The 57367-nt window shown below is 70.1% G+C and carries 52 protein-coding genes and 2 tRNA genes (1 of these 54 cut by a window edge); 31 read left to right on the top strand and 23 right to left on the bottom strand.

The window, feature by feature from the left end; genetic code table 11:
• The 3 genes from ACWC24_RS36000 to ACWC24_RS35990 form a co-directional block, all read right to left on the bottom strand.
• Positions 1-671 carry the 5' portion of a hypothetical protein gene (locus tag ACWC24_RS36000; RefSeq protein ID WP_450667116.1) on the bottom strand. It extends 349 nt beyond the left edge of the window, so 671 of the gene's 1020 nt are visible here — the first part of the coding sequence; it begins with the start codon at positions 669-671; its stop codon lies beyond the left edge, outside the window.
• Between the two features lie 374 nt (positions 672-1045).
• Positions 1046-1228, bottom strand: coding sequence for a hypothetical protein (locus ACWC24_RS35995; protein ID WP_450667115.1), 183 nt, complete (start codon positions 1226-1228; stop codon positions 1046-1048).
• A 93-nt stretch (positions 1229-1321) separates the two neighbouring features.
• Positions 1322-2383: a glycosyltransferase gene (locus ACWC24_RS35990; protein WP_450667114.1), complete on the bottom strand. Its 1062-nt coding sequence runs from the start codon at positions 2381-2383 to the stop codon at positions 1322-1324.
• Positions 2384-3145: 762 nt separating this feature from the next.
• On the opposite strand from ACWC24_RS35990, the gene ACWC24_RS35985 reads away from it, so the two are divergent.
• Positions 3146-3679, top strand: a complete 534-nt coding sequence (locus ACWC24_RS35985; protein WP_450667113.1) for an NUDIX hydrolase — start codon at positions 3146-3148, stop codon at positions 3677-3679.
• On the opposite strand, the gene ACWC24_RS35980 is transcribed toward ACWC24_RS35985, so the two are convergent.
• The gene (locus ACWC24_RS35980) at positions 3657-4991 is read right to left on the bottom strand and encodes a hypothetical protein (RefSeq protein WP_450667112.1); all 1335 of its coding nucleotides are present in this window, start codon (positions 4989-4991) and stop codon (positions 3657-3659) included. The genes ACWC24_RS35985 and ACWC24_RS35980 overlap by 23 nt on opposite strands.
• Positions 4992-5104: 113 nt before the next feature.
• Here ACWC24_RS35980 and ACWC24_RS35975 point away from each other — a divergent pair, with 113 nt between their 5' ends.
• From ACWC24_RS35975 to ACWC24_RS35965, 3 genes are all read left to right on the top strand, one after another.
• Positions 5105-5347 (top strand): hypothetical protein, encoded by a 243-nt coding sequence (locus ACWC24_RS35975; RefSeq protein ID WP_450667111.1) that lies wholly within the window; start codon positions 5105-5107, stop codon positions 5345-5347.
• Positions 5348-5600: 253 nt separating this feature from the next.
• Positions 5601-6044 carry a hypothetical protein gene (locus ACWC24_RS35970; protein WP_450667110.1) on the top strand — a complete coding sequence of 148 codons (444 nt, stop codon included), beginning with the start codon at positions 5601-5603 and terminating at the stop codon, positions 6042-6044.
• A 71-nt stretch (positions 6045-6115) separates the two neighbouring features.
• Positions 6116-6952, top strand: a complete 837-nt coding sequence (locus tag ACWC24_RS35965; RefSeq protein ID WP_450667109.1) for a protein kinase — start codon at positions 6116-6118, stop codon at positions 6950-6952.
• 925 nt (positions 6953-7877) lie between these two features.
• On the opposite strand, the gene ACWC24_RS35960 is transcribed toward ACWC24_RS35965, so the two are convergent.
• On the bottom strand, positions 7878-8363 hold the full coding sequence (locus ACWC24_RS35960) for a winged helix-turn-helix domain-containing protein (RefSeq protein WP_450667108.1): 486 nt from the start codon (positions 8361-8363) through the stop codon (positions 7878-7880).
• Between the two features lie 171 nt (positions 8364-8534).
• On the opposite strand from ACWC24_RS35960, the gene ACWC24_RS35955 reads away from it, so the two are divergent.
• The 7 genes from ACWC24_RS35955 (at position 8535) to ACWC24_RS35925 (ending at position 14484) form a co-directional block, all read left to right on the top strand.
• Positions 8535-8885: an SCO3933 family regulatory protein gene (locus tag ACWC24_RS35955; protein WP_450667107.1), complete on the top strand. Its 351-nt coding sequence runs from the start codon at positions 8535-8537 to the stop codon at positions 8883-8885.
• Positions 8882-9094 carry a hypothetical protein gene (locus tag ACWC24_RS35950; protein WP_450667106.1) on the top strand — a complete coding sequence of 71 codons (213 nt, stop codon included), beginning with the start codon at positions 8882-8884 and terminating at the stop codon, positions 9092-9094. Before ACWC24_RS35955 ends, ACWC24_RS35950 begins: the two co-directional genes overlap by 4 nt.
• Positions 9091-10509, top strand: a complete 1419-nt coding sequence (locus tag ACWC24_RS35945) for an FtsK/SpoIIIE domain-containing protein (protein ID WP_450667105.1) — start codon at positions 9091-9093, stop codon at positions 10507-10509. Before ACWC24_RS35950 ends, ACWC24_RS35945 begins: the two co-directional genes overlap by 4 nt.
• Before the next feature lie 49 nt (positions 10510-10558).
• Positions 10559-11284, top strand: coding sequence for a DUF2637 domain-containing protein (locus ACWC24_RS35940; protein WP_450667104.1), 726 nt, complete (start codon positions 10559-10561; stop codon positions 11282-11284).
• Between the two features lie 145 nt (positions 11285-11429).
• Positions 11430-12893, top strand: coding sequence for a replication initiator (locus ACWC24_RS35935; RefSeq protein WP_450667103.1), 1464 nt, complete (start codon positions 11430-11432; stop codon positions 12891-12893).
• Entirely contained in the window at positions 12890-13096 is a 207-nt protein-coding gene (locus ACWC24_RS35930; protein ID WP_450667102.1) for a helix-turn-helix transcriptional regulator, read from the top strand. Before ACWC24_RS35935 ends, ACWC24_RS35930 begins: the two co-directional genes overlap by 4 nt.
• A complete protein-coding gene (locus tag ACWC24_RS35925; RefSeq protein WP_450667101.1) occupies positions 13090-14484 on the top strand; it encodes a tyrosine-type recombinase/integrase in 1395 nt (464 codons plus the stop codon). The genes ACWC24_RS35930 and ACWC24_RS35925 overlap by 7 nt, the downstream gene beginning before the upstream one ends.
• A 136-nt stretch (positions 14485-14620) precedes the next feature.
• Here ACWC24_RS35925 and ACWC24_RS35920 read toward each other — a convergent pair whose 3' ends face one another.
• Positions 14621-14767 carry a hypothetical protein gene (locus ACWC24_RS35920; protein ID WP_450667100.1) on the bottom strand — a complete coding sequence of 49 codons (147 nt, stop codon included), beginning with the start codon at positions 14765-14767 and terminating at the stop codon, positions 14621-14623.
• A gap of 161 nt (positions 14768-14928) precedes the next feature.
• Here ACWC24_RS35920 and ACWC24_RS35915 point away from each other — a divergent pair, with 161 nt between their 5' ends.
• Positions 14929-15699: a DnaB-like helicase N-terminal domain-containing protein gene (locus tag ACWC24_RS35915; RefSeq protein ID WP_450667099.1), complete on the top strand. Its 771-nt coding sequence runs from the start codon at positions 14929-14931 to the stop codon at positions 15697-15699.
• Positions 15700-15924: 225 nt separating this feature from the next.
• Here the strand turns inward: ACWC24_RS35915 and ACWC24_RS35910 are convergent.
• Positions 15925-16011, bottom strand: a tRNA-Ser gene (locus tag ACWC24_RS35910).
• A gap of 74 nt (positions 16012-16085) precedes the next feature.
• Complete coding sequence (locus tag ACWC24_RS35905) at positions 16086-17555, bottom strand: S1C family serine protease (RefSeq protein WP_450667098.1); 1470 nt, start codon at positions 17553-17555, stop codon at positions 16086-16088.
• A 259-nt stretch (positions 17556-17814) separates the two neighbouring features.
• Between ACWC24_RS35905 and ACWC24_RS35900 the strand changes: the two genes are divergently transcribed.
• The 3 genes from ACWC24_RS35900 to ACWC24_RS35890 all read left to right on the top strand — a co-directional run bounded on the left by ACWC24_RS35900 (position 17815) and on the right by ACWC24_RS35890 (position 20536).
• The gene (locus tag ACWC24_RS35900; protein WP_450667097.1) at positions 17815-18642 is read left to right on the top strand and encodes a glycerophosphodiester phosphodiesterase family protein; all 828 of its coding nucleotides are present in this window, start codon (positions 17815-17817) and stop codon (positions 18640-18642) included.
• A gap of 223 nt (positions 18643-18865) precedes the next feature.
• Entirely contained in the window at positions 18866-19414 is a 549-nt protein-coding gene (locus ACWC24_RS35895) for an ATP-binding protein (protein ID WP_450667096.1), read from the top strand.
• Between the two features lie 156 nt (positions 19415-19570).
• Positions 19571-20536, top strand: coding sequence for a DUF5926 family protein (locus tag ACWC24_RS35890; protein WP_450667095.1), 966 nt, complete (start codon positions 19571-19573; stop codon positions 20534-20536).
• Positions 20537-20856: 320 nt separating this feature from the next.
• On the opposite strand, the gene ACWC24_RS35885 is transcribed toward ACWC24_RS35890, so the two are convergent.
• On the bottom strand, positions 20857-21531 hold the full coding sequence (locus ACWC24_RS35885) for a hypothetical protein (RefSeq protein ID WP_450667094.1): 675 nt from the start codon (positions 21529-21531) through the stop codon (positions 20857-20859).
• 56 nt (positions 21532-21587) lie between these two features.
• Positions 21588-22253, bottom strand: a complete 666-nt coding sequence (locus tag ACWC24_RS35880) for a bifunctional DNA primase/polymerase (RefSeq protein WP_450667093.1) — start codon at positions 22251-22253, stop codon at positions 21588-21590.
• A gap of 515 nt (positions 22254-22768) precedes the next feature.
• Here ACWC24_RS35880 and ACWC24_RS35875 point away from each other — a divergent pair.
• Entirely contained in the window at positions 22769-24301 is a 1533-nt protein-coding gene (locus ACWC24_RS35875) for a PP2C family protein-serine/threonine phosphatase (protein ID WP_450667092.1), read from the top strand.
• A 158-nt stretch (positions 24302-24459) separates the two neighbouring features.
• On the top strand, positions 24460-25926 hold the full coding sequence (locus tag ACWC24_RS35870) for an aminopeptidase P family protein (protein WP_450667091.1): 1467 nt from the start codon (positions 24460-24462) through the stop codon (positions 25924-25926).
• A 110-nt stretch (positions 25927-26036) separates the two neighbouring features.
• On the opposite strand, the gene ACWC24_RS35865 is transcribed toward ACWC24_RS35870, so the two are convergent.
• Complete coding sequence (locus ACWC24_RS35865) at positions 26037-26891, bottom strand: triphosphoribosyl-dephospho-CoA synthase (protein WP_450667090.1); 855 nt, start codon at positions 26889-26891, stop codon at positions 26037-26039.
• 106 nt (positions 26892-26997) lie between these two features.
• Positions 26998-27564: an ATP-binding protein gene (locus tag ACWC24_RS35860; protein WP_450667089.1), complete on the bottom strand. Its 567-nt coding sequence runs from the start codon at positions 27562-27564 to the stop codon at positions 26998-27000.
• Between the two features lie 240 nt (positions 27565-27804).
• Here ACWC24_RS35860 and ACWC24_RS35855 point away from each other — a divergent pair, with 240 nt between their 5' ends.
• From ACWC24_RS35855 to ACWC24_RS35815, 9 genes are all read left to right on the top strand, one after another.
• Entirely contained in the window at positions 27805-28701 is an 897-nt protein-coding gene (locus ACWC24_RS35855; RefSeq protein ID WP_450667088.1) for a hypothetical protein, read from the top strand.
• A gap of 242 nt (positions 28702-28943) precedes the next feature.
• Positions 28944-29708 carry a YcnI family copper-binding membrane protein gene (locus ACWC24_RS35850; RefSeq protein WP_450667087.1) on the top strand — a complete coding sequence of 255 codons (765 nt, stop codon included), beginning with the start codon at positions 28944-28946 and terminating at the stop codon, positions 29706-29708.
• 74 nt (positions 29709-29782) lie between these two features.
• A complete protein-coding gene (locus ACWC24_RS35845; RefSeq protein ID WP_450667086.1) occupies positions 29783-30433 on the top strand; it encodes an SCO family protein in 651 nt (216 codons plus the stop codon).
• Positions 30430-30927, top strand: a complete 498-nt coding sequence (locus ACWC24_RS35840) for a copper chaperone PCu(A)C (protein WP_450667085.1) — start codon at positions 30430-30432, stop codon at positions 30925-30927. The genes ACWC24_RS35845 and ACWC24_RS35840 overlap by 4 nt, the downstream gene beginning before the upstream one ends.
• Before the next feature lie 12 nt (positions 30928-30939).
• Complete coding sequence (locus ACWC24_RS35835) at positions 30940-33051, top strand: copper resistance CopC/CopD family protein (RefSeq protein ID WP_450667084.1); 2112 nt, start codon at positions 30940-30942, stop codon at positions 33049-33051.
• 8 nt (positions 33052-33059) lie between these two features.
• Complete coding sequence (gene efeB / locus ACWC24_RS35830) at positions 33060-34373, top strand: iron uptake transporter deferrochelatase/peroxidase subunit (protein ID WP_450667083.1); 1314 nt, start codon at positions 33060-33062, stop codon at positions 34371-34373.
• Between the two features lie 60 nt (positions 34374-34433).
• Complete coding sequence (gene pheA / locus ACWC24_RS35825) at positions 34434-35366, top strand: prephenate dehydratase (protein ID WP_450667082.1); 933 nt, start codon at positions 34434-34436, stop codon at positions 35364-35366.
• Between the two features lie 535 nt (positions 35367-35901).
• The gene (gene serS, locus ACWC24_RS35820; protein ID WP_450667081.1) at positions 35902-37179 is read left to right on the top strand and encodes a serine--tRNA ligase; all 1278 of its coding nucleotides are present in this window, start codon (positions 35902-35904) and stop codon (positions 37177-37179) included.
• A complete protein-coding gene (locus ACWC24_RS35815) occupies positions 37176-37985 on the top strand; it encodes an HAD family hydrolase (protein WP_450667080.1) in 810 nt (269 codons plus the stop codon). Before serS ends, ACWC24_RS35815 begins: the two co-directional genes overlap by 4 nt.
• A gap of 22 nt (positions 37986-38007) precedes the next feature.
• Here the strand turns inward: ACWC24_RS35815 and ACWC24_RS35810 are convergent.
• The 6 genes from ACWC24_RS35810 to ACWC24_RS35785 form a co-directional block, all read right to left on the bottom strand.
• Positions 38008-38110 (bottom strand) — tRNA-OTHER (locus ACWC24_RS35810).
• 263 nt (positions 38111-38373) lie between these two features.
• Entirely contained in the window at positions 38374-38622 is a 249-nt protein-coding gene (locus tag ACWC24_RS35805; protein ID WP_450667079.1) for an SGM_3592 family protein, read from the bottom strand.
• Between the two features lie 83 nt (positions 38623-38705).
• Positions 38706-39425 carry an ABC transporter permease subunit gene (locus tag ACWC24_RS35800; protein ID WP_450667078.1) on the bottom strand — a complete coding sequence of 240 codons (720 nt, stop codon included), beginning with the start codon at positions 39423-39425 and terminating at the stop codon, positions 38706-38708.
• A gap of 10 nt (positions 39426-39435) precedes the next feature.
• Positions 39436-40347: an ABC transporter ATP-binding protein gene (locus ACWC24_RS35795; protein ID WP_450667077.1), complete on the bottom strand. Its 912-nt coding sequence runs from the start codon at positions 40345-40347 to the stop codon at positions 39436-39438.
• On the bottom strand, positions 40344-41255 hold the full coding sequence (locus tag ACWC24_RS35790; protein ID WP_450667076.1) for an ABC transporter permease: 912 nt from the start codon (positions 41253-41255) through the stop codon (positions 40344-40346). The genes ACWC24_RS35795 and ACWC24_RS35790 overlap by 4 nt, the downstream gene beginning before the upstream one ends.
• Positions 41245-42246 carry an ABC transporter ATP-binding protein gene (locus ACWC24_RS35785; RefSeq protein WP_450667121.1) on the bottom strand — a complete coding sequence of 334 codons (1002 nt, stop codon included), beginning with the start codon at positions 42244-42246 and terminating at the stop codon, positions 41245-41247. Before ACWC24_RS35785 ends, ACWC24_RS35790 begins: the two co-directional genes overlap by 11 nt.
• Before the next feature lie 291 nt (positions 42247-42537).
• Here ACWC24_RS35785 and ACWC24_RS35780 point away from each other — a divergent pair, with 291 nt between their 5' ends.
• The 5 genes from ACWC24_RS35780 to ACWC24_RS35760 all read left to right on the top strand — a co-directional run bounded on the left by ACWC24_RS35780 (position 42538) and on the right by ACWC24_RS35760 (position 48124).
• On the top strand, positions 42538-44301 hold the full coding sequence (locus ACWC24_RS35780) for an SDR family oxidoreductase (RefSeq protein ID WP_450667120.1): 1764 nt from the start codon (positions 42538-42540) through the stop codon (positions 44299-44301).
• Positions 44302-44487: 186 nt separating this feature from the next.
• Positions 44488-45036: an RNA 2'-phosphotransferase gene (locus ACWC24_RS35775; protein ID WP_450667075.1), complete on the top strand. Its 549-nt coding sequence runs from the start codon at positions 44488-44490 to the stop codon at positions 45034-45036.
• Positions 45037-45395: 359 nt separating this feature from the next.
• Positions 45396-46268 (top strand): DUF72 domain-containing protein, encoded by an 873-nt coding sequence (locus ACWC24_RS35770; protein WP_450667074.1) that lies wholly within the window; start codon positions 45396-45398, stop codon positions 46266-46268.
• Between the two features lie 10 nt (positions 46269-46278).
• Entirely contained in the window at positions 46279-47175 is an 897-nt protein-coding gene (locus ACWC24_RS35765; protein WP_450667073.1) for an LLM class flavin-dependent oxidoreductase, read from the top strand.
• 61 nt (positions 47176-47236) lie between these two features.
• The gene (locus tag ACWC24_RS35760; protein WP_450667072.1) at positions 47237-48124 is read left to right on the top strand and encodes a Cof-type HAD-IIB family hydrolase; all 888 of its coding nucleotides are present in this window, start codon (positions 47237-47239) and stop codon (positions 48122-48124) included.
• On the opposite strand, the gene ACWC24_RS35755 is transcribed toward ACWC24_RS35760, so the two are convergent.
• The 5 genes from ACWC24_RS35755 to ACWC24_RS35735 all read right to left on the bottom strand — a co-directional run bounded on the left by ACWC24_RS35755 (position 48007) and on the right by ACWC24_RS35735 (position 57037).
• Positions 48007-49038 carry a peptidoglycan DD-metalloendopeptidase family protein gene (locus tag ACWC24_RS35755; RefSeq protein WP_450667071.1) on the bottom strand — a complete coding sequence of 344 codons (1032 nt, stop codon included), beginning with the start codon at positions 49036-49038 and terminating at the stop codon, positions 48007-48009. The two genes, ACWC24_RS35760 and ACWC24_RS35755, sit on opposite strands and share 118 nt — an antisense overlap.
• Positions 49039-49185: 147 nt before the next feature.
• Positions 49186-50862, bottom strand: coding sequence for a GAF domain-containing protein (locus ACWC24_RS35750; RefSeq protein ID WP_450667070.1), 1677 nt, complete (start codon positions 50860-50862; stop codon positions 49186-49188).
• 82 nt (positions 50863-50944) lie between these two features.
• Positions 50945-54451, bottom strand: a complete 3507-nt coding sequence (cydD, locus tag ACWC24_RS35745) for a thiol reductant ABC exporter subunit CydD (protein WP_450667069.1) — start codon at positions 54449-54451, stop codon at positions 50945-50947.
• Positions 54452-54503: 52 nt separating this feature from the next.
• A complete protein-coding gene (cydB, locus tag ACWC24_RS35740; protein WP_450667068.1) occupies positions 54504-55508 on the bottom strand; it encodes a cytochrome d ubiquinol oxidase subunit II in 1005 nt (334 codons plus the stop codon).
• Between the two features lie 20 nt (positions 55509-55528).
• Positions 55529-57037: a cytochrome ubiquinol oxidase subunit I gene (locus ACWC24_RS35735; protein WP_450667067.1), complete on the bottom strand. Its 1509-nt coding sequence runs from the start codon at positions 57035-57037 to the stop codon at positions 55529-55531.
• Between the last annotated feature and the right edge of the window lie 330 nt (positions 57038-57367).

The raw sequence follows: 57367 nt of genomic DNA, 5'->3' as shown, positions 1-57367 counted from the left end.
TCGCCGAACGCGTAAGCGCCGAAGGCGTAGTCACCGAAAGTCGGGTCGTTCCACGTGGTGGCCCCGGCCGTGTAAGTCGGGGCGGCCTTCCAGCCGTTGGCGATGAAGCCGGTGTACTGGTTGGCCTTGCGGGCGTCGACGTCGAGGTCGTAGCTGAGGCTGCCGGCAAGGCTGCCGGCACGGCTGCCGGTGCGGGAGCCGGTGCGGGTGCCCGTGCGCTCACCGGTGCGCTCGCCCGCGCGGGAGCCGACACGGGCGCCCGAACGGCTGCCTTCGCGCTCGCCGTCACGGTGGAAGGTCACGACCTTCTTGCCGTTGTCGTTGACGATCGTGCAGGTCACGTCTTGCGACATGGGGCGGGTGCCCGCCTGGGTGCCCGCCTGGGTGCCCGCCTGCACGCCAGCTTGCGAACCCTCCTGGGTGGCGTCCTGGGTGGCAACCTGCGACACCGCCTGGGTCGTCGACTGCGTGGCGGTGAAGAGCAGGGTCTTACCGTCAACAGCCTTCTGAAGCGCCGAGTTGTTGTAGCCGAGGGCGTCCTGAACCGCGCCCTTGCCGATGAAGCCCTTGCCCGATGCGTCGAGGGCGACCGCCGCGGAGGCGGAGGTGGCGCCGAGGGCGAGCGCGGCCGAAGCCGCGACGCCGGTGATGACAATGCTGCGTATGCGCATGTACTGGTCTTTCTGCGGGTTTGGGGGTCTGTTCGCCGTCGCCTGACCCGCTGCGCGGCAATGCCTGTGCCCCTCTCGGTCGCCCGCCGGCTGCGGACGGCGAAAGGACAGCACTCCACGCCACGGGGGATTCGGCAAGGCGAGAGTGTGTCAGATGTGAAGGAATTATGGATCTACCGCGTCGAACTTGTGATCAACATCGCAACAGGCAGGCACGGAAGCCCTCGTCACAGTGCACACATAGCGGACCGACCGGGCCATCACCGCTTCGTCTCTACCGGCCAGAGAGGGCCTGACTCACCCAACCTCAGCACCACAGCAGCCCCCGTCCACACCCAGTGGTCGGGGGCTGCTGCCATTGATTGGTTTCAGGCTCAGTGACCGGCCGCGTGGGCATCACGGCGTCGGCGGCGGACGGCCGCGGTGTAGGTCATCAGGCCGCCCAGGACCAGGGCGAGACTGGCCGCGATGATCAGGCTGGTCGACGAGGTGCCGGTGGCCGCGAGGGAGGCGGTTCCGGCGACGATTCCGGTGCCCGTGCCGCTGAGGTAGTTCATGTTCTTGTTCCTCTCGGCGACCCGTCGGTCGCCTCTGGTGGGTGGATCACACACATCAGGTAATGGGCGCGTGCGAGCGCGGCTGTCTGCTGGTCACTTCCAGGCAGAGACGCGAGTGGCGTACGACTTGAGCACCGAAGTGACGAACCAGTACGCGCGCACGGTGGCGAAGACCAGCCCCGGCAGCATCAGCACGTCGACCAGGACGCCCTTCCAGCCGAGATGGCGGGTGCGGAAGGCGGCGTACACGACCCAGAAGACGACAAGACACAGCCAGACCGGATCAAGGACAAAGCCGCTGCCCGCGATCACGCCGGTCCAGGTGGCCAGCCAGACCAGGGTGTACAAGAAGCCGACGAAGCCGAACACCATGCTGGTGATGGAAAACCAGGTGTGCTTCGTCCAGCCGCGGCGGCGCAGGGTGTCCACCGTGCCACGTCCCCAGCGCTCTCGCTGACCGATCAGTTCCCGAAGGGTGGGCATGAGGTCGGTGTAGGCGATGCAGTGCTGATTGGCCGTAACCTTCCAGCCCGCTTCCTTCAGCGCGAGCGTCGTCTCGTAGTCCTCCACGAGATTGGCGTGGTCCTCCCAGAACACCTCACCGCGCCAGCGCAAGATGCTCAGCAGGGCCTCGGTCCGGTAGAAGGAACCGGCGCCCGACATGCTGTGGATGCCGAAGCGGTAGCGACCTCGCGCGTAGCGGCCGTACTCCATGATCTGCATGCCCAGCAGATAGCGCTGCCAGAGGTTCTTCCACAGCCCGGTGCGGCCGAGGCAGGTCGCACTGAGGCCGCCCACGCGCCGGTCGGAGGCCATGACGTTGCGCGCTCGTTCCAGGAACTTCGGATGCAGACTGGTGTCGGCGTCCATGACCAGCAGGTACTTCGCGGCCGACGCGAGCCCGCCCGGGGTCCGGTTCAACCAGTCGATGCCGTGATTGAGGGCGCCGGCCTTCTTGTGCGGGTTGTCAGGCAGGTTGAAGACGACGGTGCGCGGTACCCCGGGACGGTCGGCGAACTCGCGGGCGAACTCCTCGGTCTTGTCGGAGGAGTTGTTGACCACGACCACGATCAGGTCGGGCGGAGTGGTCTGCGCAGCCAGCGATTCCAACGCCAGCAGAACACCGGCCTCCTCGTTGCGGGCGGGCAGGATCACGGCGGTCTCCAACAGAGAGGCCGCTGCCTGCGTCACCAGTCGGCGCCGGTGCGAGCCGTGCCCGCGACGGCTTCTGTAACCCTGGTCGGATCGGCCGGGATCACGTCTTTCGTCAGTAGATATCGGGTCTGACGACACCCTCATTGCCGTGCCTAAATGCCCAGCAGTAGTCATGTGGTCGTTCATGATGCGCTGTTGCCCCCCGGCGGCAGGACTGCTGCCGCTGCTTTCCTGGCGGCCCGAGAGCCACCCCTTGCCTACTGCTGCCCGCTTCCCTCCGGTGCGCAGGCAGCGATCACCGCTGCGGCGGGCGGCGTCACAGAGGGCCATTCTCGACGGGCTGGTTACGGTCCCGGAAGAGTGACAGAGGGGCGCACGAGAGCTCAGGGCGGCTAGTGGAGCGAAGGTGGGGCGTGCGTCGCCTAAACGCGCCCCTGCGTACTCGGACGCGGACCATTCCGACCTGGCGGCGCACCCAGATGTCCAGCCGCACCACAAGCGCACCGGGTCCAGCGGGGGAACCACGGCAAGAGCAGCCGAGGAAAACAACCCCACGTCTCGGCCGTTCCGCCAGGCGAGTGCCCGAAGCAGCCTCAAGTGAACACAGCTTCCAAGCTGAAGCTCCGACGAGCCACTTTCCGCCCCCGTCTGACATTATCTGCACCACACTTGACATTTCGTCAAGGTGACGCGAAAAGCCAGGAACGCACTCCCTCCTCTCGATCGGTCTGAGATCCTGGAGTCCGATCGAGAGGGGCCGCAATGGAGTGGAAGACTCACGGTGAGCGACAGATCTACACCAACAAGTGGGTAAATCTGTGCCTGGTCGACGTCCAGCAGCCCGACGGGCGCAGGTGGGAGTACCACGTCGTTCGCCTGCGGCACTTGGCCGTGGCCGCCGTGGTCAATGATCGCCAAGAGGTCCTGATGATGTGGCGGCATCGCTTCATCACGGACTCCTGGGCCTGGGAGTTGCCCATGGGCCTGATCGAGGAGGGCGAGTCGCCCGAGGAAGCAGCTGCTCGCGAGGTCCTGGAAGAGACGGGCTGGCGTCCTGGGCCCATCAAGCCGCTGATCTACGCCGAGCCGGCCAATGGCATCACCGACTCTCAGCACCATGTCTTCCGTGCGGATGGAGCGACGCACGTCGGACCGCCTACGGAGAAGAACGAGTCCGACCGAATCGAGTGGATCCCGCTCAGTGAGGTGCGGGGAATGATCGACCGCCGCGAGATCGTCAGTAGCGGTTCACTCGTGGGTCTGCTCTACCTGCTCATGGATGAAGGGATCCGCTGACCGGCGGTAGGGCTGCCCGTAGCCGTGCCTCGAAGGCCAGGGCTACGGGCTCCCGCCTATGTGGGGCCAACTGGTCGTAGAACTCCCTGAGATGCCCTGACACTCGCTCTGAGGCCACTGCTGACGCGGACTCCAGGGCTTGCGTGGCGGTGGTGCACGCCTGGTCGACCTTGCCCTGATCCAGCTGCGTGCGGGCCAGCCAGAACGCGTGAAACGCACGGCCGCGATGGTTGGTGCCGTTCTCACGTCGTAGCGCATCCGCGATCAAGGGTTCAGCCGTCGCAGCCTCGCCGAGGCGGCCGTGGGCAATGCCCGTGTCGACTATGAGCTTCAGTTCGTCGAAGTAGCTCACCCATGACGGGTCAGGGTCACTCGCCCTGATCTGCTCGAACTGGCGGTGCGCTTCGCCGATTGCCTGGTGTGTGGACGTCTGATTGCCGAGGGTGGCGTGGGCGAAGGCTTCGCGCATGGACAGCATCGACAGGACGCGCGGGGTGGTTCCGAGGGATGAGCGGGCCTGGTCCTGGGCGGCGGTCACGAGTGCCAGGGAGTCCGCGGGCTTGTCCTGGTAGGTCGCTTGCAAGCTCATACAGGCCAGGACGTTGGCCATGAACTGGCGGTCGTCGATTTCCTTGGCCAGTTGCAGGGCCTCGGTGAAATAGGAGCGGGCCTGGTTGTACTGGCGGGCGTCGAAGTAGGTCCAGCCCGTGAGGCGTGCCAGTTCGGCGGCGATTCCGTACAGGCCGTTTTGTATGGACGGTGGTCGGCTCTCCTTGAGAAGTCCGACCACATAGCGAAGCTGGCCCACGATGGCCGGCCGCAGAGCTTCGCCACCGTGCTGGTCGTCGCGTCGCCAGTAGTCCTCGATGGAGGATCTGAACGCTTCGAGCGTGGCCGGGCTGAGACTGGTGCGCGTGGCCAGCGCCAGGATGCTGTCCACGTCCGGCCCCGGCAGCGACGTGGGTATCAGCGGCTCCGGCGCTTGCGGTGCTTCCGGCTCGGTGACGGCGAGAGCCTGAGGGGTTTCCCATGGCCGACGCGCGAGGCCGAGCATGTCTCCTGGGATTCGTAAGCCGTCCGAGATCCGTTCGATCAAGTCCATGTGTTGCAGCTGGCGACGCCCAGCCATGACTTCGCCGACGCGGCTGGGCGTCAGCTCACATCGCCTGGCGATCATCGAGGGGTAGATGCCCGCTCTGGACTTGACCAGCTGAAAGACCCTGGTGAAGTCCCGTGCCCGACACGCCTTGATCATCTCGGGATCAGTGAGCAGCCGGGCAGGTAATTCCTGCGGCTGGGATGCGTCAGGCATCGGACTGGCTCCCACCTGCCAGGGCTACGCAATGTCGCCGATTCTCTACTTCCCGCGATGTTACCCAAGTTGGGTAATCAGCCTGACCTTTTGGCGACCGTGCCCGGATCGCGATGCTCCTCGGTATGGCGAGCAATCAGCAAACCAGGCCGGGCATCGGCGAACTGGCGAAGGACGCTGCCGGGAAACGTATTGGCGTCGTCATGGGTGAGATCGGCGGCCGTGTGCAGATGCGGCCCATCCGTGGCGGCAGGGAGTGGGATGCCAAGCCGGACGACGTGGCAGCGCTCACTCCACGGGAGGAACTGAGCGCACGACTGACCGCCAGGAACAGCAACCGTCGGGTCGGCCTGTGATGCGCGCCGCCGGTCGGTATGCCGGCGTCCTGTTCATCATCTGCATCAGCGGTTCGTGCGGCCTGGTGATCGGGATGGCCCTCGGCACCGGCCAGTAGACCGGCCGCCCCGGACGGGTGCCGATTCCCCGGCTCCCCATCCCCCGTCCGGGGCTGGCCTCCAATTTCCATCCCGTGCTTGGTCGTACGAGCCTCGCTCAGCGATCAGGGCGGGAGGTACCTGCCACGCACCACCTCACACGAGGAGACAGCGCATGACGGCAATGGCGAACGATCAGAAGACCGGTCGCGCGACGGCGGGTGAGGAGCTGTTCGAGAGCCTCGCCCACTTCGTGGTCACCCACAACGGGCAGGCGCCCGAGCGTGCCGAGCGGATCGCGGATCAGGCGGTTGCGTTCGTACTCACGGCGGCGACCGCCACGGTCCCCATGGTCCCGTCGGACGACGTGGACCTCGGCCTCCACGCACTCATCCTGCACACGAAGGATTACGCGCGGCTGTGCGAGGAGCACGCGGGCCGTTTCCTGCACCACAACCCGAAGCCGGGCGGCGGAACGCGCGACCCGGAACAGGTCGCCGCTTCCGCGCATGCCATGAAGGCGGCCGGGTTCGTGGTCTTCGATGACCTGTGGACCGTGAACGGCGAGAACCTCGCCCAGTGCGACTCGGACTGCGGCCGACCGTACGGGCAGGCGTAGCACCCGACAGAAGCGGCGCGGCCGGCCCCACCTCGGCGTCGGCCGCGTTCGCTCGGAAGGAGACAGATACCTTGTCCGGCTCGACCCCTGACCTGCCGATCGTGGTGCACGACGCACTGATGCCCACGGCCTGGCGCCTGGTCCTCAATCGTCGGGGCTCCACCGTCTGGGAGGTGAACAGCCCCCGCGGCCACTACGCCGTCAAGCTCGGTCATCCGATCGAAGCCACGGCCGAGTGGCCCGCGCAGCCCTGGACGGCTCTTGCGCCGGCGCGCGAGGGAACCGTGTTGCTCCACCTCGGCCATGACCAGATCGCCTACGGCGACTGGGAGTGCGGTACGTGGAACTTTCAGCCCTGGCACGAGGGGCCGGACCTGCACATGGTGTGGGAGCCCTGTCGTCGGCCGGCCTCTTCCATCGATCCGCACCCCAGTGTCGCGCTGGGATGCGTCGAGGCCCTGGCCGAACTGCATGCGAAGGGCTGGGCGCACGGTGACGTGCAACCGGCCCACTTCATCATCGGGCCGGAACGAACTCACCTGATCGACCTCGCCCTCGCTCAAGGCGGCCAGGTACCCGAGGGGTACGACTTCCCGTACCGCGGTTGCCTCGTCCACTACGAGGCACCGGAGATCTCCCGCAGCGTGCTCGCCACCGGAGTAGCCGAGCCGACGCAAGCGGCCGACGTCTACGCGCTCGGCGCCTCGCTGCTCATCTCCGCAACGGGGTGGCGGGCCGTCGAGTACCCGGACGACGCTCCCCGCCCGATGCAGAGAGAAGCAGTGGCCAGCGGTCGACGGCGACCCGTGAAGGCGCCCGGTGAGCTGGGCGAGCTGATCGACGCGATGCTCAGCCACGCGCCGGAGGACCGGCCGACGATCTACGAGGTGGGCAAAGCCCTGAGCTGACCCCAAGGTGTCGCCGCAGAGCTCTCCCCATGCGCCGGCGGCAGACAGCAAGAGACCGGACCACCCTCAGCCTGGACAGCATTCCGGGTGGTCCGGTCGTGGAGGCCCTGATCAGGACCCCGGTGCCGATGGTACCGGGGTGGTCGGCATGCCCGAATGCGGGTGCGGCCACAACTTCGGTCTCTTGTTGTCGAGTTGGAGAGGACGTCCCTTGCGCTGCGCCCGAAGGAGTCGTGGTTCGGACCTCAGCCACAGAAAGTCAGCCACGGCGGCGAGTGCGCCAAACGAGCACCCGTCACGTGTACCTCCAGCAACCCCGCACGGATCTCAGCCACGCTTCCTGGATACGTCACGGACGGCACCGCTTCTGACCGGGGCGTTGTCGACGGGCGCGCGCCGCGTGGCTCGCCCTTGGTTCTCGGTCGGCAGAACGGCGGTATCCGAGGCAGTGCGGTCGCTCTCAGCGTCTCGGCCTGGTCCTGACACCCGGGCCGGTCGGGTTGCTTCCGGCTCTGGCTGTCCGTCTTGGCGGTGTTGCGCGCTGAGTGGCCGGGGGCCGCCGGAGCGGTGGCGGAGACAGGGAGCGGCGGCGGCCCGTGGCCGCCAGCGCGCGCGGACCGCCGTAGGCGGGCCGCCTTGATCCAGTAAAGAAACTCTGAACAGCTCCGCAGGGCAGGGCGCTCGTCGAGCACGGAGACACCCGTGCCGTCGCCATGCCTGGGCTGTCCGATCGAGCGCGATACGCAGCAAGGACACGGCGGCCTGCGGGGAGACATGACCGAGCACATACCGGACAACGAAGTGGGGTTGACCAGCATTCACGTCGGGGATGCGAATCAGGTGGCTGCGCTGATCGAGGAGATGAAGGCCATGGTCGGCCGCCTCAGCAGGGAGACCAAAGAGTTGCGGGAAGAAGTGACTCGGCTCAGGACTGCGACTTCGACTGCTGAGACTTCAGCTCCTCGACCTCACGCCGGAGCTCCTGATGCTCAGCGCTGAGGACACGGATTTCGTCCCGTAGCTCAGTGAGCATTTCAACGAGGGTGGCCCCGGCGGCGTCGGTGTCGTCGGGGCGCCCCTCCCCATGCTCAGCCTGGCCGGGCTTCTTGTCCCTGTTAGCCAAGTACCAAGCTGGTGCCGTGTAATCCGCCGAGAACTGGCCGGCGGCGTCGGTGTCCGCGACGAAACTGCCTCGGCCGTGGATCGTGTAGATCAGGCCCTCGTCGCGCAGCACATTGAGGGCGGCCCTCGCGGTCATGTTGGCGACGCCGAAGCGTTCTTGCAGCTCGCGGATGGACGGCATCTGCTCGCCCGGCTTGATCCGGCCCTGCACGATGTCGCGCCGCAGCTCGTCGGCCGCGTGCTGATACGGCGGCCGGCGGTCCTGCTTGTTCTCTGGCGCGGAGCTCATGGCCTCAGAGTAGCGACCTCTAGCACCCCTAGCACACCCCACTGACGTAGGTGTCCTATGCCATCTAACGCCTAGTTCACACAGCTCACTTGACAGTGCTAGGTCAGCTATGTTCAATGGGGATCGGGCAAGACCGCCTCGACAGAGCACGACCGAAAGGAAGTAACTCCCATGGCACGCATCCGCGTTGGCCTGCTCCCCACCTCGTCGTTCATGGTCGGCACCTTGCCGGTGCCGAAGTACGCGGACCAGGAGAAGACGCAGTTCGCCACCGACCGTGAGACCGGCGCGAAGCTCTACACGATCACCCTCTTCTTCATGGAGGAGGACCGTGCCGAGGCGCTGAAGATCACCGTTCCGGAGACCGGTCTTCCCAACGGCCTCCGGCCCGGCGTTCCGGTCGCACCGGTGGAGCTCTTCGCCACCCCGTGGGCGCGGATCTTCAACGGATCGCTCTCGGACGGCATCGCCTACCGCGCGGACCGGCTGGACCTCGTGGCCCCGGCCGCTGAAGCGGCATGAACGGCGCGGCTGTCTGGTCCGGCGCTGAGCGCAGCTATCCGCTGCCTCACGCCGGGCCGGATGCCCGGTTCACCGAGTCACTCGTGAACTCGGTGGCGGCCGTGCTCATCGGCTACGGCTACCCCCGCCTCGACGCCCCGGGGGACCGGGCGGCTCTCGAATCGGCCCTGGTGGCCTTCCTCTACAACTCATTGGAGAACGGCAAATGAAGGATCCGAACAGCCCTGCGGAAGGGGCCTTAGGCCACGGCTCCTTGGTGGTTGACCTGGCGCTGGCCGTACTCGTCGGCTGGACGGTGTGGTGGGTGGTCCGCTACCTGCGTGCGGACGCCATGACCCGTCAGTCGATCCGGCAGGCAGTACGGGTGCGGTGGGGCTGGAAGCGGCTCGCACCGATGCTCAAGCTGTCGGCCGTGGACAAGACCCCGACCGCGCTGGCGTCGCTGAAGAACACGAATGGCAGGCCCATCAAGCCCCGAGTTCTCATCCCCGCCTTGAAGGTCACGCATGACGCGTACGGGGTGATCGCACGGGCGCGCTGCCTGCCTGGGGTGGGTCTCCACCAGTTCCAGAAGGCGGCTCCGCATCTGGCGGATGCATGGAGGTGCACGCGGGTCGCGGTCACCCAGGACAGGCCCGGACGAGTGCTGATACGCGGTGTCCGGCTGGATCCGCTGAAGTTCCCCACCGAGCATCACCCCACGGGTGAGGAGCCGGACGAGACGGCCCGGTGGGATCTGGGCGTGGACGAATACGCGCAGCCGGTGTCCGTGGACCTCGCGCAGGTGCCTGGCGTGACCGTCGCCGGCCTCCCCGGCTTCGGCAAGACGAGCCTGGTCAACCGGCTGCTCTCGGACTGGGCGCCGTCGCCCGCGGTGCAGTTCGCCTGCGCGGACGGCAAGGTGTCGGCCGCGCACGAGGGCGACTACGCCGACTGGGTCCAACGCATGTTCGCCTTCGTGGGCGATGACCTGGAAGAGGCGAACAAGCTCTTCCGGCGACTGGTGGAGCTGCGGCGCGCCCGTTCGGCGTCGGTGCGCTCGGTGCTCGGGGTGAAGTCCATGTGGGACCTCGGCCCGTCCGAGAGCTGGCCGCTGGTGGTGCTGATCATCGACGAAGCGCACACGTACTTCCGCGATCACAAGGGCAGCGATCCGACGACGAAGAAGCTCGCCGCGCTCGCTGCCGAGAACGCCCGGCTCGTGGAAGACCTGGTGAAGAAGGGCCGTTCCGTGGGCCTGCTCGTCATCCTCACCACCCAGAAGTCCACCGGCGACGCGATCCCCACCTTCATCCGCGACGTGTGCCCTGTGGGCCTGAGCTTCGCCCAGAAGACCGCCGAAGCCGCCGTGGCCGCGCTCGGTGAGGAAATCCGCGAATGGCCGGACGCCAACCCGATCAACCTCCAGGACCCCACGTATGTCGGCGTCGCGTCCATGAACCACCAGTCGCAGCCCGGCTTCACTCGCATCCGTACGCCGTACGTCCCGGACGCTGACGCGGCCCGTGTCGCTGAGCAGACCGCGAACCTGGCCACCGACCCCTACGCCCTCCTCGAAGCCGTCCTCGGCCCTCGGATGGCGGACACCGATCTGATCAAGGCCGACGACGCCGAAGCGGCCTGACCGACTGCCCCTGACGCTCACAACGCCAAGCGAGAGGAGGTGAACACCCATGACAGAGGACCGAATCACTCAGCGCACCATCACCGCCGTCATGATCGTCATTGCCGCGCTGGCGTTCGTCTTCTCCTTCGGCAACGTCTGGTCTCTGGCCCTGCGTCTGGGCGTCCCCGGCCCGATCGCGCCGCTCATCGCACCGATGGTGGACCTCTCCGTGGTCGGCCTCCTGGTCGCCCTGCGGTACCTCTCCCTGCGCGGCCTTCCCGCCGAACAGATGACGGCTGCCACCCGTCTGATGCACTTCTCCGGACTGCTAACCCTGGCCCTCAACGTCGCCGAACCGATCGCCGCCAGACACTACGGCCGCGCCGCCGTGGATGCCGTGGCCCCGCTGCTCCTCCTCGGCTGGGGCTCCGTCGGCCCGCAACTCCTCAGGGCCTTCCACACCGTCGTGCGGCCGGCCGCCCCGGCTTCCCTGCCGGACCGGACCGAGGCTCAGCCCGAGGAGACGCCCTCCGACCCGGTCCCCGCTACGGCACCGCCCACCGTCCCGGCCGAGCCCATCACGCCGATGTCGACCCCGGCCCCGCTCGCGCCGCCCACCGCCCCGGTTCCTGCCTCAGCTGCGGTCAAGGTGCCTGAGCCGCTCCTCACCGAAGCACGTTCCATCGCTGCGTCCCACCGCGCCGAGCACAGCGAGCCCATCACCGCGGCTCAGCTCAAGACGCGGCTCGGCATCGGCCTGCCCATGGCCATCGCACTCCACGCCGCCCTGTAGGGCCGCGTCCTTCGCAAGCTCCCGGCATCTCTGCCTCGCCCTCTCCGGGCCCGACCTGTCATGCCTGCGGGCAGCAGCCCGAGCGCACTGAATCGCTGCTGCCCGCAGGTCTCACCCTCGCGCCAGAAGGGACACCCCGCCACCCATGCGTCGCCCCCTCGACCTGCGCCACGTCATCAGTCCCGGCCTGCGGGACCTGGTCGAACTGGCCAACACCCACGACTTCGACCGCGTCACCGAACAGGTCCGCAACCTGCGTGGCTGCACGAACCCCGTCAACCTGCACGGCTGGACGGTCACCACCGACCGGACCACCAGGCAGGTGATCCACTCCTACCGCTCCGAGAACGAACCCTCCGGGCGCCTGCTCACCACCTGCGGCAACCGTCGCGCCTCCCGCTGCCCCGCCTGCTCTCGCCTCTACGCCGCCGACACGTACCACCTGATCAAGGCCGGCCTGTCGGGCGGCAAGAACGTCGCCGAGTCCGTTCGGGACCACCCCCGCGCCTTCGTCACCCTCACCGCTCCCTCCTTCGGCCCCGTCCACAACCGCCCCACCACCGATGTGGGCAAGCCGCGTCCCTGCGCGTGCGGCGAAAGCCACTCCGCCGACGCTCCCGAACTCGGCACCCCGCTCCGCCCGGCGGGCTACGACTACGCGGGGGCCGTGTTGTGGAACGCCCATGCCGGAGCTCTGTGGGCGCGATTCACCACCTATCTGCGTCGCGCGCTTGCCGAGCACCTCGGCATGACGCAGAAGGCGCTCACCGCGGCCCTCCGCGTCTCCTTCGCCAAGGTCGCCGAGTACCAACAACGCGGCCTGGTCCACTTCCACGCCGTGATCCGCTTCGACGGACCCGAGGGCCACACCAGCTCGCCCCCGCCCTGGGCCACCTTCCACGCGCTTCACGTCGCCGTGGGCCTGGCGGTCGAGCGTGCCCGGCTCACCGTGGAATCGGACGCCGTCGGCGAGCGCGTCATCGAGTGGGGCGACCGGTTCAAGGTCGATGAGATCTCGGCCCTGGGCGACGGCGAACTCACGGACGCCAAGGTCGCCGGATACGTCGCCAAGTACGCCACCAAGAACGCCGAGGGCGCGGGAACGGTGGACCGCACCCTCACATGCCACCACTGCGCTGGACGCGGCCACGTACGCGGCCCTGACGGCTTCCGCGATCTGTGCGCCGACTGCGACGGCACCGGCCAGGCCGAGCCCCTCGCCTCCCTCCCCGTACAGCAGCACGCCCGGCAGATGATCCGCACCGCCTGGGACCTCGGCCACCTCCCAGAGTTCGCCCATCTCAAGCTCTGGAAGTGGGCCCACATGCTCGGCTTCCGCGGCCACTTCTCCAGCAAGTCCCGCGCCTACTCGACCACCCTCGGCGCCCTCCGCGACGTACGCCGTGCCTGGCGCACCGCCCAGGCCGAAGCCGCCCGCATCCGGGCCGGCCTCCCCGTCGACGACGAGAACACGACCCTCGTCACCGACTCCTCGTGGTCCTACCTCAGCAGCGGCTACCGCCCCGGCGAGGAACTCCTCGCGGCCCAGGTCCGCCACGACTTAGCCCACACCGCGCGTCTGAAATCCGAAGGAGAACCCTGGCTGTGACTACCCGGACTCACGCCGACACGCGGACCCTGACACTGGTCGAAGCGCTCGCTGAGATCAGGGTCTCCCGAGCGGCCTTCTACCGAATGCGCGCCCGGGGCCAGGCTCCGAAGCATCTGAAGCTCCCCAACGGCCAGATCCGTATCCGCCGGGCTGATCTCGATGCCTGGTTCGACGGCTGCGAGGTGCAGGAAGCGTGCTGACTTATGACGTTCAGGTCTGGGGCATCCGTAAGCGGCCCAACCGTGCCGCGGCCTATCAGCTTCGGTGGCGCGTCGGCCCGCGTCCCTTCTCCAAGAGCTACAAGATCAAGGCTCAGGCCGACGGGCGCCGCTCAGAGCTCCTGACCGCCTTACGCAACCGCGAGCAGTTCGATATGGACACCGGTCTGCCCGCCTCGGAGGTACAGGCCCTCAACTCCTCGACCTGGTACGTCCACACTCGCGCCTACGCCGAGATGAAGTGGCTGGTCGCCTCGGCCAAGCACCGTGCGAGCATCGCTGACACGCTCGCCACCATCACGCCGAAGCTGGTCAAGGACAAGCGTGGGGCTCCGGCTCCGAAGGTGCTCCGCATCGCGCTCTACTCGTGGGTCTACCGGTTCGTCGTCGGCGATGACGGCACGCTGAGGCCGCGTCTCGACGTTGAAGAGCCGCCTGCGGACATCGTGGCCGCGCTGGACTGGATCGGCCGGAAGTCCGTGGACATCACCGACCTCAACACTCCTGCGGTGGTTCGTAGGGCGCTCGACGCGCTGACGTTGAAGCAGGATGGCACGGCCGCTGCCGAGAACACGGTGAACCGCAAGCGGACGGTCTTCAGCAACTGTCTCCGGTACGCGGTAGAGCGGGAGCTGCTGACGACCCTGCCCCTCGACAAGGTCGACTGGACCCCGCCCGAAACTGACGACGAAATCGACTTTCGGTTCGTACCCGGCCCGAAGCTGGCGAAGGCGCTGATCGACTCTGTAGGCAAGCAGGGGGCACGGGGGCGGTACCTGATGGCGTTCTTCGGCTGCCTCTACTACGCGGCCAACCGCCCTGGGGAGGCGGCCAATCTCCGCGAGAACGACTTCACCTTGCCCGAAGAAGGGTGGGGTGAAATCTTGCTGTCGACGAGCACGCCTCGCGTCGGATCCGGATGGACCGACACGGGCGAGTCGTTCGATACGCGCGGCCTGAAGAAGCGGGCCCGCAAGGCGACGCGACCTGTACCGATTCCCCCCGTCCTCGTGCGCCTGGTCCGCGAGCACATCAAGGAGTTCGGCACCGCTGAAGACGGCCGGCTGTTCCATGCGGCCCAGGGTGGCGGTCTGCTGTCCAAGGAGTACGGAAAGATCTGGAAAGCGGCTCGTCTCGCGGTGCTGACCGACTCTGAAGCGGCTTCCCCTCTGGCGGACGTGCCGTACTCCCTGCGGCACGCGGGCGTCTCGCTCTGGCTTGAGTCTGGCGTCTCCCCAGCCGAAGTCGCACGCCGGGCCGGCCACAGCATCGCGGTCCTGTTCCGCTTCTACGCCAAAGCGATCCATCGCAACCAGCAGCATGCGAACCAGCAGATCGATCGGGCACTTGGCTTTACTGATGAGTATTAGACATATCGTTCAGCACCGTGGCGCCGCCTCCACCTACTTCTGGTGAGGCGGCGCCTCGGCTTTGTCGAGTCGCCTCTCTGTGGCGATTCGCGATGCCCACCGAGGCTTCGAACCCAAGCTGGCCCTGATCTGTGCACTACCTCCGCAGGAACGCATGCAGCAGCGTGACAACGGCGACGGCCACCCCAAGGGCTGCGCCAAGAGCCGGGTGGTTCAAAACCAGGTAGACGGTGAAGGCCCCGACGAGCATGAGCAGAAGGGTGCGTGTGCTGATGTGATCCATTTACCTCTCCAAGTGGGTGACTTGGATCAAGCGTCAGTAGCCCTCCGCCTCGGTTGACGGTTTCTTACAGCCCTTCGTGATCTTTTACAGTCTCTGACACACCATGACGCTAGGTGACATCATGGGCAGGTCATGTGGGGAAGAAAAACAGGGGGTAACGCGTGGCGCAGTGGCTGAGGCCGAAGCTTCCCGAAGGGCCTCTCCAAGTCTTAAACCGAGAACTCCACGCGCTGCATGGCAAAGCGGGGTACCCCTCAGCTCGCAAGCTCTACCTGGCTGTGGGCAAGGTTGTCAGTCACACGAACATCCACCATGCCTTCATCAAGCCCACCCTGCCGTCCTGGGGCGTGGTCGAAGTGGTTGTCGAGCAACTGACTCACCTTGCTCGCCCCCGTCTTGTGGCTGAGACGGAGGTCAACCGCTTCAAGATCCTTTGGGACGAAGCGCATGCTTCACCTTCGATCCCTCGACCGACCGCCCATGCTCCAGGGTCACTGCAAACGAGTGAACGTAAGCCCACACCTGACAGCGCCCCCGCAACCTTCCTTCCTGGCGCGTTCATCAACCGAAACCGACTGATCTACGAGGCGATCCTTGACCTTCACAGGGCAGGAAAGCCAGTGGGCGTACCTCAAGTCGCCGCTGAACTCGAACGACGAGGCCAGCTCGAATTTTGCGGCGGCGAAGACTACCTGTTCGAGTGCGTGAAGGTTGCCATCAAGGGGGCGTACGACGCAGGAACTAGCCTCTCCGAGTTCGCTGCTCAGAACGCACGCAAGGTACGGACCGCCGCCAAAGCGCGGGAAGAGCTGCTGGTTTCTGTGTTCCAGCACGGCTCGAACCCTGAGCGCGTACGACAAGCTTTCGAGCAGGCGACCGATCTGCATCCGCACTGGACGCGGACGCAGGGTGGGAACGACGCGTCGGAATGACTTCCGTCTCGCGCAGGCCGCCCTCGCTCTGACCCGTGGGTGGCTGCCATAGCTGGCCGGAGGCACCTGATGAGGGGCTAACTCAGCCGGAAATCTGGTCCACCCGTGGTCCACACGCGCTGATCCACAACGCGACAGAGCCGGATCAAGGTGAGACAGGGCCATGCAGAAGGGGTGCCTCTCGCCGAGAGGCACCCCTTCTGATCTGCATCGCTTCTAGCCGTGCGGAGGTGGTGGGATTTGAACCCACGGTGACATCGCTGCCACGACGGTTTTCAAGACCGTTCCCTTCGGCCGCTCGGGCACACCTCCCCGCGGCGCCGTTCACCGGCGACGCGGGGACAAGAGTAACGGGTTGGCACGCGCGCGCGAGTCGCCCGGCACGGTCAGCTGTCGCCGCTACGGGATCCCAGGGTGACCTCGGCGGTGTGGGTCTTGCCGTCGCGCTCGTAGGTGATCGTCACCTGGTCGCCCGGCTTGTGGGTCCAGATCTCGCCGATCAGGGTGGGACCGCTGTCGATCACATGGTCGTCGAGCTTGGTGATGACGTCGCCCGACTTCAGGCCCGCCTTGTCGGCGGGGCCGCCGGACTCGACGGAGGAGGCACCGCCGGCGCCCGTGTCGGTGATCTTCGCGCCGTTCGCCGAGTCCTGGAGGGAGACGGAGGCGCCGATCTTCGCGTAGACCGGCTTACCGGTCTTGATCAGCTGCTGGGCGACGTACTTGGCCTGGTTGATCGGGATGGCGAAGCCGAGGCCGATCGAGCCGGACTGGCTGGTGCCGCCCAGGCCGCCGCTGCCGGTGGACTGGATCGCGGAGTTGATGCCGATGACGTTGCCCTGGGCGTCGAGCAGCGGACCGCCGGAGTTGCCCGGGTTGATCGAGGCGTCCGTCTGGAGCGCGCTCATGTAGGACGCCTGGCTGCCGGAACCGTCGCTGGAGGCCACCGGGCGGTTCTTGGCGCTGATGATGCCCGTCGTCACCGTGTTGGACAGGCCGAAGGGGGCGCCGATGGCGATGGTGGAGTCGCCGACCGCCACGTCGTCGGAGTTGCCGAGGGTCAGCGGCTTCAGGTCCGAGGGGGCGTTCTTGAGCTTGATGACCGCCACGTCGTAACCCTGCGCGTGACCGACCACCTCGGCGTTGTACTTCTTGCCGTCGGGGAAGGTGGCCGTGAGCTTGCCGCCGTCGACCGCGTCCGCGACGACGTGGTTGTTGGTGACGATGTGGCCCTGGGTGTCGAACACGAAGCCGGTACCGGTGCCGCCCTCACCGTTGGTGGACTCGGCCTCGATGGTGACGGTGCTCGGCAGCGCCTTGGAGGCCACCGCCGCGATGGTGCCCGGGTCGCGCTTGACGGCGCCGCCGCTGGTGGAGGCGGAGACGGTCGTGGAGCCGCTGTTGTCGTCGTTCTTCGCCAGCGTGTAGCCGAGCCCCCCGCCGAGGCCGCCGGCGACCAGCGCGGCCACCAGGACCGCCGCGACGAGACCGCCGCGGCCGCCGCCGGACTTGGGCGCGGGCGGCTGGTACGAGGCACCCCAGCCGGAACCCGCACCGCCGCCGTCGGCGTACGCGGGCGTGACCGGCGGCGGGGGCGGCCAACCGCCCTCGGGCGCGGACCCGGCGTTCTGGACCCCGTTGTTCTGGACTCCGTCGTACGAGCCGGCCGAGGCGTACGCGGGTGCGTGCCCGGCGTGCTCCGGCGTTCCGGGGGCGGCCGGCATCACCGGCGGGACCGGAGTCGTGGGCGCGCTGTCGGGCGTGGTGGCCTGCGGGGAAGCCACGGGAGATTCCACCGGCACAGGAGGTGCTGACGGGGCCTGGGGAACCTCGGTGCCCTCGTTCTCGGTGCTCACAGCTCTTCTCCTCGATCCACGGCTGTTTGTTCTCGGTCGCACTCGGTCACGCTCGGTCATGCTTGTCGTCGACCCGGCGCGCTGCAGCTGTGCATGGTTTTGTATGCGGACAGCTTTTCCCACGGGCCGTCAGAGCACCATAAGCGGTGGCTGTGGGAACGGGACCATCCTTTATATGCGACATTCTGCTATGAGGCGGGACACTTTTTCGGATGCCTCCGGCCCGACGCCTACCCCGCTCCGGTGACACCATGACGCGGTGACCCAAGCACGGCAGCACCACATTCAAGTCGTCGCCCATCGCGGAGCCTCCGAGGATGCTCCCGAGCACACCCTTGCCGCGTACAGGAAGGCGATCGAGGACGGCGCGGACGCCCTCGAGTGCGATGTCCGGCTGACCGCCGACGGCCATCTCGTCTGTGTGCACGACCGCCGCGTCAACCGTACGTCCAACGGCCGCGGAGCGGTGTCCGCCCTGGAACTCGCCGAACTCGCGGCGCTGGACTTCGGCTCCTGGAAGAAGCGTGACCTGTGGCACCTGCGCGACGAGGAGCCCGACTGGGAGGTCCGCCCCGAGGACCCCGAGGACACCTCCGTCCTCACCCTGGAGCGGCTGCTCGGACTCGTCGCCGACTCTGGACGCCGGGTGGAGCTGGCCATCGAGACCAAGCACCCCACCCGCTGGGCCGGACAGGTCGAGGACCGGCTGCTGCTGCTCCTGAGGCGGTTCGGCCTGGACGCCCCGCCCACGCCCGAGGAGTCGGCCGTGCGCGTCATGAGCTTCTCGGCGCGCTCGCTGCACCGCGTGCGGGCCGCCTCGCCGACGCTTCCCACGGTGTCCCTCATGCAGTTCGTCTCGCCACGGCTGCGCGACGGACGGCTGCCGGCCGGCGTCCGGATCGCCGGCCCCTCGCTCCGGATCGTGCGCGGCAACCCGGGTTACGTCGAGCGCCTGAAGGGCGCCGGCCACCAGGTCCACGTGTGGACCGTGAACGAGCCCGAGGACGTCGATCTCTGCGTCGGCCTGGGCGTCGACGCCATCATCACCAACCGGCCGCGCGCGGTTCTCCAACAATTGGGGCGCTGACTCGGCCTTCCCATGAAACAACCCTTGACCCAGGCGTTTCGGTGAAGCATCCTCCGATCTCGGCCATACCGACGAAATCCAGCCACTCCCTGTCGGAAGTGCTCCGGCGCGTTCGCTCCGTGTTCGACCGCCTCGAGTGCGTCACGACACGTGGATCAGCCGGTTTCCGGTACAGGCCAATGGGGCATCCACACCGTGGCGTGGGGCGAAGGAGGTCTCGGGGGTGGCGTTGGTGGTGGCACAGGAGGTGCCCACGTCGTCGAGCATGGCCGTACCCCATGGCCCTGCGGGCGTAGGGGCCGCAAGACACCGGATGCGCGATCAGTTGCGCAGCGGCGGTGTGGCGGAATCGGTCATCGACGATGCCGTACTGATCCTTTCCGAACTTTTGAGCAATGCGTGCAAGCACGGCAGGCCACTGGGGGACGCATCCGCCGGGGACGGCGACGTCCGGGCCGCGTGGCGCGTCGACCAGAGCGGCCGGCTGACCGTCGAGGTGACGGACGGCGGCGGACCGACCCGCCCGGCCCCGGCCACTCCCTCGGTCACCGCGCACGGCGGCCGCGGACTGAACATCATCACGGCGCTGGCCGACGACTGGGGCGTCCGGGACGACGCCCGGGGCGAGGTCACGGTGTGGGTCGTCGTCCACGAGGACGTCCATGATCCCGACGCCGGATACGGACGGGCGGGTTTCGCCGCCCGGGTCGCGCCGGTCGTGCCGGCGATGCGCGACCTCTCCTTCGCGGACGCGTTCGACGACCTGGGCTGAGCCCCGGGCGGCAGCCCCGTCGGGTACCGGTGCCCGCCGTACGGGGCGGCCGTGGCGGGACACCGCCGCCCGCGTCGTCCACAGGTCCCGTGGGTTCTCGTACGAGCGGCTAGGCTCCCGCCCGTACAGACGAGCCGTAACCGGGAGACAGCCACGATGGCCAAGAAGCGACCCCAGACGACGGCCGGGCGGCCGCAGCTCAGTGATGCGGAGATCCCGGTCGTCGGCGCCCGCGAACCCTGCCCCTGCGGCAGCGGCCGCCGCTACAAGGCGTGCCACGGCCGGGCCGCCGCCCAGGCCGCGGCCGAGCTGGTGCACCGCCCCTTCGAGGGGCTCGTCGGCGAGTGCGACTGGGTCGCGCTGCGCGAACTGGTGCCCGCGGCCACGGTCGGGCTGACCCTCAAGGACGGCCTGCCCGAGGGCGTCCCCTCGGTCACCCTGGCCACGGTCCTGCCGATGGCCTGGCCCGCGCTGCGCCGCGAGGACGGTTCGGTGCTGCTCGGCCTGCAGAACGACACGGCGTCGGGCGACATCAGCCGCGACCTCGCCGACACGCTGCTGCGCGCGCTGGAGGCTCGGCCCGGCTCCCCGGTCCAGGGTCGCCGCGCCCCGGCGGACGGTCCCCGGCTCCAGGACCTCCTCGACCCCGAAGGCACCTTCGAGCCAGTTGTGCACGAGGGCTTCGAGTTCTGGGTCCCGGACGCGGAGAACTCCACCCCCGAGGTGACCGCCTCCCTGGAGCGGGCCAACGACGCGGCCATCCCGACCGTGAAGCTGACCGGCGTGGACTCCGCCTACTGGTGCGAGACCCCGGAGAAGAACCATCTGCGATGGGTCATGCCGCACGCCGAGGAACACCTTCTGGACGCTCTGGCGCGACTGCACGCGGCGGGCCGCTCCAGCCTCGGCGAGGGCACCCGGCTGGTGGGCTCCTTCCGCGCGCACGGCCTGACCGTGCCGGTCTGGGACCTGCCGAGCGGTGTCGGCGCGGACGAGATCGAGAAGCCGGCGGCCGAGTTCGCCGAGCGTCTCGCCGCGGCGCTGGCCTCGGACGCCCCGCTCACCCCCGAGGAGCGTCGCGCGCGCGGCGGGCTCACCAACCGACAGGTGACGCTCAGCTGACGTGCCGGTGCCGCCTCCCCCCGGGCTGACCGGTCGGTCAGCCCGGGGAATCGTCCGGCTGTCGTGACTCCTGCCACAACTCCCGCCGGGCATAGGCCAGTCGGTGTCCGAATAGCCCTGTCATGGACTGCTGCGCGGTGTCCGAATAGCCGAGGGAAACAAGAGATCGAATTTGCTTGGGGCCGATCTCTTGTTACCGTTCCAGTAGCCCGGTTGCTGGTGCATCCCCCGTCGCCAGCAACCGGGTCTTTCCATGCCCGGCGCCGACCGGTGCGCCCCGCCCCGGCGGGCCGCGCACGCGGGGACACCGCTCCGGCGCGTCAACCGGCCCGGCGGAAGCCCGAGTTCCCGCCCGCGTCCGACCCGGAGTCGCTCCTCGGGGCGCTCCCGCCGGCAGTCCCGAGGGAACCCTCCGCACTGCTCCCGGAGCGCAGCAGCAGCGGACCGCGCCCGGAGGGGCCCGCGAATTCCGCCACCGCCGCATAGGCGTCCGACACGTCCCGGGTGGGCTCGCGGGGCGTCTCACAGATCCCCGGCTCGTCCTCGGTGCCCACCGCGCAGTCGATCTGCACCGCGCGTCCGCCCGGCCCCATGAGGCTCAGCGCGGCGGCCAGATCGTCGCCGGTGGCGTTGCGGTAGTAGGTGCGCGCCCAGGTGTCCTCGCCCTGTGTCATGACACAGGTCTGCGCCTCGATGCCGTCCGGTGAGGTGAGTTCGGGGCCGCAGTGGGCGGCGGTGGCCAGACCCAGGCCGAGCAGCAGCGGAGAACGGCCGGGATCCGGGGACGGCGCCTTCCCGTCCCCCGGGGAGCCGGCCGCACCGGAGGAACCCGAACCACCGGAAGCCGCCGCGCCGACCGCCTCACCGTCCGTCGACGAACGTACGACCGACCGTCCCTTGGCCGTGAGGCCCGCCTGCCCGGCGGACGCCATGGCCAGTGGCAGCGCCACCGCACCTGCCACGACGCCCGCGAGGGCGAGAAGACGAACGTTCATGGACCGGAAGATAACGACCTCCGGTGGGCGCCCCGCACGGCGCACGCCCGACACCCCTACAACTCGGGCGCGCTCACACCCGTACGAGTGAGGGCCTCGACGACCGCGTCCACCACGGCCTCGACGTCGGGCACCCACGGTGCCGCCGAGCCGGGCAGCGGCGCACGCTCCCAGCGGATGGCGCCCTGTCCGGTCTCCGACGGCGGCAGGGCGAGATAGCCGCCCTCGCCGTGGAAGCGGAGGGAGCCGGGGACGAAGTCCTGGGCGTACAGCAGTTCGCCCAGCTGTTCCATCGAGTAGGGCCGCACCAGCAGCGCCCAACGGGTGGGCGAGGCCACCACCGGGCCCAGACGCATCCCCTTGCGGTCGAGCGCGGCGAGCGCGTGCGCGGCCGCGAGGGCGGGCAGGCTGACCGCGCAGGGCGCCTGGCCGCCGGTGGCGAGGACGATCGGCGCCGTCGGCCGGTTGGTCCACCACCAGCGCACCATGCGCGCGTCCGTGGTGGCCGCGAGGAGGCCGGGGTCGAACGGATGTGCACCGGGCACCGTGCACTCCGGGTCCGGGCAGCCGCAGCGGGCGCGCCCCTGCGGATCCGCCGCCACTCCCGGGAGCACCGGCCACTGCCATTCCGTCGCGAAACTCAGGGCCGCGCCGATCAACTCAGGCCCCCCGCCGTTGCGCCGGGACAGGAGCCTGCGTCGCCTTCCGAGGATCTCGCGCATGAGCGCTCGTTCCTTTCCGTTGCACGCCTGGCAACACCGAGGACCACATCACACCATGTGTCGATCACTTCACTGTGCGTACCTGTTGGCGCATCACACCCCTGTCCGAGACAAGGGGAACCCCGCTGGGCCGAACGTTGGCTGCGTCCGCGGCCGTTCCGTCCACACTGCGTCTGACAAAAGCATGGGGCGTGGCATGGGGGTGGCGAAGTCTGGCGTTTGCCGTTCCGCGCGCTTCTCTCCGCCTCCGCCACGGGAGGATGGGGTTAGGTCGTCGGTGGCTATGACGCCCGGGCCGGTCACCAGGTTCCGGGTGGTCTCCAACCGCCCCTGGCCCTTACCGAGTACGTACCCATCACGACCGCTGTGACGCTCCGTCGAGCAAGGCCAGTCGACCGCAATCGCCCGTCGCCCGAGTCAGTTTTAGGCCAACTTTGCTTTCCCGCAAGGGCTGGAGGAGGGACTCGTGAAAAGTTCCCGGAAACCTCTCGGACACCAGGAATCCCAGCAGGACAATGCTGGACATCTCCTCACGAGTGCGTGTACATGTGGAGACACTGCTAGCGGCGCAGAATGACATGGGGGTTTGCGATGCTTTTGAGCAATACGCACCGGTCGGAAAGCCGGACGACATGAACGCTCCTCACCCTCCGAAAGTGGCTGGAATCGATTCAACGGTTCCCGCACCCGCACACACTGTCGCGCCTGCGCCTGCCGCACCGGACAGCTCGCTCGTCCCTCCCGACATCGCCTGCCGCACACCGCCCGGCACCGTGCTCCAGGACCGGCTCGCCGGCTGGGTCTCGGACCTCACGACGCTGCACGAACTCACCGAACGCCTGATCCGCACGGACACCCTGTCCGACGCACTCCAGGAGCTGCTGCGGGCCGGCTCCGCCCTGGTGGGCGCCCGGCGCGGACTCGTCGTCCTGGAACCCGACGACGGTTTCGGCCCCGACACCACCGTCGGCCTGGGCCTCGGCCGCGCCGATCTCGGCCACATCGAGACCGTGCCGCGCAGCGCCCTGCCCCAGGGCACGCTTCTGGACACCGACGCCGGACTGCCCGGCGGCGCGGGCGAGATCGTGCGCCCGGATCTGTTCGCCGAGGACGGGCTCGACCCCCGCCACCGCGAGGTGGCCGCCCGTCTCGGCTACGCCGCCAGCTACGCGCTGCCCCTGTCCACCGAGGCCGCGGGCCGCCTCGGTGCCGCCGTGTGGCTCTACGACGAGCCCGCCGAGCCGGGCGAGCGCCGACGCCACCTGGTCGGCCTGTACATCCGCTACGCCACCGAACACCTCGCCCGGCTCGTCGAGGTCGAACGCACGCGCGCGTGCATGGCGACCATGTCCGAGGAACTGCTGCCCTCACGGCTGCCCCGGGTCTGCGGGGTCCGGCTCGCCGTCCGGCACCGCACCGGGCCGCGCGGCGGCGGCGACTGGTACGACACGCTGCCGCTGCCCGACGCCGCGCTGGGCCTGGCGGTCGGGTCCGTCAGCGGGTCCGGGCCGAGCGCCGTCGCCGCGATGGGCCGGCTGCGCGCCTCCCTGCGGGCGTACGCCGTGATGGAGGGCGAGGATCCCGTCGCCGTCCTGTCCGACCTGGAGCTGCTGCTGCGGCTCACCGAGCCCGCCCGCTCCGCCACCGCCCTGTTCGCCTACTGCGAACCCGCCCTGCGCAAGGTGACCCTGGCCGGCGCCGGACACTGTCCGCCACTGCTGGTCGGCGACAGGCGCACGGAGTTCGTGGAGACCTCCGTGTCGGCGCCGCTCGGGATGCTCGCCTGCTGGGAGGCGCCCAGCGTGGAGTTCGAGACGGAGCCGGGAGAGACGGTTCTGCTCTACACCGACGGGCTGCTGCACCGTACCGGCGACTGCGGGGACCGGGCCTTCGCCCGGCTGCACGCGGCGGCGGCGAGCGTCCCCAGGGCGCTGCGGACCGACCCGGACATGGTCGTGGAGCATGTGCTGCGCACCGTACTACCGGACGGACTGGACGCGGCGGACGGCGCGGAGGACGTGGTACTGCTGGCGGCCCGCTTCGAGTGACGCCCCAGCGGTGACCCCCCGGTGACCGCTCCCTGACGCCCGGTGCGGCTCTCCCGGGCCCCGGCGCAGGTCGCCGGGCATGGACCAAGGTCCTTCGGCCCTGGGCTCTCGGGCATACGACCGTACGATGGACACGGTCCAGTGCCGTATCAAGGAGGATGACCGTGGCCGACGAGCTCACCCCGGAGACCCCGGAGACTGAGTCGGAAGAGCCGATCAAGCAGCGTAAGAACGGCCTGTACCCGGGCGTGTCCGACGAGCTGGCCGAGAGCATGAAGTCCGGCTGGGCCGACACGGAGCTGCACGGCCTCGAGCCGATCGCGCAGGCCGCCGAGACCGCCGCCCGCCGTGCCGCGCTGTCCGCGCGTTTCCCCGGCGAGCGCCTGGTCGTTCCCGCGGGCAATCTGAAGACCCGCTCGAACGACACCGAGTACGCCTTCCGGGCGTCGACCGAGTACGCGTACCTGACCGGCAACCAGACCGAGGACGGCGTCCTGGTCCTGGAGCCGACCGCGGACGGCCACCAGGAGACGATCTACCTCCTGCCCCGCTCGAACCGTGAGAACGGCGAGTTCTGGCTCTCCGGGCAGGGCGAGCTGTGGGTCGGCCGCCGGCACTCCCTCATCGAGTCCGAGGCGCTGTACGGCATCCCCGCCGCCGACGTGCGCGAGCTGGCCGACAAGCTGCGCGAGGCCACCGGCCCGGTGCGCGTGGTGCGCGGCCACGACGCCGGCATCGAGGCGGCCCTGACCGACAAGGTCACCGCCGAGCGCGACGAGGAGCTGCGCGTCTTCCTCTCCGAGGCCCGCCTGGTCAAGGACGCCTTCGAGGTCGGCGAGCTGCAGAAGGCCGTCGACTCGACCGTGCGCGGCTTCGAGGACGTCGTGAAGGTCCTCGACAGGGCCGAGGCGACCAGCGAGCGCTACATCGAGGGCACCTTCTTCCTGCGCGCCCGCGTGGAGGGCAACGACGTCGGCTACGGCACCATCGCCGCCGCCGGCCCGCACGCCTGCACCCTGCACTGGGTGCGCAACGACGGCCCGGTCCGCTCCGGCGACCTGCTCCTGCTGGACGCGGGCGTGGAGACGCACACGCTCTACACCGCCGACGTCACGCGCACGCTGCCGGTCAACGGCCGCTTCAGCGAGATCCAGAAGAAGATCTACGACGCCGTGTACGAGGCCCAGGAGGCCGGTATCGAGGCGGTCCGGCCGGGCGCCAAGTACCGCGACTTCCACGACGCCGCGCAGCGCGTGCTGACCGAGAAGCTCGTCGAGTGGGGTCTCGTCGAGGGCCCGGTCGAGCGGGTGCTCGAACTCGGTCTGCAGCGCCGCTGGACGCTGCACGGCACCGGCCACATGCTCGGCCTGGACGTCCACGACTGCGCGGCCGCCCGGGTCGAGTCGTACGTGGACGGCACGCTGGAGCCCGGCATGGTCCTCACCGTCGAGCCCGGTCTGTACTTCCAGGCCGACGACCTGACGGTGCCCGAGGAGTACCGCGGCATCGGCGTGCGCATCGAGGACGACATCCTGGTCACCGAGGACGGCAACCGGAACATGTCGGACGGCCTGCCGCGCCGCTCCGACGAGGTCGAGTCCTGGATGGCCTCGCTCAAGGGCTGACCCACGGCGGCGAACGGCCGGGCACCACTGCGGTGCCCGGCCGTATCCGTGCCCGGAGCACGGGTCCCGCGTACCCGGGCGGCCCCGTGACCGGCCGCCGGCCCGCGGTCTCAGCCGCGCGGACCGACCGGCAGCGCGTCCAGGAACAGGGCACCCGCCAGCAGCCCGGCGCTGCCCCGCGGGCTCCACGCGCGCGCGTGCAGATCGGCGTCGAGGGCGTCCAGGGCGCCCCGGCCCGCCCGTGTCGCGGTACCGCCCGCCGCCAGGACCTCACGGGCACCGGCCTGGACGTGCCGCAGTCCCAGCGGACCCGCGGTGTGCAGCAGTTCGGTGTCCTGAAGGGTGGACATCACCGTCAGCAGGGCGTCGAGCCGGGCCTGTTCCTCGTCCGCACCGGCCGTGCGCGCGGCCGTGAGCGCGTCCAACGCCCGCCGTACGTGCGGGAATCCGGCCTTCGCCTCACCGCGGGCGCCGGCCGCTCCGTACTTCGCCGACACCGCCGAACCCCGCGACGGCCGCCGCGGGGCACCGCGGTCCCTGTGCGCGGCGATCCGCTTGGCGGTCGCCGCCACCTCGCGGGCTCCCGCGCCGGGGTCGAGCGCGGCCGCCGCGACCAGCAGGCCGAGCGCCCACAGCGCGCCCCGGTGACCGCCGCCGGCCAGGCCCACCGAGTGCTCGGTGCACCGCCCGATGGCGCCCAGTTCGGCGCGGAGCTGCGGGGTGGGCTCACCGGTGCGGCGGGCGGCCGCCGCCATCGCCGTGAGCCCGGGGGCCAGCGCCTTGGCCGACCAGCGCAGCAGACAGTGGTCCCGGCGGGTGGCGCGCGCGGCGAGATCACGCGGATCGGGCAGCCCCGGCTTGGGGACCAGTGCCAGTTGCCCGGTCAGCGCGTCCACCGCGGCCTGCGCCAGCGCCTCGTCCTCGCGGCGCCGGGTGGGGGGTCGGGTGCCGTGGTTTCCCGTCATGGACGTGAACGTAGGGGACGCGGACCGTCAGGGACATGGGGCGAAGCCAGGAACTGGCTGTGAATCCCGGGACACCCGAACCGCCCGCCCCCGGCTGCCCGAACCGCTACACCGCCATCAGCGGCGCGCCCTTCTTCCACTTGAGGATCTTGTCGAACCGCACCACCGCCCCGCTCCGCCCCGGCCTGTTGCCGAAGTGGACGTGGTCGGCGAGCTCATGGATGAGATGCAGTCCGCGGCCGTGTTCGGCGTCGACGTCGGCGCACGGCACGTCGGAGCGCACGGCGCGGGCGCCGTGGCCGTCGTAGCCGTCGTAGCCGTAGTGGGCGCCGTGGTCGTCGTGGCCGTCATGACCGTCGTGGCCGTCGTGGCCCTCGTGGACACGGGGTCCGTCGCCGTCGTCGCCCGCGAAGCCCGGCCCCGAGTCGGCGACCTCGATACGGCACTTCTCGCCGTCGAGGTAGGCGGTGACCCGGTACGCCTCGGGACAGCCGCCGTGCGGGGCGCCGCCGTGCTCCACGGCGTTGGCGCAGGCCTCGCCGAGAGCGACCGAGAGGTCGTAGGAGATGTCGGGATCGACGCCCGCCGTCTCCATCGTGCCGAGCAGCAGGCGCCTCGCGAGCGGAACGCTCGCAGCTTCGCACCGCAGATGGAGTGACCACCAGATGCTCATGCTCCAGCCTCCTGGCTGCGCCTCGACATACCGTTACGTATTGCCCCGAGTGCCGTTGCGTAAGCGCGCTTTCCATGTGATGCCGCCCATCCGGAGGATGCGCTCGAGGGATCAACCGGTGTATGCGGGGCCCATACGCATCAGCCGTAACAGAAGGTGATCTTCCGGTTCTCGGGATCCCGGCTCTCCCGCCGCCCTGCCGCAGGGGACCGGCGGCGCCAGTGCGATGATGGGGCGGCCATGTCTGCCCCCCACCCACGCACCACGCGCTCCGGAAGCGGTCTCCGGCTGCTGCGGGCCGCGGTGTTCGCCGCGGTCTGCGTCGTGCTGGCCGCGTGCGGCCACGCCCTCGCCTCCTGCGCGACGGTGCCCCTGTGGACGCTGGGTGCGGGGTTCCTGGGCGCGTTGGCGGTCGTCGCACCCCTCGCCGGCCGGGAGCGCTCGCTGGCCGGGATCACCGCACTGCTCGCCGCAGGCCAGACCGTGCTGCACATGCTGTTCGGCCTGGGGCAGCACGGCGCCATGGGCTCCGCGTCCACGTCGACGTCCGGCGCCATGAGCATGAACTCCATGATGTCCATGGGGTCTACGGGGTCCGCGGCCGGATCACTGTCCGACGCCGCGCTGATCCAGCGGGCCGCGCACATCCTGTGCGGAGGCACCGCCTCGGCGCTCAGTCCCGCCCAGGCCCAGCGGATCCTCGCCGACGCGCGGATCTACCCGGGAACGGGGACCGGCACGGCCACCGGCACCGCCGTCGTGCACGACCCGGCGGACGCCCTGTCGACCGCGGCCGGCTCTCTCGCCGCGCTGCTGCCCTCGCTGCCGATGCTGCTCGGCCACGCCCTCGCGGCGCTCGCCGTCGGCTGGCTGCTGCGCCGGGGCGACTCCGCCGTGCTGCGGCTCGTCGAGCTGTCGGCGCAAGGAGTCACCGAGGGGGCGCTCGTGCGTTCGCTGGGCAACGCGCTCGCGCTGGCGCGCGCCCTGCTCGCCGGACTGCCGGTCGCGCCGGAAGCGGGTCCGCGCCCGCCCCGTACCGACGCGCCCGCCCGGCCCGAACCACGCACCGCCGCCCTCCAGCACTCGGTGATCAGGCGCGGCCCGCCGGCCGCGACGGCATTCGCCCTCGCCGCCTGACACGACCGGCCGAGCCGCTCCGCGGGAGTTCCGCGAGGCGAGGACTGCCGTCGTCGTGCGGCACGCGCGCGTGCGCCCGTGATGTCCGGCTCGGAGATCACCCACCCGTACGCGCACCCCTCGTCATCGTCATCGCCGGAACCCGCCACCGGGACCCATCGGAATCCACCGGAATCCATGGCCTCCGTGGGGGTTCCCGCGCCGGAACCACATGAACCACATGAAGTGGAGTGCTCTCTTTCATGCAGGCTTCTCGTATCGCCGCCACCGTCGCCCTCGCCGGTTCGGCCGTTCTCGCCCTGTCCGCCCCGGCCTTCGCACACGTCAGCGTGCAGCCGGAGGGCACGGCCGCCAAGGGCGGCTACGCCGTCGTCGACTTCAAGGTCCCCAACGAGCGCGACAACGCCTCGACCACCAAGCTCGAGGTCACCTTCCCCGCCGACCACCCGCTGGCCTCGGTGATGCCGCAGCCGGTCGCCGGCTGGAAGGTCCAGGTCACCAAGTCCAAGCTGGCCAAGCCGCTGGAGCTGCACGGCAAGAAGATCGCCGAGGCCGTCACCAAGGTCACCTGGACCGCCGACGGCAAGGGCCTCGAGCCCGGCTACTTCCAGAAGTTCCCGCTCTCCGTCGGCACGCTCCCCGAGGACACCGAAGAACTCGTCTTCAAGGCGATCCAGACGTACTCCAACAACGAAGTCGTGCGCTGGATCGAGGTGCAGGAGGACGGCGCGGAGGAGCCCGAGAACCCGGCTCCGGTGCTTCAGCTGTCCGCCGCCACCGAGGACGGCCACTCCCACGGCTCGGCCTCCGCCGAGGACGCCTCCGCCGAGCACGACGACTCCAAGGCCGCCGCGAGCGGCAGCGCCGAGGCCGCGGCGGCCACCGACAGCTCCGACACCACCGCCCGCGTGCTGGGCGTGGTCGGCATCGCCGTCGGGGTGGCCGGGGTCGCGTACGGCGTGGCCGCAGGCCGCCGGCGCGGCACCGACAGCGACGCCCGAGCCTGACCCTCCCTGCTGTGCGCCGGGGGCCGTACGGCCCCCGGTGCACGGCACGGTTCTCACATCTGGGACATTTCTCTATGCGCAAGAAGACGTTCGCAGTGGCCGCGCTGCTCGCCGCCGCCACACTCACGCTCTCCGCCTGCGGCAGCGGCGACAAGGGCGAGGGCCCTGTCACCGTCGTCGCCGAGGAGACCTCGCAGCAGGCGGCCACCGTCCTCGACCAGCCCTTCGAAAAACCGGACCTGGTCCTCACCGACACCCAGGGCAAGTCGTACGACCTCCGCAAGGAGACCGCCGGCCGGCCCACGCTGATCTACTTCGGCTACACCAACTGCCCCGACATCTGTCCGCTGACGATGAACAACCTCGCCGTCGCCAAGAAGCAGCTTTCCAAGGCCGACCAGGACAAGCTGCGGATCGTGTTCGTCACCACCGACCCGGAGCGGGACACCTCGGCCGCACTCGGCGCCTGGCTCAAGGGCATCGACCCCCAGGTCGTCGGCCTGACGGGCGACTTCGCCACCATCCAGGCCGGTGCCCGCAGCGTCGGCATCACCGTCGAGGCGCCGCACAAGGACAAGAACGGCAAGACCGTCTCCACGCACGGCACCCAGGTCATCGCCTTCTCGCCGAAGACGGACGCGGGCTACCTGGTCTACAGCGACCAGGCCACCGTCGACGACTACACCAAGGACCTCCCCAAGATCGTGAAGGGGCAGAACCCGTGAGGCGTCCGGGCACCGCCGCGGCGACGGCAGCCGGGGTGGTCTTCGGGGCGCTGGCCCTGACAGGGTGTGGAGGTGCGGACTCCGCCGCCTCGGGCACCTCCGGGGCCTCAGGGGCTTCAGGGGCCGAACTGTCCGTCAGCTCCGCCTACATGCCGCAGCCGGTCTCCGCCTCGATGGCGGCGGGCTTCCTGACCATCGCCAACACGGGCGCCGCGAAGGACGAGCTGACCTCCGTCACCAGCGACATCGCGGGCAGCGTCACCGTCCACGAGACCGTCGGCACCTCGATGCAGGAGGTGACCTCCCTCGACGTACCCGCGCACGGCCGACTCGTCTTCGAAAGCGGCGGGAACCACCTGATGTTCGAGAAGCTGAAGCACAGGCCCACGCAGGGCCAGAAGGTGGCCGTCGTGCTGCACTTTGCCCAATCCGGACCCGTCACGGTCGAGATACCGGTGAAGTCGGCGACGTACAACCCCAAGACCGGGCACTGAGGGAGGACCCCCTTGACACAGACCATCGCCCCACGCGTGCGCACCCTGGTGCTGCTGTTCCTGGCCGTCATCGGCGCGAGCCTCGTCGCCGCCGGCCCGGCCTCCGCGCACGCCGCGCTGACCGGCAGCAACCCCGCGCAGGGGGTGGTGGTCGACAAGGCGCCGACGCAGATCTCGCTCACCTTCTCCGAGCAGGTCGCCCTGTCCGACGACGCGCTGCGCGTACTCGACCCCAAGGGCAAGCGCGTCGACACCGGCAAGCCGGCCAACACCAGCGGCACCACGTACGCCGTGGGTCTGCACAGCGGACTGCCCGACGGCACCTACACCGTCACCTACCAGGTCGTGTCGGCGGACAGCCACCCCGTCGCCGGCGCCTACACCTTCTCCGTCGGCGCGCCCTCGCGGACCGCCGTCTCCGCGGACGGGCCGACCGTCGGCGGCGGGGTCGTCGGCTGGCTGTACGGCTTCGGGCGGTACCTGTCGTACGCCGGTTTCATCGTGCTGACCGGCGGGGCGGCCTTCGTGCTCGCCTGCTGGCAGCGCGGCGCCGGGGTGCGGGCCGTGCAGCGGCTCGTCGTCTCCGGCTGGATCACGCTCACCGCGGCCACCCTCGCCCTGCTGCTCCTGCGCGGCTCCTACACCGGCTCCGGCAAGGTCGGCGACGTCTTCGACCTGAACCTGCTCGGCACGGTCCTGCAGACCAAGACCGGCGCCGCGCTGGTCTCCCGGCTGCTGCTGCTCGCAGCGGCCGCGCTGTTCATCGCCGTGCTGTTCGGTGCCTACGACAAGCGTGAGGACACCGAGAAGCGGGACCTGACCTTCGGGCTCGCGCTCGGCGGAACCGTCGTGGCCGCCGGGCTCGCCGCGAGCTGGGCGATGGCCGAGCACGCCTCGACCGGACTCCAGCCAGGCATCGCCATGCCGGTCGACGTCGTCCACCTGCTGGCCGTCGCCACCTGGCTCGGCGGGCTGGCGACCCTGCTCGTCGCGCTGTACCGGGCCCCCGCGCACACGGCCGTCGACAGCGAGGCCGTACGCCGCTTCTCGGCGGTCGCCTTCGGCAGCGTCCTCGCCCTCGTGGCGACCGGCGTCTACCAGTCGTGGCGTCAGCTCGGCTCCTGGTCGGCCTTCACCGACACCGCCTACGGTCGGCTGCTTCTCGTCAAGATCGGTCTGGTGGCACTGCTTGTCGGCATCGCCTGGCTCTCGCGCCGGTGGACGGCACGGCTGTCCGACGGGGTCGTGGCCGAGGCCGAGATCCAGGCCGAGAAAGCCGAGAAGGCCGAGAAGGCCGAGAAGGCCGAGAAGGCCGAGAAAGCCGAGAAAGCCAAGGAACCCGCGGGGGCGCGGAAGAGTTCCGGGTCCACTGCTCCTGTCGCGTCCGCCGGAACCGCCGAGGCGGCCACCGCCCCGTCCGCCGAGACAGCCGAAACCGCCGATGCTGTCACTGCCACTGCCACTGCCACTGCCACTGCCACTGCCGCGTCCGCCGGCACGGCCGGCAGCAGCGCGGACCCGGCGGCCGCGGGCGCCCCCGGACGCGCCGCCCAGCTCGCCCGGCAGCGTGCCGCGGTCGAGGCCGCCCGGCAGAAGCGGCTGCGCGACGCCGACCCCGAGCGTCACGGGCTGCGCCGGTCGGTGCTCGCCGAAGCGGGCGTCGCCGTCGTCCTGCTGGCCGTCACCACGGTGCTGACCCAGACCGAACCCGGCCGTACCGAGCAGGACGCCAAGGCCGCCACCGGGTCCTCGTCGTCCGCCTCCTCGGACCCGTCCGCCTCGGGTGCGGTGACCCTCGACATGCCCTTCGACACCGGCGGCAAGGACGGCAAGGGCGTGGTGAGCGTCGACCTCGACCCCGCGCGGGTCGGCGCCAACCAGATGCACGTCTACGTGGAACGGCCCAACGGCCGCGGCTTCGACGTCCCCGAGGTGAAGGTCGCCTTCACCCTCACCGCCAAGAGCATCGGGCCGCTGCCCGTCGTCCCCGACCACATCACCACCGGACACTGGGCGGCGAGCGGGGTACAGCTCCCCATGGCCGGCGACTGGAAGATCGCCGTGACCGTGCGGACCTCCGACGTCGACCAGGTGACCGTCTCCAAGAACGCGCAGATCGGCTGAACCACACCATGGCTGACCACCCGTCCGTCCCGCAGACCCGTACCCCCGAGGCCGTACCCGGGGCCGTCCTCGGGGCGGACGCCTCCGCACCGACCCCTGCCGCCGAGGGGCTCACCCGGCGCAAGCTGCTCGGCACCGCCGGCGCCACCGGACTCGTCCTCGGCGCGGCGGGCGCGGCCGCGGGCCACGCCGCCGTGCCCGCCCAGGCCACCCCGCTCACCGCGCTCGGCAGCGGCCGGGCGATGTTTCACGGGAAACATCAGCCCGGCATCACCGAGGGCCTCCAGGCCCGCGGTCATCTCGTCGCCTTCGACCTGACGGCCGGCGCGGGCCGCAAGGAGGCGGCCGCGCTGCTGCGCCGCTGGTCGGTCACCGCCGAACGGCTGATGTCCGGCGCGGCCGCCGCACACGACGACACCGGCGTGGCCCGGGACGCCGGTCCGTCCTCGCTGACGCTGACCTTCGGGTTCGGCCACAGCTTCTTCACCCGGACCGGGCTCGAGAAGCAGCGCCCGGTCTCCCTCGACCCGCTGCCCGACTTCTCCTCCGACCACCTCGACAAGTCCCGCAGCGACGGCGACCTGTGGGTGCAGATCGGCGCCGACGACGCCCTGGTCGCCTTCCACGCCCTGCGCGCCGTCCAGAAGGACGCGGGCAGCGCGGCCCGGGTCCGCTGGCAGATGAACGGCTTCAACCGCTCGCCCGGCGCCACCGCCCACCCCATGACCGCCCGCAACCTCATGGGCCAGCTGGACGGCACCCGCAACCCCAGGCCCGCCGAGTCCGACTTCGACCGGCGGATCTTCGTGCCCGCGTCCGGCTCGAAGGACCCGGGCTGGATGTCCGGCGGCTCCTACGCCGTCGTACGCCGTATCCGCATGCTCCTCGACGACTGGGAGCGGCTCTCGGTCGCGGCCCAGGAGCAGGTGATCGGGCGGCGCAAGGACGACGGCGCGCCGCTGTCCGGGGGCGGTGAGACGACCGCGATGGACCTGGAGAAGCGGGACTCCGCGGGCGATCTGGTCGTCCCCCTCGACGCGCACGCCCGGATCACCCGGCCCGACACCAACGGCGGCGCGGCCATGCTCCGGCGCCCCTTCTCGTACCACGACGGCATCGACCCGGACGGCACGCCGGACGCGGGGCTGCTCTTCGTCTGCTGGCAGGCCGACCCGCTGCGCGGCTTCGTACCGGTGCAGCGCAAGCTCGACCGGGGCGACGCGCTGTCGAAGTACATCCGCCACGAGGCCAGCGGACTGTTCGCGGTGCCGGGCGGCGCGGCCGAGGGGGGGTACGTGGGGCAGCGGCTGCTGGAGGGCTGAGCCCCGGCCACCGGTCGAGACGGTCACCCGGTTGCCCGTACGGCCCACTAGGGTGAGGCCATGCCAGCCAGCTATGCGTATCTCGGCCCCGAAGGCACCTTCACCGAAGTCGCCCTGCGGACCCTCCCGGAAGCGGCGACCCGGGAGCTGATCCCGTACGTGTCCGTGCAGTCCGCGCTCGACGCGGTACGCACCGGCGAGGCCGAAGCCGCGTTCGTGCCGATCGAGAACTCCGTCGAGGGCGGTATCACCACCACCCTGGACGAGCTGGTCGCGGGCGCGCCGCTGATGATCTACCGCGAGGTGCTGCTGTCCATCACCTTCGCGCTGCTGGTCAAGCCCGGCACCCAGTTGTCCGACATCAAGACGGTCACCGCTCACCCGGCCGCCCAGCCGCAGGTGCGCAACTGGCTGAGGGCCAACCTGCCGAACGCGGTCTGGGAGTCGGCCGCCTCGAACGCGGACGGCGCCCGCCTGGTCCAGGAGGGCCGCTACGACGCGGCTTTCGCGGGCGAGTTCGCGGCCGCCCGCTACGGCCTCGAGCCGCTGGAGACCGGCATCCACGACGCCGAGAACGCCCAGACCCGGTTCGTGCTGGTCGGCCGGCCCGCCCGGCCCGCGGCACCCACCGGCGCGGACAAGACGTCCGTCGTGCTCCGGCAGCGCGACGACCACCCCGGTGGACTGCGTGACCTGCTGGGCGAGTTCGCCACCCGCGGCATCAACCTCATGCTGCTCCAGTCCCGTCCGACCGGCGCCGGCATCGGCAACTACTGCTTCTGCGTCGACGCCGAGGGGCACATCTCCGACCGGCGGGTGGCGGAGGCGCTGATGGGGCTGAAGCGGATCTGCCTGGAAGTGCGGTTCCTCGGTTCCTACCCGCGCGCGGACATCGGTGTCGAGGACGTACGAACGCTGCCCCGGGGGACGTCGGACGGGGAGTTCGTGGAGGCGGCGGACTGGGTGGCGCGCTGCCAGGACGGCCGTTTCTAGTCAGGTCGGTTCGTTCTCCGTCGCGTTTTGGTTATCCACAGGCGTTATCCACAGGTTCCCATCTCGACCTGGGGACAAGTCGACAGAGGAACACCATTCAGTCGACAAATCCGCCCACAGGGCTTGAGTGTGTCCTCACTCTGATGGACCGCCCTTCGTCCACTCTTTTCCTTCGATCAACCCTTTCAGGCGAACTCTTTCCACTCGAAAGTGTGGGCAAAGGGGGTTTACACCAGGAAACCGGAGCCCCACCGAACAAGCCGGAGTGATCAATTCCAGCATCCACAGATCATCCTCACACCCTGTGGATAACCCTTCGGGGATGTGGATACCTGTGGACAGCCGCGATCCAAGTGCCGCCCTCCACAAGGGAATCCGGTCAACCGCGCGCCGGGGACTCGCCCCACCTCGACGGCGAGGTCACCTTTTTTACTGACACGCACGTCATTTCGCACATATGCGAAGGTGAGCGACGAATCGCAGCTGCGGGAATGTGAGTCGTATCCGGCAACCGCGCACCGGTAGCCTTGAGCGCGTGATTGACCTTCGCCTGCTCCGTGAGGACCCCGACCGTGTGCGCGCCTCCCAGCGTGCCCGTGGAGAGGATGTCGCGCTCGTCGACGCTCTCCTGTCTGCCGACGAGCGGCGCAGGTCGTCCGGCGTCCGCTTCGACGAGCTCCGCTCCGAGCAGAAGGTGCTCGGCAAGCTGATCCCCAAGGCCTCCGGCGACGAGAAGGCCGAGCTGCTGGCCAAGGCCGGCAAGCTGGCCGCCGACGTCAAGGCGGCGGACGCCGAGCAGAACGAGGCGGACGAGCGGACCAAGAGCCTCCTGCTCCAGCTCGGCAACCTCGTGCACCCGGACGTCCCCGTCGGCGGCGAGGAGGACTTCGTCGTCCTGGAGACGCACGGCACGATCCGCGACTTCGGCGCCGAGGGCTTCGAGCCCAAGGACCACCTGGAGCTCGGCGAGGCGCTGGGCGCCATCGACGTCGAGCGCGGCGCCAAGGTGTCCGGCTCGCGCTTCTACTACCTGACGGGCGTCGGCGCGCTCCTGGAGCTCGCCCTCGTCAACGCGGCGATCGCGCAGGCCACCGAGGCCGGCTTCACCCCGATGCTGACCCCGGCGCTGGTCCGCCCGCGCGCGATGGAGGGCACCGGCTTCCTCGGCCAGGCCGCGGAGAACGTGTACCACCTGGAGAAGGACGACTACTACCTGGTCGGCACCTCCGAGGTCCCCCTCGCCGCCTACCACATGGACGAGATCCTCGACGCCGACAAGCTCCCGCTGCGGTACGCCGGCTTCTCGCCGTGCTTCCGCCGGGAGGCCGGCACGTACGGCAAGGACACCCGCGGCATCTTCCGCGTGCACCAGTTCGACAAGGTCGAGATGTTCTCGTACGTGGCCCCCGAGGACGCCGAGAACGAGCACCGGCGGCTCCTGGAGTGGGAGAAGCAGTGGCTGACCGGCCTCGAACTGCCCTTCCAGGTCATCGACGTGGCCTCCGGCGACCTCGGTGCCTCCGCGTCCCGCAAGTTCGACTGCGAGGCGTGGATCCCGACCCAGGGCAAGTACCGCGAGCTGACGTCGGCGTCCAACTGCGACGGCTTCCAGGCCCGCCGACTGTCCGTGCGGATGCGCGACGGCAAGAAGGTCCAGCCGCTCGCGACGCTCAACGGCACGCTGTGCGCCGTACCGCGCACGATCGTGGCGATCCTGGAGAACCACCAGCTGGCCGACGGCTCGGTGCGCGTGCCCGAGGTGCTCCGGCCCTACCTGGGCGGCCGTGAGGTCCTGGAGCCGGTCGCCAAGTGAGCACCGCCCCGGACTTCCCGTACCGGCTGATCGCGACCGACCTCGACGGAACGCTTCTGCGTTCCGACGAGTCGGTGTCGCGGCGCACCCGTGACGCGCTCACCGCGGCCACCGCGGCGGGCGCCGCGCACATCGTGGTGACCGGACGGGCGGCCCCGTGGACCCGGCACATCCTCGACGACCTCGGCTACCGCGGCCTCGCGGTCTGCGCCCAGGGCGCGCAGGTGTACGACGCCGGCGCGCACCGGCTGCTGACGTCGGTGACCCTGGACCGGCAGCTCGCGGCACTGGCACTGGCCAAGATCGAGGCCGAGGTGGGCCCGCTGTTCCTGGCGGCCAGCCGCGACGGCCTGGACGGCGAGGTGCTGGTGGGCCCCGGCTACGCGGTCACGGGCAGGCTGCCGGCCACCCCGTTCACGGACGTCTCCGACCTCTGGAGCGCCCCGCTGAACAAGATCTACATACAGCATCCGACGCTCACGGACGACGAGCTCGCGGAGGCGTCGCGCCAGACCGCGGGCGGTTTCGTGTCGGTGGCGATGGCGGGGCACGGCATCGTCGAACTGCTGCCGCTGGGGCTGTCCAAGGCCACCGGCCTGTCCCTGGCGGCCCGTCGCCTGGGTCTGAAGGCAGCGGACACGATCGCCTTCGGCGACATGCCCAACGACATCCCGATGTTCGGGTGGGCCGGTCACGGTGTCGCCATGGCCAACGCCCACGAGGAGCTGAAGGCGGTCGCCGACGAGGTGACGTCCTCCAACGAGGAGGACGGGATCGCGGTGGTGCTGGAGCGGTTGCTGGGCTGAGCCCTCGGGCTTCTCGGTTCTGCGGAGGATGCACGGATCGAACGTGCGCGGGGGGACACCCCGACCTCGACTCGCTTTGATCGAGCACAGCGCAAGCCGGTGCCTTGCCTCTCGGCCAATCCTCCGGGTGGGCGGCCCACGCGAGTGCGATTCGCGTGCTCGAAGCGGCCGCCCCGGGCAGCTCACCAGCAGGGCGGAATCGACGGAGGTGACTACTCCGGAATCCGCCGCACGCTGCCCTGTCGGGAGCTGGACGTACTGTCGTGCATGGACATCGTCCCGCTCCTCTCCCAGATGGTGGCGCCGGCTCGGGTCCGGCCGCTCGGACATCACCACTGTGCCCGACCGCCGTACCCGACGCCACCGAATATCGGGGGCCGCGCGGCCGCTACCGGCGCCGCCACCTGCGGCGCCGGGCCTTGCTGAAGAACCATCCGGCGGGCGGTTCGTCGGAGCGCCAGGGCTGAGGCTCGGGCTGCTCCGCCCGCCAGCGGGCGGCGAGCATCCGGGCCCGCGCGGACGGCTCGGCCGTCTCGGCGGCCCGTATGAACCCCTCGTCCAGGACGAGATCGTCCCAGCCGTCGCCGTCCGGCGTGCCCGCTTCGCGACCGTCGTCCTGCGGTGTCTCCTCTGCCATGCCCGGCCCTCCCAGCCGTCCATCCGTTCCGCCCAGTGTGCGCCGGCCGGGATGAAGCCGCCGTCAGGGCCGGGGTCCGGCCGCTACTCCTCCCCGGCGAGGGTCAGCGTGCGCAGCTTGCGGCCCGCGTACCAGGTGGCCAGCACGGTGACCGCGACCAGCAGGGTCGTCGCCGTGGTCAGCCCGACGTCGGAGGTGACGAGGTCCCCGCCCGCGACCTTGTGGGCGACGGCCAGCGACCACTGCTGGACGCTGAGCGTGCGCGCGCCCGGCACCAGGGAGCCGAACAGCGCCTCCCAGACCAGGGCGTAGACGAGACCGAAGACCACCGCGTGCCGGGACACCGTGCCCAGCAGCAGGAAGAGCGCCGCGTAAGCGATGGAGGCGACCAGCGCCGCCACCGTGTAGGCGACGGCGATCTGCTGCCCGTTGCCGTTCAGGATCAGCCCGGCGAGCAGGGTCGGCAGTGCCGAGAACACCATGGTCACCGCGATCGCCACGATCAGCTTGGTGAAGATGATCGTCGGCCGCTTGAGCGGCTTGGACAGCAGGTACACCACCGAGCCGTCGTCGATCTCCGGGCCGATCGCGCCGGTGCCGGCGATGACGCCGATGATCGGCACCATCGTGGCGAGCGCCAGCCCGCCCAGCACGTCCGTCGCGGTCTGGTCGTCGGCCCCGGTGAGGGCCCGGACGGCCGTGGCGATCACGATCAGCAGCAGCGGCAGCGCGCCGAGGACCAGGGCCCGCCGGCGGCCGAGCAGGGCCCGGTAGGTGAGCCGGGCGACTGTGGGGTCGTACATGTTCGGCCTCCTACGCCGCGACGAGATACGAGAAGACGGACTCGAGGGACTCGTCGGACGGCGAGACCGTGAGCAGCCGGATGCCGTGCTCCCTGGCCACCTTGGGCAGCAGGGCCGTGAAGCGGCCGAAGTCGACGGCCTGGACGCGCAGCGCGCCCTCGGCGAGGTCGACCTCGATGCCGGACGTCGACGGGTCGGCGATCAGCGCGGCCGCGAGGGCTCGGTCGTCGCTGGAGCGGACCAGATAGCGGTGCGGGCGGTCGGTCATCAGCCGGCGGATGCGGCGGAAGTCGCCGCTCGCCGCGTGCCGGCCGGCCACGATCACCTCGATGTGCCAGGCGAGTTGCTCGACCTCCTCCAGGATGTGGGAGGAGAACAGCACCGTGCGGCCCTCGTCGCCCATGCGCCGCAGCAGGTCCATGAGCTGCATGCGCTGGCGCGGGTCCATGCCGTTGAACGGCTCGTCGAGCAGGAGCAGGGACGGCTCGTGGACCAGCGCGGAGGCCATCTTCACGCGCTGGCGCATGCCCTTGGAGTAGGTGGAGATCTTCCGGTCCTGGGCGTACTCCATCTCGACGGTGGCCAGCGCCTGCCGGGCGGCCTTGTCGCCCAGTCCGTGCAGTTCGGCGTTGGCGACGACGAACTCGCGCCCGGTGAGGAAGTCGTACATCGCCTCGCGTTCGGGGACGATGCCGATCTGCCGGTAGATCTGCTCGTTGCGCCACACCGGCCGGCCGTCGAGGGTGACGGACCCGGTGGAGGGGGCGAGGAAGCCGCCCATCATGTTGATGAGGGTGGACTTCCCGGCGCCGTTGGGGCCGAGCAGACCGGTGACGCCCGGACCGATGGTCATGGTGATGTCGTTGACGGCGACCACGTTGCCGAACCAGCGGGAGACGTGGTCGATGCTGAGCGTGGTCACAGTCCGGCCTTTCGGTAGCGGCGCATCAGAAGGCCGTAGCAGGCGGCGCTCAGGCCCAGAACGGCGAGGACGTACACCACGCCCTGCCCGTGCGAGGGGCCGACGCCGCCGGGGAACGACGAGGTCGCGCCGAGGAACGCGGACTGCACCCCGTCGATGAGGGTGATGGGTGAGAACAGGCCGACCCAGGGGATGACGTTCGCGCTGTCCTGGACGTCGGCGATCGCCTGGAGGGTGGAGACCGCGCCGTAGGAGATGGTCAGTACGGCGATGACGGCGGCGATGCCGAAGCCGCGGCGCGGGGTCAGCGCGGCGATGACCAGGCCGATGCCGGCGAACAGCACCGACAGCAGGGCGACGGCGAGGAGTCCCTGGGCAAATCCCTGGGTCTGGTCGCCGAAGTCGAGCTTGGCCAGCAGCGCGCCGACGTACAGCACGAGCAGCGGGGCGGCGGTGAGGGCGAACAGCGCCGAAGCCAGTGCCGCGTACTTCGCGAGGACGTAGTCGGAGGTCTCGATCGGTCGCGAGAAGTACAGCGGGACGGTCTTGAAGCGCAGGTCGCGCGAGACGGACTGGGGTGCCTGCGAGGCGACGTACAGGCTGATGACGGCCTGCATGACGATCGCGTAGCGCGTGTAGTCCAGCGGCAGGTCCTTGGCCTTGGTGAAGACGGCGACGGCGACCATGATGGCCGCGGGCACGCACATCACCACGAACAGCAGCATCGGCAGCACCTTGGACTTCACCGAGCGGCCCAGGCCGTACGCGCCGCGCAGGGACTGCGAGTACAGGGAGCGGCGGGCGTAGGCGCGGCCCAGGCGCGGGCCGTCGTAGCTGCGGTAGCCGATGTCGTGGATACGGGTCTGGTCACCCGCCGGGACGGGTGCGACGGGGTGCTCAACCGTCATGGCCGACCGCCTCCTTGCGCTGTGTGTCGCTGTCCGTGGCGTCCGTGGCCTTCGCGTCGTCCGTGTCGTTCTTGAAGACCTCGGAGATGTGGTGTCTGCGCTGTTCCATGCGCACCAGGCCGAGCCCGAGGTCGGCGACGACGTCGCGGACCAGGTCGTAGGTCTGCTCGCCCTGGGCGGTGAGCAGCAGGACGTGGCCGGCGCCGGGCAGTCCGCCGCTGCCGTCGACGACCTCCGCGCCGCGCGCGTGCAGTGCCTCGCGCACCGCGCGGGTGCCGTCGGGGTGCTCGTCGGTGTCCGTGACCTCGATGGCGAGCGTGGTGGTGGTCTGGGTGAAGTCCGTGGTGGAGCTGGAGCGCAGCAGTTTGCCGCCGTCGATGACGACGACGTGGTCGCAGGTGCGTTCCAGTTCGCCGAGGAGGTGCGAGGTGACCAGGACCGAGATGCCGAAGTCCGTGTGGATGCGGCGGATCAGGCCGAGCATGTCGTCGCGGCCGACCGGGTCGAGGCCGTTGGTCGGCTCGTCAAGGAAGACCAGCTGCGGGTCGTGGACCAGGGCCTGGGCGAGTTTCACTCGCTGCTTCATGCCGGTGGAGTAGCCGCCGATCGGGCGGTAGCGCTCCTCGTACAGCCCGACGTGGCGCAGGGTGTCCGCGGTGCGCTCGCGCGCGGCGGTGGGCGGCAGGCCGGACATGCGGGCCATGTGCACGACGAACTCGGTGGCCGAGACGTCGGGCGGCAGGCAGTCGTGCTCCGGCATGTAGCCGACGCGCTCCCGGATGGCGGCGCCTTCGGTGGCGACGTCGAGGCCGAACACCTCGGCGCGGCCCTCGGTGGCGGGGGACAGACCCAGCAGGATCTTGATCAGTGTGGACTTGCCGGCTCCGTTGGCTCCGACGAGCCCGGTCACACCCGGGCCGACGTCCACGGAGAGCCGGTCAAGCGCGGTCACCCGGGGGAACCGCTTGCTCAGGCTTTCGGTCACGATCACAGTCACGTCGTCGACAGTAGTGACGCGTGCCACGCGGATCGTCACCCCGCAGAGCTGTCTTGATGTCGGTCTGGAGTCGTACGGGAATCTCAGGGTCACCCTGAGGTCGCCCCTCCGCCGGGCCCGATCCCTTCCCCCGGGCGGGCAGGTCCACCCGCCCGTCGGCCCTATTGACGATTTCTCTAACAACTGCGAGATTCGCCGGTGCAGCACCTTCCGGCTGGACGACGGACTACCGCGCCTGCGGCGCTGGGCGAAGGACAGGTGACGCGAGTGGCACGGGTGACACGGGTGACGATGCTGAAGGACGCGCGGGAGCGTCGGGTGCGGACCGGCGGGGTCGAGTTGTGCGTGGCCGAGCTGGGCGACCCCGGGCAGCCGACGGTGGTCCTGGTGCACGGCTATCCGGACAGCAAGGAGGTCTGGTCGGAGGTCGCCGTCCGGCTCGCCGACCGCTACCGCTTCCATGTGGTCCTGTACGACGTCCGGGGGCACGGCCGCTCCACGGCACCGCGCCCGCTGCGCGGCGGCTTCACCCTGGAGAAGCTGACGGACGACTTCCTGGCGGTCGTGGACGCGGTCAGCCCGGACCGGCCGGTGCACCTGGTCGGGCACGACTGGGGGTCGGTGCAGGCCTGGGAGTTCGTCACGGTAGGCCGCACCGAGGGCCGGATCGCGTCCTTCACCTCGATGTCCGGGCCGTCGCTCGACCACTTCGGGCACTGGATCAAGTCGCGGGTGAAGCGGCCGACGCCCCGCCGGGTGGGCCAGCTCCTCGGCCAGGGCGCCAGGTCCTGGTACGTGTACCTGCTGCACACACCCGCGCTGCCGGAAATGGCCTGGCGCGGACCGCTCGGCAGAAGCTGGCCGACGCTCCTGCGCCGCCTGGAGAAGGTCCCGGCGGGCGACTACCCGACCTCGTCGCTGTCCTCGGACGCCGCACACGGCGCCTGGCTGTACCGGGACAACGTCCGGGCCAGGCTGCGCAGCCCCCGCCCGGACGCCCGCGCGCACGCGCCCGTGCAGCTCGTGACGCCCCTCGGGGACGCGTTCCTGTCGCAGCGGCTCTACGACGAACTGGAGCAGTGGGTTCCACGGCTGATCCGGCGCACCCTCCCCGCGGGGCACTGGATCCCCCGCACCCGGCCCGATCAGCTCGCCGCCTGGATCACCGAGTTCGCGACCGAGGTGGAGAGCGGGCGCCAGGAACGGCGGGCCACCGGCCGGTACTCCGACCGCTTCGGCGGGCAGCTCGTCCTGGTCACCGGCGCGGGCAGCGGCATCGGACGGGCGACTGCGCTCGCGTTCGCCGAGTGCGGCGCGCGCGTGGTGGCCGTCGACCGGGACGGAAAGACGGCGGCGCGCACCGCCGAACTGGCCCGGTCGGCCGGCGCCCCGGGCGCCTGGGCCGAGACGGTCGACGTCTCCGACGAGCAGGCCATGGAGAAGCTCGCCGAGCGGGTCGCCGCCGAGCACGGCGTGGTCGACGTGCTGGTGAACAACGCCGGCATCGGCCTGTCGGGCTCCTTCTTCGCGACGACACCGGACGACTGGCGCAAGGTCCTGGACGTCAACCTGTGGGGCGTCATCCACGGCTGCCGCCTCTTCGGCCGGCAGATGGCCGAGCGCGGCCAGGGCGGCCACATCGTCAACACCGCGTCCGCGGCGGCCTATCAGCCCTCCCGGGCCCTGCCCGCCTACAGCACCTCCAAGGCGGCGGTCCTGATGCTCAGCGAGTGCCTGCGCGCAGAACTGGCCGGGCAGGACATCGGCGTGACGGCCGTCTGCCCCGGCATCGTCAACACCGGCATCACCTCGACGGCGACCTTCGCGGGCGTGGACGCGCAGGAACAGCGGCGCCGACGGCAGCGGGCCGCGCGTCTGTACGGACTGCGCAACTACCCGCCGGAGAAGGTCGCCGAGGCGATCCTGCGCGCGGTGGTACGCGACGAGGCGGTGGTCGCGGTGACCCCGGAGGCACAGGGCGCGCGCCTGCTGACGCGATGGGCGCCCGGGGCGCTGCGGGCACTGGCCCGGGTGAGACCGCCGGTCTGACCGCCGGGGGCGCCTGCCTCCCGCGCACCGCTCCACATCAGTCGATCTTGACGAAACCACGCGAATCGACAAGCAGTTGTCCACAGATCGCTCAATTCATCTGTGGATAACTAGAGTTGGCTGTGGACCAAACCTCCACCGCAAAACAAAGTGCGTGATCCGCGTCTCGCGCGCCATGCTGTCGGAATGGATGAAAGACGCACCGTGAAGGTGTCGAAGTACCTTTCGAAACACTTGCGCCATCAGCCCGAGCGCATCGGTCTGACCCTCGACGACGGGGGCTGGGTCGAGATCGAGACCCTGATGACGGCAGCCGCCACCCACGGATTCCGCTTCACCCGGGACGAGCTGGACCATGTGGTCGCCGTGAACGACAAGAAGCGTTTCGCGATCGAGGGCACCCGGATCCGGGCGAGCCAGGGCCACAGCGTCGAGGTCGACCTCGGACTGCCGCCGACGACTCCACCGCCGTACCTCTTCCACGGAACCGTGGCCCTCCGTCTGGACGCGATCCGCGCCGAGGGCCTGCGGCCCATGAACCGGCACGACGTACACCTCTCGGCCGACCGCGAGACGGCGACCCGCGTCGGTGCCCGCCGCGGACGGCCCGTCGTGCTCTCCGTGGACGCCGCCGCGATGCACCGCGACGGCCATGTCTTCCAGGTCAGTGCGAACGGAGTGTGGCTGACGAAGGCCGTACCTCCGCGGTATCTACGGTTTCCCCAGCCGCGCTGAAGGCGGGTGTGGTGACTGTTTCACGTGAAACGGACACAGGTGCTGGCGCATGCCCCGGACGGACTGCTGCCCGCCGAGCCGAGCACTCCGCGCCCGGGTCTCCGCCGACCGCGGCAAGATCTGGCACTCCGTCCGTCTCCGGCATCGGCTTCCACGAGCCCAGTCGGACAGCTATCCGAGCGGCACGGCGCGGACCACGTCAGGTGCCGTATCGAGCGGCGACGCCGAGGGACTTTCTCTGATGAGGGACGGTTCTTCCCTCCCGGTCGGCGGCCGAGCGCGCCGCTCCCGACAACGAGTCACACAAAAAGACCATGTACCGGACGAATCCGTCGCCGCATACGGGGAAGGCAGACGGAATGGGAGAGATCCGGGTCGGAACCTGCTCGTGGACGGACAAGGCGTTGGTGTCCAGCGGGTGGTACCCGACAGGTCACCGCAACGCGGAGGGCAGGCTGCGGCACTACGCCACACAGTTCCCGGTGGCAGAGGTGGACTCCACCTACTACGGACTGCCCAGTACCCACAACAGTCTTCTGTGGATCGACCGCACCCCTGCGGGGTTCCGGTTCGACGTGAAAGCGTTCTCCCTGCTCACCGGGCATCCGACACGACCGGAAGCACTGCCCGCGGACCTGCGCCCGGCCTTCGCGCGGCAACGGGGACGGCCAGGTACCGATCCTGGACTGCTCGACGATGTGTGGGACCGGTACAGCGGGGCTCTCGAACCGCTCCGCGAATACGGCCGCCTGGGGACGCTGGTTTTCCAGTTCTCACACCGGTTCGTACCGGGGAGGCCGGCGGTGGAGTTTCTGCGCCGGTGCCGTGAGCGCGCCGCGGGATGGCCGATGGCCGTGGAGTTCCGGCACCCCGACTGGTGGCGCGAGGAACGCGTCGATGCGACGACCGCCCTGCTGACGGACCTGGACACGGCAGCCGTGGCCGTGGACACGGTGCAGACCCTTCCTGCTTCCATGCCACCGGTCGCACGGGTCACCACCCCGGAATTCGCCCTGGTGCGTTTCCACGGTCGCAGCAGCGCCTGGAGGACCGGCACCAAGGAAGAGAGGTTCCGTCACTCGTACACACTCGAAGAGCTCTCCGAGTGGACACCGCGCATCCGCGAGATGGCCGAGCAGGCGCAGGAAGTCCACGTTTTGTTCAACAATTGCTGCGGTGACGCCGCCGTCCGCGCCGCGCAGTCGATGCAACACCTGCTCGGTCTCTCGTAGAGTCGACCTCATGCGACTGAGCACTGTGATTCTGCCGATCGACCGCTGGCGCGACGAGGGCCGCGACAAGTGGCGACGCGCCGAGGAGCTGGGCTTCCACACCGCATTCACCTACGACCATCTGTCCTGGCGCACCTTCCGGGACGGCCCCTGGTTCGGCGCGATCCCGACGCTGACGGCCGCCGCGGCCGTGACCGAGCGACTGCGTCTGGGCACCCTGGTGACCTCGCCGAACTTCCGGCACCCGGTGACCCTCGCCAAGGAACTCATCTCCCTGGACGACGTCTCCGCCGGCCGGGTGACCCTCGGCATCGGCGCGGGCGGCACCGGATTCGACGCCACCGCCCTCGGACAGGAGCCCTGGACCCCGCGCGAGCGCGCCGACCGGCTGGCCGAGTTCATCCCCCTGCTCGACCGCCTCCTCACCGAGGACTCGGTGTCGCACGAGGGCGACTTCTACTCGGCGCACGAAGCGCGCAACATCCCCGGATGCGTACAGCGCCCGCGGCTGCCCTTCGCCGTGGCCGCCACCGGCCCGCGCGGACTGAAGCTCGCCGCGCAGTACGGACAGGCATGGGTGACCACCGGCGACCCCAAGCTGTACGAGAACGGCACCCCCGAGGAGTCCCTTCGCGCCCTCCGTGGCCAGGCCGACAAGCTGGCCGACGCCTGCGCCGAGCTGGGCCGGGGCGAGGACGAGCTGGACAAGATCCTGCTCACCGGCTTCACGCCGGACCGCGGCCGTCCGCTGGAGTCGCTCGACGCCTTCGTGGACTTCGCCGGCCGGCATCAGGAGCTGGGCTTCACGGAGCTGGTCATCCACTGGCCCATCCCCGAATCGGACTTCGCCGCGGACATGAAGGTCTTCGAACGGATCGCCATGGAGGCCCCGGCGCAGCTGGGCTGAGCCGCGGCACCACGTCATCTGTGTCTCATCCGTATGCACACCGGCACGCCTGTGCGGGCATATGCGCGAGAATGACCCGGTGACCTCAGCGACCAGAGAATCCGCGACCCCGGCCGCCGCCGTTCCGCCACGGCTGATCGCCACCGATCTCGACGGCACCCTGCTGCGCGACGACAAGTCGGTGTCGCCGCGCACGGTCGCCGCCCTCACCGCCGCCGAGGAGGCGGGCATCGAGGTCTTCTTCGTCACCGGCCGCCCGGCCCGCTGGATGGACGTCGTCAGCGCCCACGTCCACGGGCACGGCCTGGCGATCTGCGGAAACGGTGCCGCCGTGGTCGACCTGCACGGCGGCCCCGGCATGCACCGGTTCGTGAAGGTACGGGAGCTGGCGCGGCAGAACGCGCTGGACGCCGTACAGCTCCTGCGCGACGCGGCCCCCGGCACGGTGGTTGCCGTCGAGCAGACCTACGGCTTCTACCAGGAGCCCGCCTATCCGAAGCTGCACATGGAGCTCCCCGACCATCTCGCCCCGGCCGAGGACCTGCTGGCGCCCGACGGCCCCTGTGCCGGCGAGCCGGTGCTGAAGATCCTCGCCTACCACCCCGACCTCGATCCCGACGACTTCCTCGACGTCGGCCGCCTCGCGATCGGCACGCGCGCCAGCGTCACCCGCTCCAGCCCGAGCGCCCTGCTGGAGATCAGCGGCCCCGGCGTCTCCAAGGCCAGCACCCTCGCTCTGTGCTGTGCGGAGCGCGGCATCTCCCCCGAGGAGGTCGTCGCCTTCGGGGACATGCCCAACGACGTCGAGATGCTGACCTGGGCGGGTCGGTCCTACGCCATGGGCAACGCCCACCCGGCCGTGGTCGCCGCGGCCTCCGGACGGACGGTCGCCAACAACGAGGACGGAGTGGCGGTCGTGATCGAACGGATGCTGGCGGAGCGGATCTGACGAAGCGGCTCCACCGGCACCCCGCGGCCTTCGAGCCAGGGCACCGGGTCCAGCGCCGAGTCCGACTCCGTACCGGCCCGCACCTCGAAGTGCAGGTGCGGGCCGGTGGAGTTGCCGGTGGTGCCCGACTGACCGATCCACTGGCCGGTCGTCACCCGTTCGCCCGGGTCGACGGCGACGGCGGCCAGATGGGCGTACCGGGTGCGGTAGCCGTCGTCGTGGCGGATGACGACCTGGATGCCGAAGGCGCCCCCGCAGGCGACCTTCACCACCCGGCCCGCGCCGACGGCCCGGACCGGGGTGCCGATCGGCACGGCGAAGTCCTGCCCGGTGTGCCGATGCGCCCACCGCTCGCCACGACTGCCGAAGCGCGCGGACAGCTCGTACTCCGCCACGGGCGCCACCCACGCGCTCGTGACGCTCTTCGCCGGCCGGCCGAGCCGGACCGTGCCGCCGCAGCTGCCCGCGGCGACCGAGGCGGCGGCCTGCGCCTGCAACCGTGCTCGGGCCTCGTCCAGCTTCGCCCCGATGCTCCTCCTCACCTCGGCCAGTACGCGGTTGCGCTTCCGCGCCAGCCGCCAGCGCGCGGTGGCCGTCGCCCGGTCGGCCACCAGCCGCGCCTCGGCCCGCCGGCCACTGACGATCGCGTCGTCGCCTGCCCGGCGTTCACGGTCCAGGAGCAGCCCGGCCCGCCGCACCGCCGCCAGCAGCTCCTCGGCCTCGTGCCGCCCCGCCTCGTACTGCCGTGCCACCGCCGCGTCCGCCTCGTACAGTCGCGCCACCTCCGCACCCGGGCCCTGGACGCCCCGGACCTCCCCGGCATCGCCGTCGGCTCCCGTGGAGTGCGCCACGAGCACCGCCAGCGCGCACAGCAGTACCGGAACCAGCAGCGGCCGACGGCGAGATGAGCGCATGTCAGTGATCATCACCGGGCCGAGGGGGCCCGGTCCTGTTCAAGTCGTACGCACGGGGGACCCGTCGCCCCGGACGGCTCAGTACGGAAAGCCCGGCACGGACGGCCCGGTACGGACGGCCCGGCACGGACGGCTGCCGGTTCGGGCTCAGTACGGTGCCTCCCACACCAGCGTCGTGCCGCGGCCGCCGGGCCCGATGCCCGGCCCGTACCGGCTGCCGCCGCCGAGCGACTCGGCGCGCCGCGCGAGATTGCACAGGCCGCTGCGCCGACCCCCCTCGGGGATTCCGACACCGTCGTCCGCGACCGTCAGCCGAACGCCGGGCCGGCCGTCCGGCAGGGACACCGTCGCGTCGACGACGACATCGATCCGTGCGGCCCCGGCATGCCGGAAGGCGTTGGAGAGCGCCTCCCGCAGCGCGGCGACGAGGTTCGTCCCGGTGAGGTCGCCGACCAGGCCGTCGACCTCACCGACGAATCGGTGCGCGGGCCTGAACCCGAGCGGTACGGCGGCCGTGCTGATCTCTCGCAGCACGCGCGTGCGCAACCCCGACGCTGCCGTACCGAGGTCCTGCCGGAGCGCGAACACCACGCTGCGGATCTCCTGGATGGTGACGTCGAGCTCGACCGCGGCCCTGCCGACCCGCTCCCGCACCTCGGGCACGGCGGACCCGCGCCGGGCGCGCTCCAGCATCGCCCCCGCCGCGAACAGCCGCTGGACGACGAGATCGTGCAGATCGTGGGCGATGCGCTCGCGGTCCTCGTACACCGCGAGCCGCTCCCGGTCGCGCTGTGCCTCCGCCATCATCAGGGCGAGCGCGGCCTGCGCGGCGAACTGCGCCGCGAGGGTGCGCTCGCTCCGTGTGAACGGCCGCTCCCCGCGGTCGCGTGGTGTGACGAGGGCCCCGAGAACGCGCCCGTCGCTCTTCAGGGGCAGCATCATCGTCGGCCCGTAGCCGTGAATGGACCCGGTGGACAGGCGTGGATCGGTGGCCGCGTCGTCGATGAAGACCGGCTGTCCGTCGAGGAGTTCGGCGACGACCCGGTTCTCCGGCGGGATGACCACTCCCAGCAGGGTCGACGGTGAGCGGGAGGCCACGGCGACGATCTCCAGACCCCCTTCGTCGGCGGGCAGCAGCACCGCGCCGACGGCCGATCCGGACAGCCGGCGGGCCTGTTCGGCGACGACCTGGAGGGCGTCGTCGGCGTCACCGCCGGACAGCAGGGCGGTGGTGACGGCGACCGAACCGTCGATCCAGCGCTCGCGCTGCTGCGCGGCCCCGTACAGGCGGGCGTTGCCCACCGCGATGCCCGCCTCCATGGCCAGCACCCGGACCACGTCGAGGTCGTCGTCGTGGAAGGGCCCGCCACCGCGCTTCTCGGTCAGATAGAGGTTGCCGAAGACGGCGCCGTGGACGCGGATGGGGACCCCGAGGAAGGCGCGCATCGGCGGATGGTGCGCAGGGAAGCCGCAGGAGCGCGGGTCCGTGGCGAGGTCCGCGAGCCGGACCGGTTCCGGGTCGCGGATCAGCGCGCCCAGCAGCCCTCTGCGCCCGTCGGGCCGCCGTCCGATCCGGCGGGCGGTCGCCTCGTCGAACCCGTGGTGCACGAAGTCGGAGAGTCCCTCACCGTCCTCGGCGATGACACCGATGGCCGCGTACCGGGCTCCCGTCAGGTCGGCCGCCGTCTCGCAGATGCGGTCCAGGGTGGAGTGCAGCTCCAGCCCCCTGGCGACGGACCGCATGGCCTCCAGCAGCCGCAGGACCCGGCCCGTCGCTTCGGCCGACGGCCCGGTCAGGGGTTCGCGGGACGACGCGGTGGACATGCCCCGAGCCTAATGAGTCCCCTTTTGTACCGAAAGTCGAGAATATCGGCCGATCACCGCACGGAGGCCTCCGACCGGTCGGTCACCCCGCGGCCACCAGGAGCTCCGACTCCGCCTCCCGTCGCACCATGCCGCGCAGCGGTCCGGCCGTGGCCGCGAGTTCCGCATAGGTCCCGCGCTGCACCACCCGTCCCTCGTCCAGTACGAGCACCTCGTCCACGGCTTCGAGACCGGCCAGCCGATGAGTGATCAACAGGGTCGTACGGCCCTCGGTGGCGGCCAGCAGATCGGCGGTGAGCGCGTCGGCCGTCGCCAGGTCGAGATGCTCGGCGGGCTCGTCGAGCACGAGCACGGGGAAGTCGGCGAGGAGCGCCCGGGCCAGCGCGAGCCGCTGCCGCTGCCCACCGGACAACCGGGCCCCGTGTTCTCCGATCAGCGTGTCCAGTCCGTCGGGCAGGCTGTCCGCCCAGTCCCACAGGCGGGCCCGCACGAGCGCGTCCCGGAGGTCTTCCTCGGTGGCGTCCTTCCTCGCGAGGAGCAGGTTCTCGCGCACCGAGCTGTCGAAGAGGTGCGCGTCCTGTGCGCACAGTCCGACATGGCGCCGTACGTCGTCGCCGTCCAGCGCGTGCGCGTCCACACCCGCCAGCGTGTACGAGCCCGCGTCCGTGTCCAGGAAGCGCAGCAGCACCTGCGCGAGCGTCGTCTTGCCGGACCCGGACGGCCCGACCACGGCGATCCGGCGCCCCTGCGCCAGCGTGAGGTCGACCCCGCGGACCGCGTCCCGGTCCTGTCCGGTGTGCCGGGCGGACAGCCCCTTCACGACGACCGGGAACGGCGACGCCGGTGCCTGCCGCGGCCGTTCCGGCTCACGAACCGGCTCGGGGGCGTCGAGGACCTCGTACACGCGCTGTGCGCTCCTGCGGACCCGCTGCCGGAACTGTGCGGCGAGCGGCAGCCCGAGGACGGCCTCGAAGGCGGCCAGCGGCGTCAGGACGACGACGGCCATCGCCACCCCCTCCAGCCGCCCGGCGGCGACCGCCTGGGCGCCCACGGCGGCGGTGGCGGTCACGGTCAGGCCGCAGAGCAGCGCGGTCAGCCCGTCGCCGAGCGCGGTGGCCGCCGCGGCCCGCGAGGCGATCCGGGTGAGTGCCGTGTCGGCCCCGCGGACCTCCTCGGCACGCGCGGGCAGGGCACCGGCGACGGTGATCTCCGCGGTGCCGGTGAGCAGGTCGGCCACCCGGGTGGCGAGCACGCCGCGGGCGGGGGCGAGGCGGTGTTCCGCGCGCCGGGCCACGGCAGTGGTCACCAGCGGAACCCCCGCCCCGGCCGCGAGCAGTCCGGCCGCGAGCACGGCGCCCGCCTCGGGCAGCAGCCAGGCCGTGAACGCGACGGATCCGGCGAAGACGAGCACGGCGGCTCCGGCCGGCAGCAGCCAGCGCAGCCAGTAGTCCTGAAGGTCGTCGACATCGACGACGAGCCGCGCGAGCAGGTCGCCCCGGCGGGTCCGGCGCAACCCGGCCGGCGCCAGCCGCTCAAGCCGCCGGTACACGGCGACCCGGGTGTCGGCCAGCATCCGCAGCACGGCGTCGTGCGACACCAGCCGCTCGGCATAGCGGAAGACGGCCCGCCCGATCCCGAAGGCCCGGGTCGCCGTCACCGCCACCATCAGATACAGCACGGGCGGCTGCTGCGAGGCCCGTGAGATGAGCCACCCGGAGGTGGCCATCAGTCCTACGGCGCTCCCTAGCGCGAGACCCCCGAGCAACAGCGCCAGGACGAGCCGCCCCCGGCGGGCGCCGGCCATGGCACGCACCCGGGCCAGGGTGCCGCAGGTGCTCGTCGTGACGTGCCCCGGGGTGTCGTCGGCGGCGACGGACGTCGCCCCCGTCCTCGTCCCGGCAGGACGTGCCGGAGCGTTCCCGGCCCCGGCCGCCCCGGGAACGGCCGACTGGGCCGCTTCCAGGCGCACCACCCGGTCCGCCACCGCCAGCAGCGCCGGCCGGTGCACGACGAGGAGCACGGTCCGCCCCACCGCCAACCGCCGCACCGCCTCGACGACCTCCGCCTCGGTCGCGCCGTCGAGCGCCGCGGTCGGTTCGTCGAGCAGCAGCACGGGCCGGTCGGCGAGGAACGCACGTGCCAGCGCGAGCCGCTGCCGCTGTCCGGCGGACAGACCCGCGCCGTCCTCACCGAGGACGGTGCCGGTCCCGGCCGGAAGGGCGTCGACGAAGTCCAGCGCTCCCGCGTCCCGCAGCGCCCGGCGTACCGCCTCGTCGTCCGCTCCGGGGCGGGCCAGCCGCACGTTCTCCGCGATCGTCCCGGCGTACAGATGCGGCCGCTGCGGCACCCAGGCGATCCGGGACCGCCACTGTGCGAGGTCGAGGCCGGCCAGGTCGGCGCCGCCGATCAGGATCCGTCCCTCGGCCGGGTCCACGAAGCCCAGCAGAGCATGGAGCAGCGTCGACTTGCCCGCACCGCTCGGCCCCACGAGTGCGACCGTCTCCCCGGCCTCGACGGCGAAGGCGGCTCCGGTCACGGCGTCCTCGGAGCGTCCGGGGTACCTGACCGTCACTCCTTCGAAGGCCACACCGCCCGTCGGCGCCGCGGCCGTTCCCTTCGCCGGCACAGGGGTCTCCAGCACGGCGAAGATCTCCTCGGCCGCCGCGAGCCCCTCCGCCGCCGCGTGGTACTGCGCCCCCACCTGGCGCAGCGGCAGATACGCCTCGGGGGCGAGCACGAGGATGACCAGACCGATGTACAGATCCATCTCGCCGTGGACGAGCCGCATACCGATCGTCACGGCGACCAGGGCCACCGAGAGCGTGGAGAGCAGTTCCAGCGCGAACGAGGAGAGGAAGGCGATCCGCAGGGTGCGCATGGTCGCCCGGCGGTACTCGCCGGTGATACGCCGGATCGAGTCGGCCTGCGCCTTGGCGCGCCCGAACACCTTCAGCGTCGGCAGTCCCGCGACCACGTCGAGGAAGTGTCCCGAGAGCCGGGACAGCAGCCGCCACTGCCGGTCCATCCGGGACTGGGTGGCCCAGCCGATCAGCATCATGAACAGGGGGATGAGCGGAAGCGTGCCGACGATGATGGCGGCGGAGACCCAGTCCTCGGTGACGATCCGCGCGAGTACGGCCACCGGTACGACCACGGCAAGACCCAACTGCGGCAGACAGCGGGCGAAGTAGTCGTCGAGGGCGTCGACTCCCCGGGTGGCGAGGGCGACCAGCGATCCGGTGCGCTGACCGCTCAGCCATCCGGGACCGAGCGCTGCCGCCCGGTCCAGCAACCGCATCCGCAGTTCCGACTTCACGGCAGCGCTCGCACGGTGGGCCGCCAGTTCGGTGAGCCAGGAGACCAGAGCCCGTCCGCCGGCGACGGCCGCCAACAGCAGCAGGGGCGTGCCGAGTTCGCCTGCCGTCAGCCCGCGCTGGAACGCGCCGACCACCACCTCGGCGATGAGCATCGCCTGTGCGATGACCAGTCCTGCTCCGAGAGCGCCGAGGCTGACGACAGCCACCAGGAAGACGCGTGTGGCGCGGGCGTAACGCAGAAGGCGCGGATCGATCGGTTTCACGTGAAACATGCCCTTCAGACCAGAAGGGTGTGTTTCACGTGAAACACACCCCTGATCGAACTCAGTGAGCGGCTTCGGCGAGGTGGTGGGTGCCGATCCGCTTGCGGAACACCCAGTAGGTCCAGCCCTGATAGAGCAGGACGATCGGCGTGGCGATCGCCGCACACCACGTCATGATCTTCAAGGTGTACGGGCTCGACGAGGCGTTGGTGACCGTGAGGCTCCAGTCCGGGTTGAGCGAGGACGGCATGACGTCCGGGAAGAGCGACAGGAAGAGCATGGCCACGGCGGCCACGATGGTGAGGCCGGAGAAGGCGAACGACCAGCCCTCACGTCCCGCCTGGTTCGCCGCGAGAGCCGCCACGAGGGCCACCACGGCCACGATCAGTGCCACCAGGCTCTTGCCGTCCCCGCTGTCGACCTGCGTCCACAGCAGGAAGACCACCGCCAGCACGGCGGTCACCAGACCGACCACGAGTGCCAGCTTCCGCGCCCGCTCCCGAATGTCCCCGACGGTCTTGAGCGCGGTGAACACCGTGCCGTGGAAGGTGAACAGCGTCAGCGTCACCAGACCGCCGAGGACGGCGTACGGGTTGAGCAGATCCCAGAAGTTGCCGACGTACTCGAAGCCCTGGTCGATCTTCACACCGCGCACGATGTTGCCGAAGGCCACACCCCACAGGAACGCCGGGATCAGGGAGGTCCAGAAGATCGCCGTCTCCCAGTTGCGCTGCCAGTTCTCCTCCGGCCGCTTCGCCCGGTACTCGAAGGCGACACCCCGGACGATCAGGCAGACCAGGATGATCAGCAGGGGCAGGTAGAAACCGGAGAACAGCGTGGCGTACCACTCGGGGAACGCGGCGAAGGTCGCGCCGCCCGCCGTCAGCAGCCACACCTCGTTGCCGTCCCAGACGGGCCCGATGGTGTTGATCAGCACCCGCCTCTCCGGGCGGTCCCGGGCGAGCAGCTTGGTGAGGATGCCCACCCCGAAGTCGAAGCCCTCCAGGAAGAAATAGCCGGTCCACAGGACGGCGATCAGGACGAACCAGACGTCGTGCAGTTCCATGACTGTGCAGCTCCCTCGGCCTAGTACGAGAAGGCCATCGGCTTGTCGGCGTCACGGGGATCGCCGCCGATCTTCGTGGGCGGGTTGAGGTCGTCCTCGGTGAGCTCCGGCGGCCCTGCCTTGATGTACTTCACCAGCAGCTTGACCTCGACGACGGCGAGGATGGCGTACAGCGCGGTGAAGACGATCATCGAGGTGAGCACCTCGCCCTGGGAGACACCGGGGGAGACCGCCTGCCGGGTCTGGAGCACTCCGTAGACGACCCACGGCTGACGGCCCATCTCGGTGAAGATCCAGCCCCAGGAGTTGGCGATCAGCGGGAATCCCAGGGTCCAGATCGCCACGAGCCAGTAGAGCCTGCCGAGCTGCGGGCTGAGCGCCTTGCTCTTGAAGAGCACCAGGTGCGGCACCTCGTCCTCACCGACCCTGAGGTGCTGGGCCAGCATGAACTTCTTGCGGGTCAGCCAGAGTCCGACCAGCCCGATGGCGAAGGACGCCATGCCGAAGCCGATCATCCAGCGGAACGCCCAGAAGGTGACGGGGATGATGGGCCGGTAGTCGCCCGGCCCGTACTTCAACTGCTCGGCCTTGTTGGTGTCGTTGATGCCGGGGACGTACGAGTTGAAGTCGTCGTCGGCGAGGAAGGACAGTATTCCCGGAACGGACAGCTCGACGGTGTTGTGGCCCTTGCTGACGTCTCCGTAGGCGAAGACCGAGAACGGGGCGGAGTTCTGGCCGTCCCAGAGCGCCTCGGCGGCGGCCATCTTCATCGGCTGCTGCTTGAACATGACCTTGCCGAGGGTGTCACCGCTGATCGCGGTGAGCAGGCCGGCGATGACCACGGTGACGAGGCCCAGCCGCAGCGAGGTCTTCATCACGGGGACGTGCTTCTTGCGGAACAGGTGGAAGGCGGCGATGCCGACCATGAACGCGCCACCGGTCAGGAAGGAGGCGGTGAGCGTGTGGAACGCCTGCGCAAGCGCGGTGTTCTGGGTCAGGACCTGCCAGAAGTCGGTGAGTTCGGCACGACCCTTCACCTTGTTGATCCGGTAGCCGACGGGGTGCTGCATCCACGAGTTGGCCGCGAGGATGAAGTACGCCGACAGGATCGTTCCGATCGCGACCATCCAGATGCAGGCCAGATGGATCTTCTTGGGCAGTCTGTCCCAGCCGAAGATCCACAGACCGATGAAGGTGGACTCGAAGAAGAAGGCGATCAGGGCCTCGAAGGCCAGCGGAGCGCCGAAGATGTCGCCGACGAAGCGCGAGTAGTCCGACCAGTTCATACCGAACTGGAACTCCTGCACGATGCCGGTGACGACACCCATCGCGATGTTGATCAGGAAGAGCTTGCCCCAGAACTTCGTCGCCCTGAGGTACTTCTCGTTCTCGGTGCGCACCCAGGCGGTCTGGAGACCGGCGACGAGGGCGGCGAGCGAGATCGTCAGGGGGACGAAGAGGAAGTGGTAGACGGTGGTGATCCCGAACTGCCAGCGCGCCAGCGTCTCCGGCGCCAGAGCCAATTCCACGTCGTCAGCCTCCTTACGTTGCCGTGACACAGCGGAGATTTACCCCATTTGTCGCACATATTAGTGGAGCAAACGGGACACGCTTGTGAACGCGTTCACATTCACAAGCAAGTATGACGCATACCCGTTCGACGCGTGAGGGCCGGGGGGTCCTTAAGGAAGTCCCACTGGCCCGGTCCACCAGGGTCATTCGGCCCCACCTGGGAGCGCTTACGACGTGAGGGGTGTCTGTTCCACGTGGAACAGACACCCCACACCAAAGTGATGGGCCCCCCGCGCCCCGGTGACAAAAAGTGGCAGCGGGATACATACGCCCACAAAAGAAAAATA

This window comes from Streptomyces sp. NPDC001443, from assembly GCF_053597355.1.
Note: the sequence above shows the minus strand (reverse complement) of the source record. Positions and strands in the feature narration are given on the sequence as shown.

Bases quoted from the DNA above. Each gene is read 5' to 3' on its own strand.
- ACWC24_RS35995 (WP_450667115.1), bottom strand. From the start codon at position 1,228: ATGAACTACCTCAGCGGCACGGGCACCGGAATCGTCGCCGGAACCGCC.
- cydB (WP_450667068.1), bottom strand. From the start codon at position 55,508: ATGGAACTGCACGACGTCTGGTTCGTCCTGATCGCCGTCCTGTGGACC.
- ACWC24_RS35855 (WP_450667088.1), top strand. From the start codon at position 27,805: ATGTCTGCCCCCCACCCACGCACCACGCGCTCCGGAAGCGGTCTCCGG.
- efeB (WP_450667083.1), top strand. From the start codon at position 33,060: ATGGCTGACCACCCGTCCGTCCCGCAGACCCGTACCCCCGAGGCCGTA.
- ACWC24_RS35805 (WP_450667079.1), bottom strand. From the start codon at position 38,622: ATGGCAGAGGAGACACCGCAGGACGACGGTCGCGAAGCGGGCACGCCG.
- ACWC24_RS35845 (WP_450667086.1), top strand. From the start codon at position 29,783: ATGCGCAAGAAGACGTTCGCAGTGGCCGCGCTGCTCGCCGCCGCCACA.
- ACWC24_RS35875 (WP_450667092.1), top strand. From the start codon at position 22,769: ATGCTGGACATCTCCTCACGAGTGCGTGTACATGTGGAGACACTGCTA.
- pheA (WP_450667082.1), top strand. From the start codon at position 34,434: ATGCCAGCCAGCTATGCGTATCTCGGCCCCGAAGGCACCTTCACCGAA.
- ACWC24_RS35870 (WP_450667091.1), top strand. From the start codon at position 24,460: ATGACCGTGGCCGACGAGCTCACCCCGGAGACCCCGGAGACTGAGTCG.
- ACWC24_RS35890 (WP_450667095.1), top strand. From the start codon at position 19,571: ATGGCCAAGAAGCGACCCCAGACGACGGCCGGGCGGCCGCAGCTCAGT.
- ACWC24_RS35975 (WP_450667111.1), top strand. From the start codon at position 5,105: ATGCTCCTCGGTATGGCGAGCAATCAGCAAACCAGGCCGGGCATCGGC.
- ACWC24_RS35920 (WP_450667100.1), bottom strand. From the start codon at position 14,767: ATGGATCACATCAGCACACGCACCCTTCTGCTCATGCTCGTCGGGGCC.
- ACWC24_RS35850 (WP_450667087.1), top strand. From the start codon at position 28,944: ATGCAGGCTTCTCGTATCGCCGCCACCGTCGCCCTCGCCGGTTCGGCC.
- ACWC24_RS35940 (WP_450667104.1), top strand. From the start codon at position 10,559: ATGACAGAGGACCGAATCACTCAGCGCACCATCACCGCCGTCATGATC.
- ACWC24_RS35955 (WP_450667107.1), top strand. From the start codon at position 8,535: ATGGCACGCATCCGCGTTGGCCTGCTCCCCACCTCGTCGTTCATGGTC.
- ACWC24_RS35765 (WP_450667073.1), top strand. From the start codon at position 46,279: ATGCGACTGAGCACTGTGATTCTGCCGATCGACCGCTGGCGCGACGAG.
- ACWC24_RS35985 (WP_450667113.1), top strand. From the start codon at position 3,146: ATGGAGTGGAAGACTCACGGTGAGCGACAGATCTACACCAACAAGTGG.
- ACWC24_RS35790 (WP_450667076.1), bottom strand. From the start codon at position 41,255: ATGACGGTTGAGCACCCCGTCGCACCCGTCCCGGCGGGTGACCAGACC.
- ACWC24_RS35945 (WP_450667105.1), top strand. From the start codon at position 9,091: ATGAAGGATCCGAACAGCCCTGCGGAAGGGGCCTTAGGCCACGGCTCC.
- ACWC24_RS35885 (WP_450667094.1), bottom strand. From the start codon at position 21,531: ATGAACGTTCGTCTTCTCGCCCTCGCGGGCGTCGTGGCAGGTGCGGTG.
- ACWC24_RS35760 (WP_450667072.1), top strand. From the start codon at position 47,237: ATGCGCGAGAATGACCCGGTGACCTCAGCGACCAGAGAATCCGCGACC.
- ACWC24_RS35935 (WP_450667103.1), top strand. From the start codon at position 11,430: ATGCGTCGCCCCCTCGACCTGCGCCACGTCATCAGTCCCGGCCTGCGG.
- ACWC24_RS35980 (WP_450667112.1), bottom strand. From the start codon at position 4,991: ATGCCTGACGCATCCCAGCCGCAGGAATTACCTGCCCGGCTGCTCACT.
- ACWC24_RS35970 (WP_450667110.1), top strand. From the start codon at position 5,601: ATGACGGCAATGGCGAACGATCAGAAGACCGGTCGCGCGACGGCGGGT.
- ACWC24_RS35860 (WP_450667089.1), bottom strand. From the start codon at position 27,564: ATGAGCATCTGGTGGTCACTCCATCTGCGGTGCGAAGCTGCGAGCGTT.
- ACWC24_RS35775 (WP_450667075.1), top strand. From the start codon at position 44,488: ATGGATGAAAGACGCACCGTGAAGGTGTCGAAGTACCTTTCGAAACAC.
- ACWC24_RS35750 (WP_450667070.1), bottom strand. From the start codon at position 50,862: ATGTCCACCGCGTCGTCCCGCGAACCCCTGACCGGGCCGTCGGCCGAA.
- ACWC24_RS35770 (WP_450667074.1), top strand. From the start codon at position 45,396: ATGGGAGAGATCCGGGTCGGAACCTGCTCGTGGACGGACAAGGCGTTG.
- ACWC24_RS35960 (WP_450667108.1), bottom strand. From the start codon at position 8,363: ATGAGCTCCGCGCCAGAGAACAAGCAGGACCGCCGGCCGCCGTATCAG.
- cydD (WP_450667069.1), bottom strand. From the start codon at position 54,451: ATGTTTCACGTGAAACCGATCGATCCGCGCCTTCTGCGTTACGCCCGC.
- ACWC24_RS35880 (WP_450667093.1), bottom strand. From the start codon at position 22,253: ATGCGCGAGATCCTCGGAAGGCGACGCAGGCTCCTGTCCCGGCGCAAC.
- ACWC24_RS35755 (WP_450667071.1), bottom strand. From the start codon at position 49,038: ATGCGCTCATCTCGCCGTCGGCCGCTGCTGGTTCCGGTACTGCTGTGC.
- ACWC24_RS35950 (WP_450667106.1), top strand. From the start codon at position 8,882: ATGAACGGCGCGGCTGTCTGGTCCGGCGCTGAGCGCAGCTATCCGCTG.
- ACWC24_RS35800 (WP_450667078.1), bottom strand. From the start codon at position 39,425: ATGTACGACCCCACAGTCGCCCGGCTCACCTACCGGGCCCTGCTCGGC.
- ACWC24_RS35865 (WP_450667090.1), bottom strand. From the start codon at position 26,891: ATGACGGGAAACCACGGCACCCGACCCCCCACCCGGCGCCGCGAGGAC.